General features: G+C 68.2%; 48 protein-coding genes, 2 tRNA genes and 1 pseudogene (1 of these 51 cut by a window edge). 25 read left to right on the top strand and 26 right to left on the bottom strand.

Annotation, left to right across the window (positions count from 1 at the left end; genetic code table 11):
* The 4 genes in view from LZK98_RS18685 to LZK98_RS20630 are tightly spaced (each overlapping or abutting the next) and all read left to right on the top strand, a layout consistent with a single transcriptional unit that may run on beyond the window.
* A protein-coding gene (locus tag LZK98_RS18685; RefSeq protein ID WP_233784014.1) for a glycosyltransferase family 4 protein crosses the window boundary here: on the top strand, window positions 1-289 show its final stretch. Its footprint begins 812 nt before the window's first position; only the last 289 of its 1101 coding nucleotides appear in the window; its start codon lies off the left edge, out of view; the stop codon is at window positions 287-289.
* Window positions 286-1392 (top strand): CgeB family protein, encoded by a 1107-nt coding sequence (locus tag LZK98_RS18680; RefSeq protein ID WP_233784013.1) that lies wholly within the window; start codon window positions 286-288, stop codon window positions 1390-1392. The genes LZK98_RS18685 and LZK98_RS18680 overlap by 4 nt, the downstream gene beginning before the upstream one ends.
* Window positions 1389-2477 carry a CgeB family protein gene (locus tag LZK98_RS18675; RefSeq protein WP_233784012.1) on the top strand — a complete coding sequence of 363 codons (1089 nt, stop codon included), beginning with the start codon at window positions 1389-1391 and terminating at the stop codon, window positions 2475-2477. Before LZK98_RS18680 ends, LZK98_RS18675 begins: the two co-directional genes overlap by 4 nt.
* Entirely contained in the window at window positions 2474-4552 is a 2079-nt protein-coding gene (locus LZK98_RS20630) for a bifunctional glycosyltransferase/UDP-glucuronate decarboxylase (RefSeq protein WP_319937517.1), read from the top strand. The genes LZK98_RS18675 and LZK98_RS20630 overlap by 4 nt, the downstream gene beginning before the upstream one ends.
* Before the next feature lie 176 nt (window positions 4553-4728).
* Here the strand turns inward: LZK98_RS20630 and LZK98_RS18660 are convergent.
* A tRNA-Pro gene (locus LZK98_RS18660) sits at window positions 4729-4805 on the bottom strand.
* Between the two features lie 156 nt (window positions 4806-4961).
* On the opposite strand from LZK98_RS18660, the gene yajC reads away from it, so the two are divergent.
* The 4 genes from yajC to LZK98_RS18640 are packed head-to-tail and all read left to right on the top strand — an operon-like array spanning window position 4962 to window position 8256.
* Window positions 4962-5303, top strand: a complete 342-nt coding sequence (gene yajC / locus LZK98_RS18655) for a preprotein translocase subunit YajC (RefSeq protein ID WP_233784011.1) — start codon at window positions 4962-4964, stop codon at window positions 5301-5303.
* Window positions 5303-6904 carry a protein translocase subunit SecD gene (gene secD / locus LZK98_RS18650; RefSeq protein WP_233784010.1) on the top strand — a complete coding sequence of 534 codons (1602 nt, stop codon included), beginning with the start codon at window positions 5303-5305 and terminating at the stop codon, window positions 6902-6904. The genes yajC and secD overlap by 1 nt, the downstream gene beginning before the upstream one ends.
* A gap of 12 nt (window positions 6905-6916) precedes the next feature.
* Window positions 6917-7873: a protein translocase subunit SecF gene (gene secF, locus LZK98_RS18645; protein ID WP_233784009.1), complete on the top strand. Its 957-nt coding sequence runs from the start codon at window positions 6917-6919 to the stop codon at window positions 7871-7873.
* Window positions 7870-8256: an Mth938-like domain-containing protein gene (locus LZK98_RS18640; RefSeq protein ID WP_233784008.1), complete on the top strand. Its 387-nt coding sequence runs from the start codon at window positions 7870-7872 to the stop codon at window positions 8254-8256. Before secF ends, LZK98_RS18640 begins: the two co-directional genes overlap by 4 nt.
* A gap of 97 nt (window positions 8257-8353) precedes the next feature.
* Here the strand turns inward: LZK98_RS18640 and LZK98_RS18635 are convergent, their stop codons facing one another.
* Together LZK98_RS18635 and LZK98_RS18630 are read right to left on the bottom strand one after the other, a co-directional pair.
* Window positions 8354-9526: a glycosyltransferase gene (locus LZK98_RS18635; protein ID WP_233784007.1), complete on the bottom strand. Its 1173-nt coding sequence runs from the start codon at window positions 9524-9526 to the stop codon at window positions 8354-8356.
* A 121-nt stretch (window positions 9527-9647) separates the two neighbouring features.
* Entirely contained in the window at window positions 9648-9977 is a 330-nt protein-coding gene (locus tag LZK98_RS18630) for a glycine zipper 2TM domain-containing protein (protein ID WP_233784006.1), read from the bottom strand.
* 1032 nt (window positions 9978-11009) lie between these two features.
* Here LZK98_RS18630 and LZK98_RS20580 point away from each other — a divergent pair.
* Window positions 11010-11141, top strand: a complete 132-nt coding sequence (locus tag LZK98_RS20580) for a hypothetical protein (RefSeq protein ID WP_264757858.1) — start codon at window positions 11010-11012, stop codon at window positions 11139-11141.
* Window positions 11142-11255: 114 nt separating this feature from the next.
* A complete protein-coding gene (locus LZK98_RS18625; RefSeq protein ID WP_233784005.1) occupies window positions 11256-11417 on the top strand; it encodes a hypothetical protein in 162 nt (53 codons plus the stop codon).
* A gap of 155 nt (window positions 11418-11572) precedes the next feature.
* Here LZK98_RS18625 and LZK98_RS18620 read toward each other — a convergent pair whose 3' ends face one another.
* The 8 genes from LZK98_RS18620 to LZK98_RS18585 form a co-directional block, all read right to left on the bottom strand.
* Complete coding sequence (locus LZK98_RS18620) at window positions 11573-11998, bottom strand: OsmC family protein (protein WP_233784004.1); 426 nt, start codon at window positions 11996-11998, stop codon at window positions 11573-11575.
* A gap of 83 nt (window positions 11999-12081) precedes the next feature.
* The gene (locus tag LZK98_RS18615) at window positions 12082-12441 is read right to left on the bottom strand and encodes a hypothetical protein (protein WP_233784003.1); all 360 of its coding nucleotides are present in this window, start codon (window positions 12439-12441) and stop codon (window positions 12082-12084) included.
* A 21-nt stretch (window positions 12442-12462) separates the two neighbouring features.
* Window positions 12463-12882: a glycine zipper 2TM domain-containing protein gene (locus LZK98_RS18610; protein ID WP_233784002.1), complete on the bottom strand. Its 420-nt coding sequence runs from the start codon at window positions 12880-12882 to the stop codon at window positions 12463-12465.
* A 104-nt stretch (window positions 12883-12986) separates the two neighbouring features.
* Complete coding sequence (locus LZK98_RS18605; protein ID WP_233784001.1) at window positions 12987-14603, bottom strand: DNA methyltransferase; 1617 nt, start codon at window positions 14601-14603, stop codon at window positions 12987-12989.
* 219 nt (window positions 14604-14822) lie between these two features.
* A complete protein-coding gene (locus LZK98_RS18600; protein WP_233784000.1) occupies window positions 14823-15755 on the bottom strand; it encodes an aldo/keto reductase in 933 nt (310 codons plus the stop codon).
* Window positions 15755-16537 (bottom strand): hypothetical protein, encoded by a 783-nt coding sequence (locus LZK98_RS18595; RefSeq protein WP_233783999.1) that lies wholly within the window; start codon window positions 16535-16537, stop codon window positions 15755-15757. Before LZK98_RS18595 ends, LZK98_RS18600 begins: the two co-directional genes overlap by 1 nt.
* Entirely contained in the window at window positions 16534-16878 is a 345-nt protein-coding gene (locus tag LZK98_RS18590) for a DUF6491 family protein (RefSeq protein WP_233783998.1), read from the bottom strand. Before LZK98_RS18590 ends, LZK98_RS18595 begins: the two co-directional genes overlap by 4 nt.
* A 154-nt stretch (window positions 16879-17032) precedes the next feature.
* Complete coding sequence (locus LZK98_RS18585; RefSeq protein WP_233783997.1) at window positions 17033-20668, bottom strand: TonB-dependent receptor; 3636 nt, start codon at window positions 20666-20668, stop codon at window positions 17033-17035.
* 263 nt (window positions 20669-20931) lie between these two features.
* Between LZK98_RS18585 and LZK98_RS18580 the strand changes: the two genes are divergently transcribed.
* A complete protein-coding gene (locus LZK98_RS18580; protein WP_233783996.1) occupies window positions 20932-23649 on the top strand; it encodes an exo-rhamnogalacturonan lyase family protein in 2718 nt (905 codons plus the stop codon).
* Here LZK98_RS18580 and LZK98_RS18575 read toward each other — a convergent pair.
* The 3 genes from LZK98_RS18575 to LZK98_RS18565 all read right to left on the bottom strand — a co-directional run bounded on the left by LZK98_RS18575 (window position 23646) and on the right by LZK98_RS18565 (window position 28425).
* Entirely contained in the window at window positions 23646-24866 is a 1221-nt protein-coding gene (locus tag LZK98_RS18575; RefSeq protein ID WP_233783995.1) for a rhamnogalacturonan acetylesterase, read from the bottom strand. The genes LZK98_RS18580 and LZK98_RS18575 overlap by 4 nt on opposite strands.
* Window positions 24866-26761: a rhamnogalacturonan lyase gene (locus LZK98_RS18570; RefSeq protein WP_233783994.1), complete on the bottom strand. Its 1896-nt coding sequence runs from the start codon at window positions 26759-26761 to the stop codon at window positions 24866-24868. The genes LZK98_RS18575 and LZK98_RS18570 overlap by 1 nt, the downstream gene beginning before the upstream one ends.
* Before the next feature lie 71 nt (window positions 26762-26832).
* Window positions 26833-28425, bottom strand: a complete 1593-nt coding sequence (locus tag LZK98_RS18565) for an alpha-N-arabinofuranosidase (RefSeq protein WP_233783993.1) — start codon at window positions 28423-28425, stop codon at window positions 26833-26835.
* A 157-nt stretch (window positions 28426-28582) separates the two neighbouring features.
* Between LZK98_RS18565 and LZK98_RS18560 the strand changes: the two genes are divergently transcribed.
* A complete protein-coding gene (locus tag LZK98_RS18560; RefSeq protein ID WP_233783992.1) occupies window positions 28583-31660 on the top strand; it encodes a sugar-binding domain-containing protein in 3078 nt (1025 codons plus the stop codon).
* A gap of 39 nt (window positions 31661-31699) precedes the next feature.
* Here LZK98_RS18560 and LZK98_RS18555 read toward each other — a convergent pair whose 3' ends face one another.
* The 3 genes from LZK98_RS18555 to LZK98_RS18545 all read right to left on the bottom strand — a co-directional run bounded on the left by LZK98_RS18555 (window position 31700) and on the right by LZK98_RS18545 (window position 39196).
* Entirely contained in the window at window positions 31700-32932 is a 1233-nt protein-coding gene (locus tag LZK98_RS18555; protein WP_233783991.1) for a glycosyl hydrolase 53 family protein, read from the bottom strand.
* Window positions 32933-33001: 69 nt separating this feature from the next.
* Window positions 33002-35962, bottom strand: a complete 2961-nt coding sequence (locus tag LZK98_RS18550) for a TonB-dependent receptor (RefSeq protein WP_233783990.1) — start codon at window positions 35960-35962, stop codon at window positions 33002-33004.
* A 213-nt stretch (window positions 35963-36175) separates the two neighbouring features.
* Entirely contained in the window at window positions 36176-39196 is a 3021-nt protein-coding gene (locus LZK98_RS18545) for a glycoside hydrolase family 35 protein (protein ID WP_319937568.1), read from the bottom strand.
* Window positions 39197-39450: 254 nt separating this feature from the next.
* On the opposite strand from LZK98_RS18545, the gene LZK98_RS18540 reads away from it, so the two are divergent.
* From LZK98_RS18540 to LZK98_RS18530, 3 genes are all read left to right on the top strand, one after another.
* Window positions 39451-40116, top strand: coding sequence for a DUF1013 domain-containing protein (locus tag LZK98_RS18540; protein WP_233786637.1), 666 nt, complete (start codon window positions 39451-39453; stop codon window positions 40114-40116).
* Between the two features lie 128 nt (window positions 40117-40244).
* A complete protein-coding gene (locus LZK98_RS18535) occupies window positions 40245-41117 on the top strand; it encodes a dienelactone hydrolase family protein (protein WP_233783988.1) in 873 nt (290 codons plus the stop codon).
* Between the two features lie 17 nt (window positions 41118-41134).
* Window positions 41135-41758 (top strand): glutathione S-transferase family protein, encoded by a 624-nt coding sequence (locus LZK98_RS18530; RefSeq protein ID WP_233783987.1) that lies wholly within the window; start codon window positions 41135-41137, stop codon window positions 41756-41758.
* A 109-nt stretch (window positions 41759-41867) separates the two neighbouring features.
* Here LZK98_RS18530 and LZK98_RS18525 read toward each other — a convergent pair whose 3' ends face one another.
* The 3 genes from LZK98_RS18525 to LZK98_RS18515 form a co-directional block, all read right to left on the bottom strand.
* On the bottom strand, window positions 41868-42098 hold the full coding sequence (locus tag LZK98_RS18525) for a DUF1289 domain-containing protein (protein ID WP_233783986.1): 231 nt from the start codon (window positions 42096-42098) through the stop codon (window positions 41868-41870).
* 15 nt (window positions 42099-42113) lie between these two features.
* Window positions 42114-43454 carry a DEAD/DEAH box helicase gene (locus LZK98_RS18520; protein ID WP_233783985.1) on the bottom strand — a complete coding sequence of 447 codons (1341 nt, stop codon included), beginning with the start codon at window positions 43452-43454 and terminating at the stop codon, window positions 42114-42116.
* A 79-nt stretch (window positions 43455-43533) separates the two neighbouring features.
* Window positions 43534-44019, bottom strand: a complete 486-nt coding sequence (locus LZK98_RS18515) for a hypothetical protein (protein WP_233783984.1) — start codon at window positions 44017-44019, stop codon at window positions 43534-43536.
* A gap of 84 nt (window positions 44020-44103) precedes the next feature.
* Between LZK98_RS18515 and LZK98_RS18510 the strand changes: the two genes are divergently transcribed.
* Both LZK98_RS18510 and LZK98_RS18505 read left to right on the top strand, forming a co-directional pair.
* On the top strand, window positions 44104-45555 hold the full coding sequence (locus LZK98_RS18510; RefSeq protein WP_233783983.1) for an FAD-binding oxidoreductase: 1452 nt from the start codon (window positions 44104-44106) through the stop codon (window positions 45553-45555).
* Window positions 45556-45585: 30 nt separating this feature from the next.
* A complete protein-coding gene (locus tag LZK98_RS18505; protein WP_233783982.1) occupies window positions 45586-46155 on the top strand; it encodes a cytochrome b in 570 nt (189 codons plus the stop codon).
* 162 nt (window positions 46156-46317) lie between these two features.
* On the opposite strand, the gene LZK98_RS18500 is transcribed toward LZK98_RS18505, so the two are convergent.
* The gene (locus LZK98_RS18500; protein ID WP_319937516.1) at window positions 46318-47247 is read right to left on the bottom strand and encodes an N-formylglutamate amidohydrolase; all 930 of its coding nucleotides are present in this window, start codon (window positions 47245-47247) and stop codon (window positions 46318-46320) included.
* A 23-nt stretch (window positions 47248-47270) separates the two neighbouring features.
* Between LZK98_RS18500 and cpdR the strand changes: the two genes are divergently transcribed.
* The 4 genes and pseudogenes from cpdR (at window position 47271) to LZK98_RS18480 (ending at window position 48910) form a co-directional block, all read left to right on the top strand.
* Complete coding sequence (gene cpdR / locus LZK98_RS18495; RefSeq protein WP_233783981.1) at window positions 47271-47648, top strand: cell cycle two-component system response regulator CpdR; 378 nt, start codon at window positions 47271-47273, stop codon at window positions 47646-47648.
* Between the two features lie 55 nt (window positions 47649-47703).
* Window positions 47704-47778: transfer RNA gene (locus LZK98_RS18490), tRNA-Val, on the top strand.
* Between the two features lie 76 nt (window positions 47779-47854).
* Window positions 47855-48163 (top strand): annotated as a pseudogene (locus LZK98_RS18485) (antibiotic biosynthesis monooxygenase family protein); the annotation flags it as partial.
* The gene (locus LZK98_RS18480) at window positions 48140-48910 is read left to right on the top strand and encodes an SDR family oxidoreductase (protein WP_233786635.1); all 771 of its coding nucleotides are present in this window, start codon (window positions 48140-48142) and stop codon (window positions 48908-48910) included. The pseudogene LZK98_RS18485 and the gene LZK98_RS18480, both read left to right, overlap by 24 nt.
* A gap of 27 nt (window positions 48911-48937) precedes the next feature.
* On the opposite strand, the gene LZK98_RS18475 is transcribed toward LZK98_RS18480, so the two are convergent.
* A complete protein-coding gene (locus tag LZK98_RS18475) occupies window positions 48938-49174 on the bottom strand; it encodes a hypothetical protein (protein WP_233783980.1) in 237 nt (78 codons plus the stop codon).
* 161 nt (window positions 49175-49335) lie between these two features.
* Here LZK98_RS18475 and LZK98_RS18470 point away from each other — a divergent pair, with 161 nt between their 5' ends.
* The 4 genes from LZK98_RS18470 (at window position 49336) to LZK98_RS18455 (ending at window position 53872) form a co-directional block, all read left to right on the top strand.
* Window positions 49336-50052, top strand: a complete 717-nt coding sequence (locus tag LZK98_RS18470; protein WP_233783979.1) for a response regulator transcription factor — start codon at window positions 49336-49338, stop codon at window positions 50050-50052.
* The gene (locus tag LZK98_RS18465; RefSeq protein WP_406693498.1) at window positions 50049-51365 is read left to right on the top strand and encodes an ATP-binding protein; all 1317 of its coding nucleotides are present in this window, start codon (window positions 50049-50051) and stop codon (window positions 51363-51365) included. Before LZK98_RS18470 ends, LZK98_RS18465 begins: the two co-directional genes overlap by 4 nt.
* Before the next feature lie 300 nt (window positions 51366-51665).
* Window positions 51666-52364 carry a carbonic anhydrase gene (locus LZK98_RS18460; protein WP_233783978.1) on the top strand — a complete coding sequence of 233 codons (699 nt, stop codon included), beginning with the start codon at window positions 51666-51668 and terminating at the stop codon, window positions 52362-52364.
* A complete protein-coding gene (locus LZK98_RS18455; RefSeq protein WP_233783977.1) occupies window positions 52361-53872 on the top strand; it encodes a SulP family inorganic anion transporter in 1512 nt (503 codons plus the stop codon). Before LZK98_RS18460 ends, LZK98_RS18455 begins: the two co-directional genes overlap by 4 nt.
* A gap of 137 nt (window positions 53873-54009) precedes the next feature.
* Here LZK98_RS18455 and LZK98_RS18450 read toward each other — a convergent pair whose 3' ends face one another.
* From LZK98_RS18450 to LZK98_RS18435, 4 genes are all read right to left on the bottom strand, one after another.
* On the bottom strand, window positions 54010-55122 hold the full coding sequence (locus LZK98_RS18450) for a winged helix-turn-helix domain-containing protein (RefSeq protein WP_233783976.1): 1113 nt from the start codon (window positions 55120-55122) through the stop codon (window positions 54010-54012).
* Window positions 55123-55226: 104 nt separating this feature from the next.
* Window positions 55227-55487: a hypothetical protein gene (locus LZK98_RS18445; RefSeq protein WP_233783975.1), complete on the bottom strand. Its 261-nt coding sequence runs from the start codon at window positions 55485-55487 to the stop codon at window positions 55227-55229.
* Window positions 55488-55775: 288 nt separating this feature from the next.
* Window positions 55776-56441: a phosphoribosyltransferase gene (locus LZK98_RS18440; RefSeq protein ID WP_233783974.1), complete on the bottom strand. Its 666-nt coding sequence runs from the start codon at window positions 56439-56441 to the stop codon at window positions 55776-55778.
* The gene (locus LZK98_RS18435) at window positions 56438-56668 is read right to left on the bottom strand and encodes a hypothetical protein (RefSeq protein WP_233783973.1); all 231 of its coding nucleotides are present in this window, start codon (window positions 56666-56668) and stop codon (window positions 56438-56440) included. The genes LZK98_RS18440 and LZK98_RS18435 overlap by 4 nt, the downstream gene beginning before the upstream one ends.
* Window positions 56669-56948: the final 280 nt, after the last annotated feature.

Raw genomic sequence — 56948 nt, 5'->3', positions numbered from 1 at the left:
TGCCGTGCTGGAGGCGGCCGCCGCGGGATCGGCGCTGGTGCTGTCCGACATGCCCGTGTTCCGCGAGCTGTGGGACGGGGCCGCGCTGTTCGTCGCCGGAGAGGACGAGGCCGGCTGGACCCGCGCGATCGAAAGCGTGATCGGCGACGCCGACCGCCGTCATCGCCTCGGCGCCGCCGCCCGCGAGCGCGCCGCACGCTACACCGCCGATGCGATGGCGGAAGCGATGCTGCGGCTCTACGCGCGCCTGCTCGCGCACCATCCGGCCGGAAGGAGGGTGGCGGCATGAGGATCGTCTATTTCACCCATTCGCTTGCGTCCTGCTGGAACCACGGCAACGCCCATTTCCTGCGCGGCGTGCTGACCGAGCTGATCGCGCGCGGCCACGACGTGCGGGTGTTCGAGCCCGAGGGCGCGTGGAGCCTCGCCAACCTTCTCGCCGACCATGGCGAGCAGGGGCTGGAGCCCTATCGTCGCGCCTATCCCAAGCTGAGCTCGACCGTGCTGGCCAAGGATGCCGACCTCGCCGAACAGGTCGACGGCGCCGATCTCGTCATCGTCCACGAATGGAACGAGCCGGCGCTGGTCGCTGAAGTGGGCCGGCTGCGTGCGGCCGGCGGGCGCTTCACCCTGCTGTTCCACGACACCCACCATCGCGCCGTCAGCGCACCCAAGGAGATGCGCGCCTACGACCTCTCCGCCTATGACGGCGTGCTCGCCTTCGGCGAGGCGCTGGCGGAGGTCTATCGCCGCTGGGGCTGGGGCGAGCGGGTGTGGGTCTGGCACGAGGCCGCGGACCTCCGCCGCTTCCATCCGCCGGCGGAGGAGGGACGCCGCCAGGGACTGGTGTGGATCGGCAACTGGGGCGACGGCGAGCGCAGCGAGGAGATCGCCGCCTTCCTGCTGCGCCCCGCCGAGGAGGCCGGCCTGCCGCTCGACATCTACGGCGTGCGCTATCCCGCCGCGGCGCTGGCGGCGCTCGCACGCCACGGCGCGCGCTATCGTGGCTGGGCGCCCAACGCCCGCGCGCCGGAGATCTTCGCGCGCCACCTCGTCACCGTCCATGTCCCGCGCCGCTATTATGCGACCATCCTGCCCGGCATCCCGACGATCCGCGTGTTCGAGGCGCTTGCCTGCGGCATCCCGCTGCTCTCGGCGCCGTGGGAGGATGCCGAGGGGCTGTTCCGCCCCGGCACCGACTATCTCGTCGCCCGCGATGGCGCGGAGATGACCCGCCATCTCGCCGCTCTCCGCGACGATCCGGACCTGCGCTCATCGCTGATTGCGCACGGCCTGGAGACGATCCGCGCCCGCCACAGCTGCGCGCACCGGGTCGACGAGCTGCTCGCCATCGCCGCCCGCCTCGCCGCTCCAGCAAGGAATGCCGCATGAAGATCGCCTTCTACGGATCGAGCCTGTTGTCCTCCTACTGGAACGGCGCCGCCACCTATTACCGCGGCATCCTGAGGGCGCTCGCGGGACGCGGCTACGACATCAGCTTCTACGAGCCCGACGCCTTCGACCGCCAGCGGCACCGCGACATCGACCCGCCGATGTGGGCGCGCGTCGTCGTCTACCCGGCCACCGCCGAGGGGCTGGAGTCGGTGCTCGCCGAGGCGGGCGCGGCGGACGTCGTCGTCAAGGCGAGCGGCGTCGGCGTGTTCGACCGCGAGCTGCTGGAGGGCATCCTGGCCCGCACCCGCCCGGACGCGATCCGCCTGTTCTGGGACGTCGACGCCGCCGCCACGCTCGACGAGATGCGCGCCGACGCCTCGCATCCGGTGCGCCGGGCGCTGCCGGAGCTGGACATGGTGCTGACCTACGGCGGCGGCCCGCCGGTGGTGGAGGCCTACCGGGGATTCGGCGCCGCGCACTGCGTACCCGTCTACAACGCGCTCGATCCCGTGACCCATTATCCGGTGCCGCGCGACGGGCGCTTCGCCTCGGACCTTGCCTTCCTCGCCAACCGGCTGCCTGACCGCGAGGCGCGGGTGGAGGAGTTCTTCCTCAGGCCGGCCGCCTTGCTGCCCGGTCGCACGTTCCTGCTCGGCGGCAACGGCTGGGACGACAAGCCCATGCCCGGCAACGTCCGCCGCCTGGGGCATGTCGGCACCGCCGACCACAACGCGCTCAACAGCACCCCGCTGGCGGTGCTCAACGTCGCGCGCGATTCGATGGCGCACATCGGCTTCTCCCCGGCGACGCGCGTGTTCGAGGCAGCCGGCGCCGCCGCCTGCCTCATCACCGACGCCTGGGAAGGCATCGAGCTGTTCCTCAAGCCCGACGCCGAGGTGCTGGTCGCCCGCGACGGACAGGATGTCGCCGACCTGCTCGCCGCGCTCACCCCCGAGCGCGCCCGCGCGATCGGCAGGGCGGCGCTCGCCCGCGTCCTGTCCGAGCACAGCTATGCGCTGCGCGGGGCGGAGGTCGACGCGATCCTCCGCAGCCACGCCGCGCGTGCGAGGGAGGCGGCATGAAGCTCGTCGTCCTCGGCCTCAGCCTCGGCTCCTCCTGGGGCAACGGCCACGCCACCACCTTCCGCGCGCTGCTCAAGGCGTTCGCCGCGTGCGGCCACGACATATTGTTCCTGGAGCGCGAGGTGCCCTGGTACGCGGGCGAGCGTCGTGATCTGACCGATCCGGGCTATTGCTGGCTGCAATATTATCCCGACCTCCAGGCGCTGGAGACCTGGGCGGCGACCATCGCCGAGGCGGATGCGGTGATCGTCGGCTCCTATGTGCCCGACGGGGTCGAGGTCGCCCGCTTCGTGCGCAAGCACGCGCGCGGCGTCACCGCTTTCTACGACATCGACACGCCGGTCACGCTCGCCAAGCTCGCGCGCGGCGACTTCGAATATCTCTCGCCGGAGGTGATTCCCGGCTACGACGTCTATCTCTCCTTCACCGGCGGGCCGACGCTCGGCCGGATCGAGCGCGAATTCGGTTCGCCGGCGGCGCGCGCGCTCTACTGCTCGGTCGATGCGGAGGCCTATCGCCCGCTCGACGTGCCGAAGCGGTGGGACCTCAGCTATCTCGGCACCTACAGCGACGATCGCCAGCCGGCGCTCGAGCGGCTGCTGATCGAAACCGCGCGCCGCTGCCCCGACAGGCGCTTCGCCGTCGCCGGGCCACAATATCCGGCCGGTATCGCCTGGCCGGCCAATGTCGAGCGCATCGAGCACCTGCCGCCCGCGCGCCATGGCGAATTCTACGGCGCCTCGCGCCTGACGCTGAACGTCACCCGCGCCGACATGATCGCGGCGGGCTGGTCGCCGTCGGTGCGGCTGTTCGAGGCTGCCGCCTGCGGAACCCCGATCCTGTCGGACCGCTGGAACGGGCTCGACAGCCTGTTCGCGCCGGACCGCGAGATCCTGTTCGCCGACACGACCGAGGATGCGGTCGCCGCGCTCGGCCGCGATGCCGCCGCGCTCGGCGCCGCCGCCCGTGCGCGGGTGCTCGCGGAGCACACTGCTGTCCACCGGGCCCAGGAGCTCGAACACCATCTCACCCAGGCAACAGCGAGGAAAGCGATCATGAAAGTCGAGACTGCACCGCTCACCCTCGTCGCCGGCGGCGCCGGCTTCATCGGCTCGCATCTCTGTGCCGAGCTGCTCGCGCGCGGCGACCATGTCGTGTGCCTGGACAATCTCCAGACCGCGCGCCCGTCCAACCTCGGCGATCTCGAAGGCCATCCCCGCTTCGAGTTCGTCGAGGCCGACGTCACCCATCCACTGCCGCCCTCGATCACCGCGCGCGCGCGGCGGTTCACGCGCATCTACAACCTCGCCTGCGCCGCCTCGCCGCCGCAGTATCAGGTCGATCCCGAGCACACGATGCTGACCTGCGTCGTCGGCACCGACCAGCTCCTGCGCCTGGCCGAGCTGTCCGGCGCGCGGTTCCTGCTCACCTCGACCAGCGAGGTCTACGGCGATCCCGAGGAGCATCCCCAGCGCGAGGATTATCGCGGCCTCGTCAACTGCACGGGCCCGCGCGCCTGCTACGACGAGGGCAAGCGCGCCGCCGAGGCGATGACCTTCGACTTCGGCCGCATGGACCGGGCGGAGGTGCGCGTCGCGCGGCTGTTCAACACCTATGGCCCGCACATGCACCTCGACGACGGCCGGGTGGTGTCGAACCTCATCTGCCAGGCGCTGTCGGGGCGGGAGATCACCATCTACGGCGATGGCAGCCAGACGCGCAGCTTCTGCTACGTCGCCGATACCGTCGAGGCATTGATCCGGCTGATGGAATGCGATGATTTCGACGGGATGGAGCCGATCAACATCGGCAATCCCGACGAGATGACCGTCAACGAGCTGCTCGAGCAGGTCACCGCGATCACGCGGGTCAATCCGCGTGTCGAATATCATCCGCTTCCGATCGACGACCCGCGCCGCCGGCGGCCGGACATCACCCGCGCGCGCAGCCTGCTCGGCTGGGAGCCGCGCGTCGATCTGCGGACGGGCCTCGTCAGCACCTGTGCCTGGTTCGCCGAGGAGCTGGCGCAGGGCACGCCGCCCGAGGAGCTGGAGCTGACCTGCGCGGCGGAGTGAAAAACAAACTCCTCCCCGGAACGCGGAGGGGGACCGCCAGCCGCAGGCCGGTGGTGGAGGGGGCTCTCATCCCGGAACGCCCTTTGCGGCGGGCCCCCTCCACCAAGCCGCTGCGCGACTTGGTCCCCCTCCCCGTCCCGGGGAGGAGCTTGAAGAAACCGTCACCATCGTGAAACTGGTCGGGGCGACAGGATTCGAACCTGCGACCCCCACACCCCCAGTGTGATGCGCTACCAGGCTGCGCTACGCCCCGACCATGGGTCTCGGGGCGGGCCCCGAGGCCGCGCCACTTAGGCCGCGTCTCGCCGCGATGCAAGCGTCGCCGTTGCGCGCGCGGCGATCCGGTGTTAGCTGGCGCCGGATAAGTCCGGGCGATCCGCCCGGCGGGGCCCCTATCCACGCGAGAGCCATGTTCATTCCCCCAGCTTATGCCCAGGCCGCAGGCGGCGCTTCCGCTGACGGCGGACTCGCCACCATCATCTCGATGGCGCCGCTCGTCCTCATCTTCATCGCCTTCTACTTCCTGATGATCCGTCCGCAGCAGCGCCGGATGAAGGAGCTGCAGAACGCGATTCAGGCGGTCAAGAAGGGCGATCAGGTCGTCACCGCGGGCGGCGTCGTCGGCAAGGTGACCAAGGTCGAGGACCGCTTCGTCGAGGTCGAGATCGCCCCCACCGTCAAGGTGCGCGTCGTCAAGGCGACTATCGCCGAGATCACGCCGCTGGGCGGCGCCAAGCCCGCGAACGACTGATGCTCGACTTTCCCCGCTGGAAGATCACCGGGATCGTCGGCGTCCTGCTGATCGCGGTATTGCTCGCGATCCCGAGCCTGCTGCCGGAGCGTATCGTCAGCCAGTCGCCGGTAAACCTGCCGCGCATCAACCTGGGGCTCGACCTCGCGGGCGGCAGCTATCTGCTGCTCGAGGCTGACACCAACGACGTCGCCGCCGCGAAGATCGAAACCATGCGCGACCAGATCGCGACCGAGATGCGGCGGGGCAATCCGACCATCGCGATCGGCGACATCTCCGGCCGCGATGGCAAGCTGAGCTTCATGGTACGGGACCCGAGCCAGGTCGACGCCGCGCGCGAGCGGCTGCTCGGCATCGTCGGCAGCGGCGTCGGCATGACCGGCCAGCGCGAATGGGACGTCGAGGTGGTCGATTCGACCCGCTTCGTACTGACGCCGACCAAGGCGGGGCTCGCCCAGGAAGTCGACCGCGCAATGAGCGTCGCCACCGAAGTGGTCCGCCGCCGCATCGATGAACTGGGCACGCGCGAGCCGACCATCATCCGCCAGGGAACCGATCGCATCGTCGTGCAGGTGCCTGGCCTCCAGGACCCGCAGGCGCTGAAGGACCTGCTCGGCAAGACCGCCAAGCTCGAGTTCAAGCTGGTCGACGTCAACGCCGATCCGCAGCAGGTGGCGCAGGGCATCGCGCCGATCGGCGACGTGATCCTGCCCTTCGCCGACGATCCCAGCGGCCAGCGCAAGATCGCGCTCAAGCGCTCGACGGTGATCTCGGGCGACCAGCTCGCCGACGCGCGGCAGGAGTTCGATCAGCAGAACGGCCAGCCGGTGGTCGCGATCACCTTCAACGGCGAGGGCGGCCGCCGCTTCGCCCGGGTGACGCAGGAGAATGTGAACAAGCCGTTCGCGATCATCGTCGACAACCAGGTGATCTCCGCCCCCAACATCGACGAGGCGATCATGGGCGGCCGCGCGCAGATCCGCGGCGGCTTCAGCGTCCAGTCGGCGAACGAGCTCGCGATCGCGCTGCGATCGGGCAAGCTGCCGGTGGACCTCAAGGTGGTCGACGAGAGCACCGTCGGACCGGACCTCGGCCAGGATTCGATCCGCGCCGGCATCCTCGCCTCCGCGGTGGCGGCGGCGGCGGTGGTCGCCTTCATGCTGGTGACCTATGGCCGGTTCGGCGTCTATGCGAACCTCGCCGTCATCATCAACGTGTTCGTGATCCTGGCGGCGATGGCGATCATCAGCGCGACGCTGACGCTGCCCGGCATCGCCGGCTTCGTGCTGACGATCGGCACCGCGGTCGACGCCAACGTGCTGATCAACGAGCGCATCCGCGAAGAGCGACGGCGTGGGCGCAGCGTCGTCCAGGCCGTCGAGCTCGGTTACAAGGAAGCGAGCCGCACCATCTTCGAGGCGAACATGACCCACGCCATCTCGGGCCTGGTGATGCTGCTGATGGGCTCCGGGCCGGTCAAGGGCTTCGCCGTCGTGCTGCTGATCGGCATCGCCACCTCGGTGTTCACCGCCGTCACCTTCACCCGCATGCTGGTCGCGCTGTGGATTCGCAAGAATCGCCCGACCGACATCAATATCTGAGGCCGAGACGTCATGCGCCTCCTGAAGATCGTTCCCGACAACACCAACATCGGCTTCGTCCGGCTGCGCTACTGGGCGTTCGGGCTCACGCTGCTGCTGTCGATCGCGTCGGTGGCGCTGGTCGGGGTCAAACACCTCAACTTCGGCGTCGACTTCGTCGGCGGCCTGATGATCGAGGAGCGGTTCCCATCGCCGCCGGAGATCGACAAGGTGCGCTCGACGATCGACCGGCTCGGCGTCGGCACCTCGACGCTGCAGCAGTTCAGCGACCCAAGGCTGGTGACGATCCGCCTGCCGGTGCAGGACGGGGCCGACGAAGGCGCGACCAACCGCGTCGTGCGCACGGTGGAGCAGGCGCTGGCGAAGGAATTCCCCGGCGCGACCTTCAGCCGCTATTCGACCGTGTCGGGCAAGGTCTCGAGCGAGCTGGTGCGCAACGGCATCCTCGCGGTGGTGCTGGCGATGATCGGCATCTCGCTGTTCGCGATCTTTCGCTTCGAATGGCAGTTCGGCGTGTCGACCTTCGTCGCCATCCTGCACGACCTGTTGATGACGCTCGGCTTCTTCGCGCTGACCCAGCTCGAGTTCGACCTCACCATCGTCGCCGCGGTGCTGACGATCATAGGCTATTCGATCAACGACAAGATCGTCATCGACGACCGCATTCGTGAGAACATGCGCAAGTACCGCAGCATGAGCATGAGCGACCTCGTCGACCTCTCGGTCAACGAGACACTGCCGCGGACGGTGATGACCTCGGTCACCATCCTGCTCGCGCTGGGGGCGATGCTGTTCCTCGGCGGGCATGTGCTGCGCGGCTTCACCGCGGCGATGATCCTGGGCGTGATCGTCGGCACCTATTCGTCGATCTACGTCTCCTCGTCGCTGCTGATCACGCTGGGCCTGCGCGCGCAGCCGCCGGCGCCGGGCAGCGGCGGCAAGGCGGAGCGGATCGCCGAACAGCCATGAGGATGGACCGGAATGCTGTTGCGTCGGGGCCGGTGATCGCCGGCTTCTCGCACGGCGGCTTCCGTATCGACGACAATGTCTACCGTGCCCTGCTGATCACGCCCGAGCGCGCCGACGGCTGGGAACCGCCGGCGCTGGAGGCGCTGGGCGAAGCGGACGTGGCTTCGGTGCTCGCACTCGATCCCGTGCCCGAGTTCCTCCTGCTCGGGACCGGCGCCACGCTGGTGCGGCCGTCGCCGGCTTTCACCGCAGCCTTGGAGGCGCGGGGGATCGGCGTCGAGGCGATGGACAGCCGCGCCGCCGCGCGTGCATGGGGCGTGCTCCGTGCCGAGGGACGCTGGATCGTCGGCGCGCTCTATTCTCTAGATCAGGAATCGAAATAGCGCCTGTGCTCCTGCGGAAGCAGGAGCGCTGGATCATGGGCGTGTCGCTTGCCGCCTGGGCTCCTGCTTTCGCAGGGGCACGAGGGGTCAACCCGCCCTATCGCCGAGCCTCCACCAGCTGCGCGAGATGATCGCGCAACTGCATCGCATTCGTCTCCCAGCTGAACCGCTCGGCCGCCGCGGCGACGGCGCCCGGATCGGGCGGGTCGAGCAGCACCTCCGCGATCGCGCTGGCGAAGTCCTCCGGCGTGCGCTCGGCGATGCGGCCGGCGGCGGGACGGTCGACCGTCTCACGTGCCCCGCCCGCCGGGGTGATCACGATCGGCGTACCGCTGGCCAGTGCCTCGACCCAGACGTTGGCGAGCCCTTCGGACGCCGAGGCGAGCGCCATCACGTCGGCAGCGGCGAACAGCGCCGGCAACTCGCCGTGCGGCACTGCGCCGAGCAGCTGCACCCGCTCGCCCAGACCCGCCTCGGCGATCCGCTCCTCGAGCGCCGGCCGCTCGGGGCCTTCGCCCGCGATCAGCAGAGTGGTGCCGGGCAGCCGCGCTACTGCATCGATCACCACGTCGTGACCTTTGCGCGGGATCAATGCCCCGACCGAAAGGATCAGCGGTCCGGTGACGCCGAGCCGTGCCTTCTCGGCGCAGCGGTCGCGCGGATGGAAGCGGCTGCGGTCGATGCCGGTGCGGTGGACGGCGACCCTGTCCGCGCGGATGCCGAGCGAGGCCATGTCGTCGCGCATCGCATCCGATACCGCGAGCAGCCCGTCGGCGTCGCGGCCCGCCTGTACCACCTGCGCGGCAGTGGCGGGGGCATGGCCCCAATGATGGATGTCGGCCCCGCGCGCCTTGATCGACACCGGCACGCCGAATCGCCGTCCTAGCGCGACCGCCGCGGGCCCGTCGGGAAAGAAGAATTCCGTATCGATGATGTCGAAAGGGAAGGCGGTGCGCATGTCGCTCAACAGCGGCGTGAGCGCCCGGATCAGCGCACCGGCATGGAAGCGCCCGCCGGTGCCCGGCAGCACCGTGAAGCGCGGTCGCCGCACGTCGAGCCCCCGCCATTGTTCGCGTCGCGGCAGACTGGCGAGGGCACGATAATGTCCAAGCCGGTCGAGCGGGAAAGGCGGCAGCCCGATCGGCGCGACCACGCGCAGCTCGACGTCTGGGAGCGCTGCCAGGCCCCGCGTCTGGCGCTCCACGAAGATGCCGAAATTGGGCCGGCTCGCGTCGGGGAAAAGCGTCGACAGGGTCAGTACGCGCAGCATCGCGACGCGGTCTTACGCGTCGCCGGTTAATTGGTCACTGCACTGGTACGATGATTAGAGCGATTTCGGCTGGATCGAGGAGCGGCATGGCCGCCCCTCGACCATATTCAGGCGAACTTCCTCAGCGGCAGCGGCGACGGCTGCCGGCGCGGTCGATCTCGCGGCCGGCGAGCGCACCGGCGCCAGCGCCGAGCACCGTGCCGAGCGTGCGGTCGCCGCGATTGTCGATCGAGCGGCCGACCAGCGCGCCCGCGACGCCGCCCACGATCAGGCCGGTGGTGCCGTTCGGCTTGCGGCAATAATAACGGCCGTCGCGGCCGCGCCATTCGCGATACTTGTAGCGCTTCTGCGCATCGGCCTTGCCATAGGAGGTGCCGGCAGAGATCGGCACCACCGCCGCCGTCGGAATGACCAACGTCGCCGCGCCGATAGCGAGCAACAGGTTACGCATGACTGGACTCCCTCATCCTTGATTGGATCGTTTCCGTAACGCCACCACCTTGTACGAGGTTGCATGAACCTCCGACAACAAGGCGAATAGAGCAATAGCCGTTGGCGAATCGCTCTCCATCCGGCTATCGGGGCGGCGTGCGTGGGGCATTCGATTCGCCGGCACAACGATCCCCGATATCCACATTATCCACAGGCGCGCGCGCGGTGATCCTGCTTGGCGCGACTCGCCGTCCATGACAGCATCATCCCTGCAAGACGACGAGAGATTGTCGAGAAATCGACAAAGGATCAAAGGCTTGCTCGCCACGATCGAGGTGCTGGTGCCGCAAGGAAACCGCACGGGCGATCGGTGCGATGGGCTCGCCGCCCGATCGACTTCGAGCCGCTTGCGGCGCGGAGCTGGACGGACGGAGAGACCATGGCAGGACGATTGCCCCCGGCGATCGTCGGGCGATGATCGACGAAAGCGAAGCGGCGCTCCTCGGAGCGGCTGGCGGAGCGATCGGCGATCGAACGACGGCGGGGCGACCCGGCGTCGGGTCGATGGGAAGCGAGCCGATATCCTTCGGGATGGCGGTGACGAACCGGAGACGAACGGCGACGGAGCGATCCGGCGCCGAGGTCGACGGAGTGATGCGGCATCTTTCGAGATGCGGTGATCGCCGGAGACCGAACGGCATCGGAGATCCCCTTCGACGCCGCTGGCCGCCGAGGCCGGTGGACACGCGCTTCCCGCGAAGCGCCGCTGCCGGCCCCGGTGACCGAAACAGGTGAAGCCTGCAGCCCTTGCCGGCGCGGGTGGATCCAGCCGCCGAAACCAGGTCGCGACACCCCGTGACCGAAGTCCGGCGACCGGGGGCTGGCAGCGATGCCGGCCCCCTTTTTGTTGGCTGGCCGCTCGCCGCCTGGGATCTGCTGCAAACGTCTCATCGTATTTCCTCCGCTTGTCGCGAAGCCGACGCGGCGGAGTCGCAAAGCTGCGCTCGACTGGACCGGCGCCCGAATCACCGGCGCACCCATGGAGGACGTGATGCAGGACGAGCAGCAGCCGATCGTCGAGCAGGAGACGGATGAGGCCGATACCGCCGAGGAGCAGGACGAGGACGTAGAGGACGCGTTCGACGAGGAGGAGGATGAGGGCGAAACCGAGGACGAGGCCTGATCCCCATCGCGTCCGCGCCGATGACGTCGGCGCGGGCGCGTGGTCGTCACCGGCGCTCCGGGGAACGGGAGCAAGCGGACAGGGGTTCTCTCCAGCAAGCACAGGAGAGCTTCGATGAACGACCGCATGGGAACCCGCACCCAGCCGCGCCCCAATATCTCGACCGAGAATCCGGAGGTCGGGAGTGATACCGATCCAAAGGATACCCTCGACCGTGACCGTCCGGCGCCGAAGGAACATGTCGAGCGCAAGAGCTCGCTGACCAAGGCTGATTGACGCCGCGCCTCACCTCACGATGACGCGCGCCAAGCGCCTCGCCCGCAGTTCGCGCAGGCTGCTCCGGCAGCCGCTGGTGAGCGATTTCGTCGCCAACCTGCTCGCCGCCGGAGTGATCGCGGCGGGGAGCAGGCTGTTGCGCAGCGGCCGCCGTTTCAGGCGAGGTGATGGTTGAGCGTGATCTCCGCCTTGAGCAGCTTTGAGACGGGGCAGTTGGCCTCGGCCTCGGCGGCGAGGCGGGCGAACTCCTCCGGATCGATACCGGGCACATGCGCGGTGAGCTCGAGGTCCGAGCGGGTGATGGTGAAACCGCCGCCGTCCTGCTCCAGCTTGACCGACGCTTTGGTTTCCAGGCTACCCTCGCTGTAGCCGGCCCGCGCCAGCGCGAAGCTCAGCGCCATGGTGAAGCAGCCGGCGTGGGCGGCGGCGATCAGCTCCTCGGGATTGGTGCCCTTCTCGTCGCCGAACCGGGTGTTGAAGCTGTAGGGCGTCCCGTCGAGCACGCCCGATGCGGACGTGAGCTGTCCTTTGCCGTCCTTGCCGAAGCCCTCGTAGCGGGCGGTGGCGGTGCGCGTCGTCATCGTGCGTCTCCTCTTGCTGCTGAGATCCGCTAGATAGGGAGCGCTGACGACAGCGCCATGACCAGGATGCCGGTCGCAGCCGATCAACCCGGCGCCGGACGAGGCGGGCTATCGGCGAGCTGCCTGTCCGGCCGGGCGAGCGCGGGCCGGAGCGCGTCGCGTTCCTCCGGCGGCACGGGAGCGTCCCCGTCCGGCCGGAACGCGTCGGGGGCACGATCGCGCGGTCCGGGACGGGGACGATCAAGGTCAAGATCGGGCGCCGGGTGCCCGTCGCGCACGGCGAGGTCGAGCTCGGTCCCGTCCGGCTCCGGCGTGCCGAAGATGCCGCCGGTGGCGTTCCTGCGCCACCACGCGAAGGCGAGCGCGCCGGCTCCGATCAGCCCCGCGCCGATCGCCGCGGTGGTGAGCCGGGATGAACGGGTGCGGTCGCTGCGGCGGGCCATGCGCGCGCTCCCTTCGTCAGCTCAGCGGCAACGGACGTTGTCGCGGTCGATCTCGCGTCCCGCCAGCGCACCTCCGGCGGCGCCGAGCAGCACGCCCAGCGTCTCCGAGCGGCCCGAGGTGAGCGCGGCGCCGAGCGCCCCGCCGGCGATGCCGCCGACGATCAGACCGGTAGTGCCGTCCGAACGTCGGCAATAATAACGGCCATCCTCGCCGACGTAGATACGGTCGTTGCGGCCGAGGCGGCGCTCGCGGTAGCGGCGGTCGTCGCGATAGTAGCGGTTGGCATAATAGCCGCCGTAGCTGGGATCGGGCCGGTTCCAGTCATAGTAGCGATAGCTTCGATCGCTGGCATAGCCAGGGCCCCCGCCATAGCCGTCGTAATCGCTGCAGCCGGCGACGAGCGTCGCCGCCGCGATCATTCCGAACGCGTACGCACGCATGGCATCTCTCCCATGTTGTTACGGGTTTGTATCGAACGCGCGAGGAGAGGTTCGGTTGCATGACGCAGGTCCGGGCGGATCAGGGATGCGGCAGGCCAAGCGGGTCAGAGCAGGCTGCCCTGCGCGCCCGGCTGATGGCTGGTGCGCATCTCGACCCGTGCGGCCTTTCTCATGGGGCTGATCAGCGGCGGCAGCCGGGGCTGGATACCGTCGAAAAGTTCGGGCAGCGTTACGAACTGGAGCGCCGGGAAACGACCGAACTCGGTCTCGATCATCGGCTGCGACGCCGCCTCGTCGCGCATCCCGCGGGTCGGTCGTGACTTCAGCACGAACAGCCCGAACCGATGCCTGTCGCGTTCCATGACGCGACCGAAGTCGCGGACCATCGTGGGGCCGATGTTGTCGCCTGCCTTGACGCTGATCACCCCGGTTCCGATCCGGCCCCCTTCGGCGAGATAGTTGAACCAGCCGTCGACACCCTTGTCGCCGCCCTTCTTGTCGCGCGGATACCCGCCGACATGCCAGCACACCCATTGCTGGAACTGGTGCGGATCGTCGGTGGCCAGTTTTTCGGCGCTGGCGAGATCGCGCGGGACGCCGACCGTCTCGAAGGAGATACCAGGATAGGCGCTGCGCATCCGGTCCTCGATCATGCCGATGGCGATATGAGTGACGTCGATCCCGATCCATCGCCGGCCGAGCTTCTGCGCGGCATCGACCGCGGTCCCGCAACCGCAGAAGGGATCGAGCACGACATCACCGGGATTGGACGAGGCCGAGATGATACGTTCCAGAAGCGCGCGGGGCTTCTGCGTGGGATAGCCGAGCTTCTCCGCCGACCATCCCCGGATCATGCTGATGTCGGACCAGTTCGTCGTGACCGACGTCCCCTTGGATTCGTCGAGATAGCGCTTGTACATCGGGACGTTGCCCGGCTTCGTCTGAATGACACGGCCGGCGGCGATCAACTCTTCCATCCGCTCGCGCGAATATCGCCAGAACCGCTTGACCCCCATCACTTCATATTCGGGATTGCCTTTGGCTGCGCCGCCGGGGCCGAGCATATTGTCCAGCTTCCAGCGGCGGCCGTCCGGGTCGGCATAGCGATAGAATTTGGCGATATAGGTTTCGTCCAGTGCCGTGAACTGGGGATTCCAGATCCTTCTGTCGGATTTCTGATAAAAGAGGATCGTATCGTTCACGCGTCCGAAGTGCCGGGCGCCCTGACCGACGTCGTTCTTGGAATCACTGCGCTTCCAGATGATCTCGTTGACGAAATTCTCGCCGCCGAACACGGCGTCGAGCACCAGCTTCAGATAGTGGCTCGCGGTCGGATCGCAGTGGAGGTAAAGGCTTCCGGTCGGCTTGAGCACGCGGTGGAGCTCGACCAGCCGCACCGCCATCATCGCCAGATAGGCCATCAGCGGATTCTCGCCGATCGCCGCGTGCATCGCTTCCATCATCACCTGCAGCGCCCGGTTGGTCCCGGCGGCGATGTCCAGCAAAGCTTCCTTGGAACCGTCCCCCCATGTCCAGGTATCGTCGAACGCCTGGATGCTGGCATCGGCGCCGGCGCCGTTCGCGGCCTTGAACAGCACGTTGTAGCCGGCGTTCGAATTGAACGGCGGGTCGAGATAGATCAGATCGACGCTCTCGTCCGGTATGTGCTCGCGCAGCACATCGAGATTGTCACCGTAGAAGAGATGATTGGCGATCTCCACGTCCCGCCTCCCGCGCCCGTAGCCGCGGCGGAACATTGCGTGATCCAAACCAGTCCAAAAGGCATCCTTCATCCGTTTCGGAGCCTCCCCGCTTGAGGGAAGGCTATCGCGCGCCGCAAGGGGCGGAAGGGCGGACCTGCTTCACATCGGAGCGTTCACCGGTACGTGGGAAGACGCTCCTCCGAAACGGAGTCAGTTCCGCCGTCGCTTCGCCGGCTCTCAACAAAGCCAGGCGTGGCGTGCGAGCGACGCCAACTCGTCCTTGTCGAGATGATCCGCCGCGGCCGCGCGCAGATTGGCGTCGACGTGCGCAGGACTCCGCATCCCGACAGCTGCCGTCGAGACGGCGGGGTGGGACAGGCAGAAACGGAGCGCCAGATCGGAGATCGACCGATCGGGTGACCCGACGTCCCCCACCAGACGGCTGACGCGCTGGTCCGTTTCCCTGCGGTGCTCATCGAAGAAATAATCCTGTCGCCAGTCGCCCGGCGGGAACTCGCTCAACCGCGATGGCGATGAGATAAGCGCGCCATAATAGAGCGCAGAGCGTGCGATCACGCCGACATCCTGGCGCAGACACAGCGGAAGGAGATCGGACGCTGCACCCTGGTCGAACACATTGTACATCACCTGCACCGTGTCGACCGCACCGCTGGCGACCGCTTCCAGCGCGGCGTCGACATCGTGGTCGAACAGCGAGATACCGAAGCCGGCGATCTTGCCTTCGTCCCTGAGGCGCTGAAGGGTTTCGAGCCAGTCGCCTTCGCGCAGCCATTCCGGGCACCAGGCGTGGAGCTGTTGAACCCCGAGGCGCTCGACGCCGAGGGTCCGGAGCAGCGCTTCCGTCTCGGCCCGGATGTGATGGCCGGGATAGGCCTGCTGGACCGGGACATGGGGTGAGGGGAGGTCGAACCGGATCAGTGAGGTGGCGCGTGCCAGCACATGGACGTCGGTTCGGTTACGCAGGAGCCCGCCCAGCAGCGTAGCGGTGTCCTTGCAGCCAGCCTCGATCTCGACGGCATTGACGCCGCGGTCCAGCGCGAGCGTAATCGCCGCGCGGGCTTGTTCCGGGGCGACCCGTGCCAGCCCGGCCGTGCCGATCGTCAGCTCCGACAGGTTGAGGCCAGTGCGCCCGAGGCGGCGGAACCGCATCACGGCTGGTCCGATGCTGCCGTTATTACGATTTGCAGTCCGGGACTTCGGCGATTGCCCCAGGACGAGCAATGATAGGTGCCCGGCTGCGTGGGCGTCTCGACGCGATGGATACTGGCGGCGCCGGGCGTCACTTGCCGGACCTGTGCGGAATCGCGAATGAAGGGGAAGGTGCCGGACATCATCGCGGCGAGCTGCGCCGGACGATGTGCCCACAGCCTCTCTACTGCCGCGCCGGTGCGCATCACGCGCGTGTCGAGCCGGCACAGCAGCGGATGCTCGCGGCGCATATAGGCGCGATGGAGCGGCACATCGACATTGGCCGTCGGGGTCACGCACATGCCCGCGGGGCGGCCGATCGGCCAGAGCAGGCGGAACGCGGTCCGTTCATTGACCCGATCGACATGCCAGACGAGGTCGCCGGGCGCGAAATAGGTGCGGATCGCGATGGCGGGGCGGCCGCCGGCCAGTTCGCCCGCGAACGCCGCCAGCGCGACGATGTCGTTGGCCAGTGCCATGCGCTCGGCCGCGAAGGCGCCGGGGCCGAGCAGCTTGTCCGAAACCAGCGCCAGCGCTTCGTGCGAGGCCAGGCGGTTGAAATCGAGCTTGAAGCCGCGGCAGCCGAGCAGCGCCATGACGAAGGCGCGGTAGGGCAGGGTTTCAAGCGGCGGGCGGGGAATCTCGACCGTGCCGAGCGGGGTTTCGGCAAGCAGGCGGCGCGTGGCCGCGGGCGCTGCGTCGAGCGGGGATTGCGGGATCGGCCTGTCGTGGTCTTCGTTCATTTGGCCGGGGATCGCCCACGCACCGCCGCGGCTTCTTCGGGCGAGAGCTTGCGGACGTTCCGGACGAGGCAGCGCCGCATCCCGCTGCCCCCGGCATCGGGCACGAGCAGCTCGGCGGGCCGGCCGGGGCATATGCGGTCGCCCCCGCGCGCGCGGATGCCGATCTTCTGCGCCCAGTCGACATCGGGGCAGCCGGCGGCGAGCGTCAGCTCCCAGCTCTCGCGCTGGCCGATGTTGAGGATCGCGCGATCGGGCCCGGCATCGGAGAAACCGGTGACCTGTGAACCCCAGAAACATGTGCGGCTGGCTTGCGGCGCGGCGGGGGCCGGTGGTTCGGCCATGCAGGCCGCCGCTACTAGCAGTGCGGGAACCAGCAGATATGTCCGGCGCATCGCGACCTCTCCCGATCGAGCGGCACAGCCCGGCGCTCGGCTCCGGGCTGCGCAGCTTAACATGATTTGCGAGGCGTTCCCGCACAGGGAACGCCTCGTCCCCTCACTTCTTGCCGCCGAACTGGATGCGCGCGCCGGCCATGATGCGGCGGCCACCATAGTTCATGCGGAAGACCTTGGGCGTGCCATCGGCGAAGTCATAATAGCCGCCGCTGGAGATGGTCTGCGCTTCGCGGGTCACGTTGCGGCCCTCCAGATAAACCTGGAAGTTCCGGTCGATGTTGTACGAGACCTTGGCGTCAATGAAGGTCGTGGCGTCGGAGAAGCGGGGGATGCCCGGATTGTAGGGCAGGCGGATATTGGTCCACTGATCGCCGGGATAGTTGGCGTTGACCGCGCTGCCGCTGCTGCTGCACGGCGTGATGCAGCGGAACACCTCGCTGCGCTTCTGATAGGCGACGCGCAGGTTCAACTTGCCGTCGTCGTACCAGAGCGACGCGTTGAAATAATCCTTGGACTCGTCGCGCTGCGGCATGATGTCGCCGGACAGCGGATCCGCCATACCCGTCGTCGCGTTCGAGGCGAGCCGCGAATAGTTCACGTCCGCGCCGGTGTATTTCAGGAACCAGGGCAGGAAGGTGAAGGCGGTCTTCGCCTGGAACTCCCAGATGCTGCGCTTGTAGCCCGGGCCGTTTTCCCAGGTCGGGACGTCGAAGGTGAGATCGGCCAGCGGCTTGCCGGTCACCGGATCGACCGCATCGCTGCCCGCGAACGGCTTGTACTGTTCGGTCACCGCGATCGGGTTGCCGATCTGCACGTCGAGCTTGCCGTAGGTGACCGACAGCAGCGTATCCTTGTTCGGATACCATTCGAGGCTGGCGTTGTAGTTCCACGCCGTGAACGGTTTAAGCCCCGGATTGCCGACGCGCCCGGAGCATCCGTAGATATCGTCGTCACCGCCGTCGAGGGCGAGGCGTTCGTCGATGACGCAGGTGCCGGCGGGCATCAGGCGGCTGATGTTGGGACGGGCGACGGTCTTGCCGCCATAGAGCCGCAGGACGACCGACTCGTTGAATCCCCACAGATTGAGGTTGACCGAGGGCAGCCAGTCCGTCGTCGACGCATTCAGCGTGATGTTCTGACGGAAGGTCTGAGTGACGATTGTCGTCGGGTCGCTCGGATTGGGAACGGTGATCGACTGCAGCGTCTGCAGGCCTGAACCCTTGACGTTGGTGAATACGCCGCGGATGCCGACGTTGCCATTGAACAACAGGCCGGCGGGCAGTTGCTGCTCGAATTCGGCCATGGCGTAGATGTTCTTGACCGTCTCCTCGGTATGGCTCTTCGGCTGATCGTACATCTGGCCGTCGCTGCCCATGCAGGTCTTGAGGCAGTCGAAGTTCATGAACTGGGACGCGCCGAGCGCGGAGAACAGTTCATCGGTGCGGATGCCGTCCCAGGCCGGGGGCAGGTTGCCGCGGTTCGGCAGGTCGCCGAAATAGGCTGACCCCGCCTTGTCGATGGTGCGGGCGAACAGTGCGCGCAACTCGTCGGGCGTCAGCGTATCGACGCCGTAGCGAACGCGGCCGAGGCTCGTGCTCGGGACGAAGCCATAGTTGCATGAGACCGTCGAGGTGGCGCTCGGCTGGCACGCGCGCAGCGTGCCGCGGACGAGCGCCGTCGGCACGACGATCGGCGGTTGATAGTTGGGATTACGGGTGCCGTCCGCCAGCAAATAGTCGCCGACCGCGTCCTTGACGGTAAAGCCGTCGTTGCCATTGCCGCGCCAGGCATCGATCACGCTCTTGCGATACTGGCCGCCGATTTTGATCCGGGTGATGAACGGGATCAGCCCGTCGGTCTTGTAGGTGGCGTCGAGCTTCGCGAGCCGCTCCGAGGTTTCGGCGAGCGCGGGCGAATAGGAGACGCTGAAGCCCGGCGTCGTGAGCGGCAGCTGATTGGAGGTATAGGCCGGCGTCGCGGGACCGTTGACGCTCGCTGTGACCGCTGCCTGCGCGATGCAGGTCGCCGGATTGGTGCCGCCGGAGATGCACGGCGCCGGGCGGAGCTGGACGAAATTGTTGACGTCGGTATCGTCGTAGCCGTCGGGAAGCTGGATGTCCCATAGGCCGTTGTCCTGTAGGACCAGCGTCGCGTCGCCATAGAGCGAGTTGCGTGAGGTGCGCATGTCGCCACGGCTCGATTCGGCGATGGTGAGGCCGGCGAAACCTTCGATATCCAGGCGATCGCCGTTATAGGCGAAGCCCGTCTGCGCGAATTTGGTGCGCGTCTTGATCCGGTTCTCGATCTGGTCGATGCCGACCGAGTTGTTGGTCAGCGTCATCTTCGTGACATTGTGATTTTCGTCCACGACGATGCTGTCGGGAATGACGTTCAGCACATTTCCGATCGTGGGGTTGTTGCCCTGGTTGACGAGGCCGGGATAGAGATAATAGCCGGCCGGCGCGGTCGGTGAAACCGAACGGACGCGTGGCGTGCCCGTCGTAGTGTCGACGAAAGTGCCGGCCACGTTAGCGTTGAACAGCGAGACCGGCGTGCGGCTGCGGTTCTGATCGTGGACGTTGCGGCCGGTATAGGTGCCCTTCACGAACACCGTCAGATTGTCGAGCAATTGGTAATCGAACCGCCCGTCGATCGTGTAGCGTTCGTCGGTCTGCTCGTTCATGAAATGGCGGATCAGCGACGGCGTCGCGTCATTCCACTGATTGAGGCAGGTCTGCTGCTCGAGGATGCGCTGCGCGCGCTGGTTGGCGTTTCCGGTCGAGTACGGAAGTGCCGTGAAACAATCCGCCTTGGTCTTTGCGGCGATCGATTTGGTAAGCAGCGAACGCGGTGTTTCGGTACTGTTCGCGAACACCTTGTCGGCGTCGTCAGTGCCGAGCGTGTTGATGTTATACTCGAACGTCTTTTCCGGCGAATTGTCGAAATCGAAATCGCGGGCGTAGTTGTTGTTACTACTGGTGGTGTTCTCGTAGCCATGGCCGTTGTTCTGGATCTTCGAATAGCTGCCGCTGACGATCACGCCGAGGCGGTCGTTGAGGAATTTGCGCGAAGCGACGCCGTTGAAATCGGGCAGCCATTTCTTGCCGAGCGAGTTCATGTTCCCGCCGGCGCGTAGAGAGAAATAGGGCTTGGCGAAATCGAGGCCGGTGCGCGTCTTGATCTGAATGCCGCCGCCCAGCGAGCCTTCGGTCATGTCGGCGGTAGAACCCTTGACGACGTCGATGCTCTTGACGAGGTCGGCCGGCAGCTCGCGCAGGTCGGCGCTGCGGGCGCTGTCGTTGCTGATGGCCAGGCCCGTGGTGCTCGTCATGCCGACGCCGTCGAGCTCGACCCGGGTGAGGTCGGGGCCGTTGCCGCGGATCGCGACGTCGGCGCCCTCGCCGAATTCGTTGCGGCCGAGCGCGACGCCCGGGATGCGCGAGACCGCCTCGGCGACGTTGCGGTCGGGGAAGGAACCGATGTCGTCGGCGACGATCGAATCGGTCGCGGTCTTGGCGCGCTTCTTGCGGTCGTTCGCGGACTGCTGGCTGGCGCGCGAGCCGACGACGAGAATGTCGGCGGGCGAGGCTTCCGAGACATCCGGGGCGACCGCATCGCCACTCTGTCCCGGCACCGTCTGCGCCACTGCTTCGCCGCCGCAGGTCAGCAGCAGACCCAATACCGCCCAGGACGCACTCGCGCCGATACGGCTACGGGTCTTCAGTTGATTCGCCATTCTTCCCCCTCTCCTGTTCGGGCCCGTTGCGAGCGGGACGTTGTTCGTCCCTCGCCCGCCGGGCAGGTCTTTTTCTGGAGATCGCCCCCAACCTCTGATGTCTCACCATATGGTGACACCGATCAATTTATAGAATTATCATATTTTAGACCGGTTGCAACCCTAGCGATTGCACGGGGCGCAACAAGGTTCATGCATATTGTGGAATAGAATTTCAAATAGTACGAATGATCGATAGCTAGACAGCAGTGGGAGGGGACTCCGTGACATCAGCCTCGATCGACCGGCGTGACTTCATCGGGGCAGCGCTGGCCGCGGGAGTCGCGCCTTCGGCCCTGCTGCACGGCGCGTCGGTGACGGCGGCTCCGCGAACCGGGCCCATCGAGGCGGCGGTCGCGTGGCTGGACGGCGGGCCGCCTGCGGATGGGTGCGAGGGGCAGACCTGGGGTGTCGCCTGGCCGCAGGGGCGGGTGCGCGAGAAGACCCGGTTCGCTCTTGCCGGTGCCGATGGTGCCGCGGTGCCTGTGCAGAGCTGGACCACCGCTGTCTGGCCCGACGGTTCCTTGAAATGGACCGCGCACGCGATGCCGGGGGACGCGCAGCTGCAACCTGGCTATCGGCTCACCGCCGGCCGTCCGGCGTCGTCCGCCGAGCCGATCAGCGTCCGCGAGCTTGCCGATTCGATCGAGATCGTCAGCGGCAGCCTACGCTGGGAGATCGGACGGAGCGGGATCGCGCTGATCCGATCGGCGCGGAACGGTGAACGCGTGCTGCTCGAGGCTGTCGAGCTCGTCGGCGAGGCCCGTGTGGGCCAGCCGGAGGGCGAACGGGTTCCGCTGGAAGGAGTGATCGACCGCGCCGTCATCGAGCAGCGCGGCCCCGTCCGCGCGGTGATCCGGATCGAGGGCACGCACCGCGGCAGCGGCCGGACCATCCTTCCGTTCACGATACGCCTCTACGCCTATGCGGGGTCGCGGGCGCTGCGCGTGGTGCACAGCTTCGTCTACGACATCGAGCCGTCGAAGCTTTTCCTCTCGGGCCTCGGGATCGGCGTCGGCGTACCGATGCGCGGCGCGCTGCACGACCGGCACGTCCGGCTGGCAACCGGCGAGGACACGATCTTCGCGGAGGGGGTGCGCCCGCTCACGGGCCTGCGCCGCGATCCTGGCAAGGCGTTCCGCGACGCACAGGTGGCGGGGCGGGCGGTGCCGCCGATCGCGGAGATGCGCGCGCCGGTGGGTGACCTGCTCGAACGGATTCCGGCCTGGGGCGACTTCACGCTCGCGCAGCTTTCGGCGAACGGCTTCACGCTCACCAAGCGGACCGGCGAAGGCCATGGGTGGATTGATGCCGGTGAGGGGCGGCGCGCCCCCGGCTTCGCCTATGTCGGTTCGCCGCAGGGCGGGGCTGCGATCGCAGCGCGCTATTTCTGGCAGCGCCATCCCACGCAGCTCGACATCCGCGACGCGGCGTCGGACCGCGCGCGCCTCACCGCCTGGCTCTGGTCGCCCGAGGCGCGGCCGATGGATCTGCGCCCCTACCACGGTACCATGGGCATGGAGGGATACGACGCGCAGAACCAGGGCCTCGACATCACCTATGAGGATTATGAGCCCGGTTGGGACCAGGCGCGGGGGATCGCGCGGACGAGCGAGCTGACGCTCTGGGCATTCGACGCGACGCCCGAGACGCCACACCTTCAGGCGCTCGCACGGAGCGCCGCCATGCCACCGCAGCTGATGGTCGACCCGGCGCATGTCCATGCCGCAGGTGTGTTCGGCGACTGGGGATTGCCCGACCGCTCGACTCCCCGGCGCGCGGCGATCGAGGACCAGCTTGCCAACCTCATCGACTTCTACGCCGGCGAGGTCGACCGGCGGAGCTGGTACGGCTTCTGGAATCACGGCGACGTGATGCACAGCTACGACGCCGACCGGCATCAGTGGCGGTACGATATCGGCGGCTTCGCCTGGGCGAACAGCGAGCTCTCGCCGGACCTGTGGCTATGGTACGCCGCGTTGCGCAGCCGCGATCCCAAGGCGTTCCGCCTCGCCGAGGCGATGACGCGGCACACGGGGGAAGTCGACGTCTATCACCTCGGGCGCTTCGCCGGCCTCGGCACCCGGCACGGCGTGCAGCACTGGAGCGACAGTTCGAAGCAGCCGCGCATCAGCAACGCGGCCTATCGTCGCATCTTCTACTATCTCACCGCCGACGAGCGAGCGGGCGACCTGATGCGTGTGCTGGTGACGTCGCACGAGGCGCTGCGCACGGTCGAGATCGGGCGGAAGGTGCCGGGCGCCGAACGGGCGCCGCTGCCGGCCGGCACGATCGAGATGACCTTCGGCACCACCTGGGCGGTGCTCGCCGGCGCATGGCTCACCGAATGGGAGCGTACCGGCGACCGGCGCTGGCGCGACCGCATCGTCGCGGGGATGGACAGCATCGGCCGGATGCCGCGCGGCTGGCTCACCGGCAGCGCGCCCTATGATCTCAAGACCGGCCGGTTCCTCGATCCCGGAGCGAAGATCCGGCTGTCGCACCTGAATGCCGTGTTCGGGGCGGTCGAGGTCAATTCGGAGCTGCTGCGGCTGATCGACCTGCCGCACTATCGGGCGGCATGGCTCGACTATTGCCGCTGGTACAACGCGCCGCGCGAGGAGTTCGTCGCCAGATGGGGCGAGCCATTCGGCCCCCGCAACCTGCGCGAGAGCCATTCGCGCCTCACCGCCTATGCCGCGAAGGCGAGCGGCGACGCCGCGCTCGCGCGCAGGGCCGCCGAGGAGTTCTACTCCGGCGACGCGGGGCTGGGGATGAGCCAGGGCGATCCGCGTCGCATGCTGCCGGGCGGCATCATCGAATGGCCGGGCGTCTCGACCAATGCGGCGGCGCAATGGGGCCTGGCGGCCATCCAGAACCTGGCGCTGGTGCCCGAGGCGCTCGACGCGGCCGAGCCTCGTCCGCGGCGCCGGCGCGACTAGCTTCCCGCCGGGCGCACCGAGCTGCTGGCGATGCTCGGCGCGATGGCGATCGTGTCGAGCGCCGGCGGGTGGGCCGGATCGAAGCGCCGCGCCTCCGGCCGCAGGTGCTCGGCAAGGTCCGGCACCGTCTCGGCGATACCCGCCACGACCGCGCGGGCGAGCAGCCATGCGCCCTTGTTGTCGTGGTGCGTCTTGTCCTTGCCGCCGTCGTTGAACAGCAGCGGCGCCTGGTCCGGTCCGAGCGCCTCGTAGAGCGCGATCGTCGCCGGCTGGAGGTCGATCAGCGGCACCTGCTCCTCGTGCGCGACCCGGCGCATCGCCTCGGCATAATCGGCGAGCGTAGGGCGGATGCGGCCCTGCTCGAAGTTGCGGCGCTCGGGCGAGGTCACCAGTACCGGATGCGCCCCGCGCCGCCGCGCCTCGGCGATATAGGTGCGCAGCCAAGCGGGATAGGTGATCCGCGGATCGACATAGGTCTGCGGCCACTCCGCCTTCTGGTCGTTGTGGCCGAACTGGATCAGCAGCCAGTCGCCGGGTTTCACCTGCGAGAGGAGCTTGTCGAACCTGAGCTCGGTGACGAAGGACTTCAGCGTCTCGCCCGATTCCGCGTGGTTCGCGACGGCGATATCGGGGCCGAACAGCGCCGGCAGCATCTGCCCCCAGCTTGCCGCGGGTTCGGCACGCTGGTCGGTGACGGTGGAATCGCCGGCGAGGAACACCGTGGGCACAGTCACCGGCTCGATGTCGATGGCGGCGACGCGCGGGTCGCCGAGGAACTCGAGCGTGAGCTTGTCGTCCCAGCTGTAGCTGCTCGCCTCGCGCGGCTTGAGCCGGACCGCCGAACCACCCGGCGCGTTGGCGGGCGGCGGGGCGAGGGCCGCGGTGCGGACGTTCACCACGAAGCTCGCGGTGACATACTGACCGGGCCGCGTGGCGATATCGCGCAGCATCAGCCGGCGCGCCTCGGCTTTCACCGTCGTACGCGACGCGGCGCGGCGGTCGCCGAAGCGTACCGTCACGCGGTAGTTGCCCTCCGGCACCGCCGCCGAGAAGAAGAACTCGCGTCCGCGGCGTTCCGGTTCATAGCCGAAGCCGCCGGGCTGATAGGGCTTGTCCGCCGCAACGGCGACGCGGCCGGCTTCGGGCCTCGCATCCGGGCGGAGGTCGAAATGCAGCGCCGGGGCGGCCGCAGCCATCAGGATTGCACTCAGCAGCATCAACGCGCCCCGAAGAAATAGGAGAGGTGGGGCGGCTGGTTGTACGCCGTATTCTGCCAGGCGACACCAAGGCGATAGACCGGATCGTGCATCAGCGTGACGACGCGCTCGGTCGTCGGGATGGGCGTCGTGTAGATACGCAACTCGCGGCTGTCGGCGCTGGGCAGCACCAGCTCCTCGCGCCAGTCGCCGAGGATGTCAGCGGAGAGTGCCGGGTTCCGCTTGGTGCCGTTGTTCGAAATCGTGCCGGCGGGCTCCAGCAGCAGCGTCTCGGTGCCGTTCGTCCAGTCCCATTTGGTGATCCGGTTGCCGTCGAGCAGCTCGCGCAGCCGGTCGCCGTCCCACCAGATGCCGAAGTTCGCCGCGCGTGGATGGCCGCCGGGGATCACCTGCCCCTTGGCATCGTAGAGATCGGGCGCGTTGGAGGCCCAGGCCTCGGCGCCGGGATGGCGCGGATCGATGTCGATGGCGATGCCGCGGCCGGTGTCCCGATCGGCCGGCGTCGACCAGAGGATGGCGCCGGTGCGCGCATCGAGCATGGCGGCGCCGCGATTGCCGCTCATCCGCATGTTCTCGTGCACGCCGAACTTCTCGAGGCCAGGGTGATCGGGATCGAGGTCGGAGACATGCATCGCGTCGCCATGGCCGAGTCCCGACGACCACAGCCCCTTGCCGTCGTCGTCGATCGCCATCGATCCGTAGATCACCTCGTCGCGCCCGTCGCCGTCGACATCGGCGACCGAAAGCTGGTGGTTGCCCTGGCCGGCGAACTTCTCGTTGCCCGGCGCCGCGCTGTCGAACAGCCAGCGGCGCACGAGCTTGCCGCCGCGATAGTCCCAGGCGGCGATCGTCGATCGGGCGTAATAGCCGCGCCCGAACACGAGGCTCGGCCGGTGCCCGTCGAGATAGGCGACGCCCGCGAGATAGCGTTCGGAGCGGTTGCCGTAGCCGTCGCCCCAGGTCTCCGCCATCTGCTCGTAGGTCGGCGTATCGGTACGCGGATCGCGCGGCGGGGCATAGGGCTGGGTGGCGAGCGCGCGGCCGGTGCGGCCGTCGAACACGGTGAGATATTCGGGGCCTGCGAGGATGCGACCCTTGAGACTGGCGACCTTGCGGCCGTCGGGCAGCACGGTCGAGCCGGTGCGGTCGGGGACGTCGACCTGATGCTCGCCGCTGCGCCAGTCCTTCGACGCGTCGCCGATCGCCTTGCCGGTACCGTCGATGGTGCCGTCGGCGGTCTTCATCGCCACCTCGGCGCGGCCGTCGCCGTCGACGTCGTAGACCATGAACTGCGTATAATGCGCGCCCGAGCGGATGTTGCGGCCGAGGTCGATCCGCCACAGCCGCTTGCCGTCGAGGGTGTAGGCGTCGATCAGCGTCTCGCCGGTATAGCCGGAGAAGGCATTGTCCTTGGCGATCGTCGGATACCATTTGACGATCAGCTCGTACCGGCCGTCGCCGTCGAGGTCGCCGACCGAGGCGTCGTTGGCGGTGTAGCCATAGGTCTCGCCGTCGGGGGTGATGCGGTCGGCAGGCTTGTCGAGCGGGATGGCGAGATAGCCGCCGGCCCAAGGCGCGACGGCCGCGCCTGGCTTTTCACCGGCGACTGCCACCGTATAGCGCGACGTGGCCGAGCCGGCTTTGTCGAGCACGCTCGTCGCCTCGGTGCCCGAGACCTCGGCGATCGGCTTGCCGTCGCGATAAAGGGTGAAACGCGCGCCCTTGGCGTCGCTGCCGAGCAGCCGCCATGAGACGTGATTGCCCTCGGCCGCCGGCACCGCGACCAGTCCGCGATCGAGCGCCTCGACCTGTCGTCCGGCGAGCGTCGGGGCCTGTTGCGCGAGCGCAGGGCCCGCCACACCTGCTGCCAGCACCGCCAGCATCATTCCACGCATAGATGTCCTCCAGGCGCGGGAGCTGCGAAGCGGGCCGCGCTCCCTCTCGGGATCGCGGCCCGCCGCCCCCTTTAACGAAGCGTCAGCACGACGACCGAAGCTGGCGGCAGCGTCGCGGTCAGCGTGCCGTTCGCGATGTTCGAGGCGGTGAAGGGGGCCGGCTTGACCGTCTCGGGCGCGTCGAAGCTGTTGTGCGCCTGGATCGCGCCGGTGAGCACGCGCCCCTCGACCGCCCCCGCCGTCACGCCGGTCAGGGCCGCGCTGACGGTCGCCGGACGGTTGGGGTCGACGTTGACCAGCGCGACATGGACCAGGCCGTCGGCCCCGCGCGCGGCGGTTGCGCTGACCGAGGGCGCCACCCACTGCTCCTTGTTGTACCAGGGCGACTTGAGCTCGACCGGCAGGAAGGTCGCGTCCTGGAAGGGGCGGTACATCTCGAAGACGTGATAGGTGGGCGTCAGCACCATCTTCGGCCCGTCGGTCAGGATCATCGCCTGAAGGACGTTCACCATCTGCGCGATGTTGGCCATGCGCACGCGGTCGGCATGGCGGGTGAAGATATTGATGTTGAGCGCCGCGACGATCGCATCGCGCATCGTGTTCTGCTGGAAGAGGAAGCCGGGATTGGTGCCCGGCTCGACGTCGTACCAGGTGCCCCATTCGTCGACCGCCAGGTTCACGCGCTTCTGCGGATCATATTTGTCCATGATCGCCGAGTGCTTGGCGACCAGCTCCTCCATCTGGAGCGTCTTCGAGATGGTGCGAGCGTATGCCTCCTCGTCGAACTGGGTGGCGGAGCCCTTCTGCTTCCAGTTGCCGGGCACGGTGTAATAATGGACGCCGATGCCGTCGAAGCTCTTGCCGGCCTCGCGCATCATCACTTCGGTCCAGTTATAGTCGACCGAGTTGGCGCCGCTCGCGATCTTGAGCGTCTTGGTCCCCTGCGGCACCTTGATGAAGGTGCCGTAGCGGCGGGTGAGATCGGCGGCATATTCCGGGCGCATGTTGCCACCGCAGCCCCACAGCTCGTTGCCGATGCCGAACATCGGCAGCTTCCACGGCTCCTTGCGGCCGTTCCGCGCGCGTTCCTCGGCGAGGCTTCCGGCCGGCGCGGTCATATACTCGACCCACTCGGCCATCTCCTGCGGGCTGCCGTTGCCGACGTTGCCCGACACATAGGCTTCGGCGCCGATCAGCTCGGCGAAATCCATGAACTCGTGCGTGCCGAAGCTGTTGGGTTCGGTGACGCCGCCCCAGTGGGTGTTGACCTTGACCGGGCGCTTGGCGCGGGGACCAATCCCTTCGCGCCAGTGATATTCGTCGGCGAAGCAGCCGCCGGGCCAGCGCACGACGGGCACATGCAGCGCCTTCAGCGCCGCAACTACATCGTTGCGATAGCCGCGGGTGTTCGGGATTTTCGAGTCCGGGCCCACCCAGATCCCGCCGTAGATGCCGGTCCCCAGATGCTCGGCGAACTGGCTGAAGATGCGGCGGTCGATTTTCGGTCCCGGTGCGTCGGCCCGGATCGTCGCGGTGACGGCAGGCGCCTCTTGGGCGGAAGCCGTGGACCAAGAAATGGTTGCGGTCGTGGCGAGCGCGGCGGCGATCAGCAGGGTGCGCGCAGCCTTCCTCGAACGAATCTGGAAACAGGAACGACGGTCCATCTTCCCCCTCTCTCTTGCATCTGCCCTGTCGATCGTACTACCTCGACAGGTCTCATTTTTTGTTATTACGTCTCACTATGTATGACTTAGTTGCATAGCGTCGCAAGCGTTAATTGGTCCGGCGCGGCGCACAAGCGCGACCTTTGGGGAGGGTGTCATGGGCAGGATGAGTGCGTTCGGAGTCGCAGCCGCGTTGGCGCTGGTCGTCGTCTCCGCGCCGGCAACCGCCCATGACGCCTCCACCGTCATACGGTCGGATCGGCGGACCTATAACCTCAATCCCGATTGGCGGAGCGTGACGGGCGATCAACCGGGCGCGCAGCAGGCGGACTTCGACGACAGCGGCTGGAGCGCGGTCACGCTGCCCAATGCCTTCAACGAGAAGGAAGCCTTCGCCCGCGACATCAAGGACCTGTCGACCGGCATCATCTGGTACCGCAAGCGCTTCACGCTTCCCGAGGGAGGGCCGGCCGGCAAGGCTTTCCTCGAGTTCGAGGGCGTCCGTCAGGCGGCCGAGGTCTGGGTCAACGGCCGCTCGGTCGCGTTGTCGGAGAATGGTGCGATGGCGTTCGGCGCGGACGTCACTGCGGCGCTGGTGCCCGGCGAGAACGTCATCGCCGTCCGCGTCGACAACGACTGGAAATACAAGGAGCGCGCGACCGGCAGCGGCTTCCAATGGAACAACGACAATTTCAACGTGAACTACGGCGGCATCACCAAGAACGTCCGCCTCCATCTCACCGGATCGCTCTACCAGACGCTGCCGCTCCACGCCGGCCTCGGCACCACCGGCCAATATGTCTGGGCGGACGACTTCGACCTGCCGAAGCATGCGGCGACGATCCATGCAGAGAGCGAGGTCCGTAACGACGGGCCCGAGCCCCGAAGCATCGCCTATCGCGTCGAGGTCCGCGACCTAGGCGGCAAGATGGTCGGCCGCTTCGACGGCGGCACCGCGACGATCGCCCCGGGGGAGACCCGCACGCTGGCCACCGCCGGCCGCCTGTCGGGCCTCAATTTCTGGAGCTGGGGCTATGGCTATCTCTACACGGTGACGACGAGCCTGGTCGAAGGCGGCCGGATCATCGATGCGGTCGATACCCGCACGGGTTTCCGCCAGACGCGCTTTGCGGACGGCATGGTCACGCTCAACGGCCGCGTGATCCAGATGCACGGCTACGCCCAGCGCACCTCCAACGAATGGCCGGCGGTCGGCGTGTCGGTGCCACCGTGGCTCAGCGACTTTTCCAACGGGCTGATGGTCGAGAGCGGCGGCAACCTGGTGCGCTGGATGCATATCACGCCGTCGAAGCAGGACATCGAATCCGCCGACCGCGTCGGGCTGATCCAGGCGATGCCGGCCGGGGATGCAGAGAGCGATACCAGCGGCCGCCGCTGGGAGCAGCGCAAGGAGTTGATGACCGACGCGATCATCTACAACCGCAACAACCCGTCGATCCTGTTCTACGAAGGCGGCAACGAGAACATCAGCGAAGCCCATATGGCGGAGCTGAAGGCGATCCGCGACCGCTACGATCCGCACGGCGGCCGCGCGATCGGCTCGCGCGAGATGCTGGACAGCCGTATCGCCGAATATGGCGGCGAGATGCTCTACATCAACAAGAGCGCGGCCAAGCCGGTCTGGGCGATGGAATACAGCCGCGACGAGGGCGCGCGGCTCTATCAGGACGAGCTCACGCCGCCGTTCCACAAGAATTCGCCCGACTACAACCGCAACCAGGACAGCCACGCCGCGGAGGACGTGCAGCGCTGGTGGGACTATTATCGCGTGCGTCCCGGCACCGGCCGGCGGGTGAGCGCAGGCGGGGTCAACATCATCTTCTCCGACAGCAACACCCATTACCGCGGCGACAACAACTATCGTCGCTCGGGCGAGGTCGACGCGGTGCGGCTCCCCAAGGAAGGTTTCTCGGCGCACCAGGTGATGTGGAACGGCTGGGTCGATCCCGAGACGCCGGCGACCCATATCGTCGGGCACTGGAACTACGCCCCTGGCACGGTGAAGGACGAGACCGTCGTCTCCAATGGCGAGAGCGTGGAGCTGTTCCTGAACGGCCGCTCGCTCGGCAAGGGGCGGCGCAGCAGCGGCTTTCTGTTCACCTGGCCGAACGTCCATTGGCAGCCGGGCATCCTGCGCGCGGTCGCGACGGACGCCGACGGCCGCCGCTCCGAGCACCAGGTCGAGACCACCGGCGCACCGGCGGCGCTGCGCCTCAAGCCGCATCTTTCACCGCGCGGCTTCGTGATGGACGGCGCCGATATCGCGCTGGTCGACGTCGAGGTAGTGGATGCGAAGGGCCGGCGCGTGCCGATCGCCAACGACAAGGTCCATTTCACGCTGGAAGGGCCCGCTGAATGGCGCGGCGGCATCGCCCAGGGCGATTCGTCGGGCAGGCCGCGCCCGGTCGCGGCCGAGGCGTCCGCACCGGTCACGGCCCAGGCGCCGCAGAAGGACGGCGTCACCCATTATTCGGGCACCGCGCGCGGCGAGGACAACTATATCCTCTCGCGCGACCTTCCGGTCGAGGCGGGCGTCAATCGCATCCTGCTGCGGGCCGGCACCCGTCCGGGAACGGTGCGGCTGACGGCGACGGCGGCAGGGCTCAAGAGTGCGACGCTGACGATCCCGACCAGGCTGCCGGCGCCGATGACCGGGGGGCTGTCGACCGACCTCGCAGAGAATTATCAGCCGAGCCAACTCACCCGCGGCCCGACGCCGGACGGCCCGTCCTATCGCGTCACCCGCACCACCTTCACACCTGCGGAAGTCGTCGCCGGCTCGAACCAGCAGGATGCGGCAAAAACGGTCGACGACAACGAGCTGTCGCGCTGGGCGAGCGATGGCCGGCCGGACGCGGCCTGGATCGAATATCGCTTCGACACGCCGGTGACCTTGAGCGAGGTCGAACTCAAGCTGGTCGGCTGGCGCTCGCGCGGATATCCGCTGGAGATCAGCCTGGACGGACGCCGGGTCTGGTCCGGCGAGACCGAGCGTACGCTGGGCTACGCGGTCCAGGCCTTTCCCGCGGCCACCGGGCGCGTGCTGCGCATCACGCAGACGGGACCGACCGCCGATCGCGACGGATTCGGCAAGATCGTGGAGCTCAATTCAGCCCGCGCCGCGGGGGATACCGGCGCCGACGCGGTGGCCCCAGGCTGGCGGCTCGGCATCGTCGAGGCCGAATTCCACGGCCCGGTGTCGCCTCGGAATTAGGAGCATAAGGAAAAGCCCGAACCCTTCATGCCGCTGCTCCTATCGCAGGCCATAGTCTTTCGCCATGCGGCGATATTCGTCGAGCCATGCATTCGCCCGATAATCGCCGCCGCGGCCGAGGCGCGGAGGAGGAGGGGGAGGGGCCGGCGGTGCGGCAGCGCGGGCGAGCCCTCCGGGCGCTTCGGCGCCGTTCAGTCCCTGCGAGAGGAGATCGGGCTTGGGCCCGCCGCCGGCATTGCGGCCGTCGAGATCGAACACCGCCTCCTGGTGCCGGGTCGGCTCCCAGATGAACGTCCCCCAGCCGCGCTTGCCCGGCAGCGCGTGGACCAGGTCGTTGATATAGCGCTTGCGGCTCGAATATTCGGCGACGAGCAGGCCCTTCTCGGGATAGCGCCGGATGAAATTGCGGAAGGTCCGCTCCCAGTCGCCCTGCGCCAGCTGCTGGTAGCAGGAGAGGCCGATCACGTCGAAGTCGACGTTGCGGGCGACGAGCGCATCGGTCCACTCGCGCACGATCGGCCAGTGGCGGCCGAGATGATTGTGGAGCTGGATCAGCACGGCGGGCTCGGCGGCCCTGGCGCCGGCGATCCCGGCGCGCAGCAGCAGGGCCAGTGCATCGAACCCGCCGACTTGCCCTGCGTTGCGGTGATTGGCGTCCGTCACCGGATTGCCGGTCGGCGTCGTCAGCCGCACCCGGCCCTGCGGCCAGAGCATCCCGAAGCTGATCTCGTTGCCGATCACCGCCATGTCGACCGGGGCGCCGCCGGCACGCATCGCGCGAAGGCTGTCGCGGACATGCGCCTCCACCGCGCCGGCCAGTCCGCCGAGGTCGAGCCCGCGCCACGCGGCGGGGACGCCCTGGTGCTCGGGATCGGCCCAGGTGTCGGAGAAGTGGAAGCTGAGCGCCAGGCCCATGTCGGCCGCCTTCACCCGCCGACCGAGTTCGACGGTGCGCGCGAGCCCGCCCCATGCCCTGTCCGGCGCCCGCGCCGAATAGCCCCGCGCAGGATCGACGAACATGCGCAGCCGGATCCAGTTGAAGCCCGCATCCTTGAGGATCGCGATCGGATCGCGCTGGACCCCGCCGACGAAGTAGCGCGCACCCGCCGCCTCGTCCTCCGCAATCCAGGTGATGTCGGCGCCGAGCATATAGGGTCCGGGCCTGGCACCGGTCCGCCGCGCGGCATGAAGCGGTGAAGACAGGGCCGAGAGTGCGAGCAGACCCAGGGCCTCGCGCCGGCCGATCACATGCGTTGCCTTGCCTCGGCTCATCCTTTCCTCACGACACAAAAATGGCCGCCGATACCAGCGGATCGGCGGCCGAGTTGAGGAGAGGGTGCATCAGAAGCGGACGTTCACGCCGGCACTGACGGTGCGTCCGATCCGGGTCTCGAACAGCGTGTCCTGGCGGGTGCTGTCGATGTAGAGCCGGTTCTGCTCGTCGGTCAGGTTCTGCGCCTCGACGATCAGCTTGATGTTGTCGGTGACGTTGTAGGAGGCGGAAGCGTCGACGTAGAGCGTCGGCGCGTTGCCCTGGATGTCGCTGCCCTGCGAGGCCGGAATGCCGCGGATGAACCGGTCGCGCCAGTTCACCGTGCCGCGGATGCTGAACTTCTTGTCCTCGTAATAGAGCGTGCCCGATGCGGTGTTCTTGGACAGGCCGATCAGATCGTCTCGCGTGCTGACGGTGCACGCTCCGCCGCTGCTGGCGAGGCAGTAATCGATCTTCGAGGATGCGTAGGTATAATTGGCCAACGCGCCGAAGTTGCGGAGGAAGCCCGGAAGGAAGGTGAACGGCACCTGCGCGTTGACCTCGATGCCCTTCAGCGGGCCGCCCGGCGTGTTGAACGGTTGGGAGATGTTGAACAGCTCGGTTGGAGCGGTGTTGCTCCCTTCGAGCAGCGCGTTGGGCAGGCCGAGCTCGCTGAACGCGATCTGGCTGTTGATGTTCTGGATGAAGCTCTTGATGTCCTTGTAGAAGAAGGCGACCGACAGCAGCGAGCCGGGCCGGAAATACCATTCCAGCGCCGCGTCGAAGGTGTTGGCGCGGATCGGATCCAGATAGGGATTGTTGATGCTGCCGGTCCGGGTGACCGCATTGACGCCGCTGGTCGGCGCCAGCAGCCCGAGCTCGGGCCGCGCCATCACCTTGGCGCCGGACAGGCGGATCAGCACGTTCCTGGTCGGCTCGATGACGATATTGGCCGAGGGCAGCCAGTCGTCATAGCTGTTTGTCGCGCTCGCGTACCGCCCGATCAGATTGGTGGGGGAGGTGGTGCCGGCGGGCGGCGTGACCTGGATATAGCCTGACGAGCGCATGTCGGTCTTGACGTAGCGCACGCCGATATCGCCGCGCAGGCCGATGCCCAGTCGGTCGCCGAGATCGAAGGTGCCCATGATGTAGGCGCTCTTGATCTCCTCGTTCACGCGGGTGTCGACGCCGCCGCATTCGGACCCGCAGAAGCGGACGCTATCGAAGTCGAACGCCTCCGCCCAACGGTCTGCGTCGATCGCCGCCCAGCTCGCCGGCGCGCCATGGCCCCACAGATTGTCGAGCCCGGTGATCTGCGTGGTGATGTCGGCGAGGCTGGTGCCGGCCGGCAGCGGACGCACCGTCAGGTCTGCGCTGTAGGGACGCAGCGAGACGAGGTGGAATCTGCTTTCGCGATACTGTCCCCCGACCCTGAGGGTGAAGGCATCGCTCACCGTCCACTTGAGGTTGACGTCGCCGGTGAAATTGTCGGTCGTGTTCTTCTGCGGCCGACCCTGGAAGCTGAAGCCGCCGAGCACCGTGCCGTCGGCGAGGCTCGGCGCGTAGGTGAAGGCACCGGGGTTCGCGACGTCGAAGCCGAAGCCGATCGTCGGCACCGTGCCGCCGCCGCGGTAGTCGATCGAGAAATTGTCGCTGTCGATCACGTCCATGAAGGTCTGGAGGCGCTTCTTGCCGTCCCACACCGACTGGTTGAGGCCGAAGACGCCGCTGATCTCGAGCGAATCGTTGAGGCGGCGCTTGAAGTTGAGGTTGGCCTGCTTGAACGTCGACACGAAATGGTCGACCAGCCCCTCGGAGCGGACGTCGACGCCGTCGAACAGGCCGTAGACGAGCGAACCGTTCTCGTCGAACTCGACGTCGCGCACCGACACCATCGGCTGGCCGTTGTTCGAGATCGAGCGCGCGAAGGACAGGCCGGCGATATAATTGTCGCGGCGGGTGACGTCGAAGCGCGAATAGAGCAGGTCGAGCGAGATGTCGGTGGCGTCGTCGGGCTTGAACTGCAGCGTCAGCGTGCCGCCGATGCGCTCCTGGTCCTGCTCGGAATTCACATAGCGCGGAATGCGCGGGAAGAAGGCGCCGCTGCCCGGTATGTTCGGGGCATCCGCCCGGCGCAGATCCTGGATGGCTTGATAGGCCGCGACCGAGCCCGTGCGGGGATTGCCGGTGCTGCAGTTCAGCGCGTCCGTGCCCTTCGCGGCGCTGGTGGCCGGGTTCTGCGGGGTGTAGCCGACCGGCGAGCAGAAGCCGCCGTTGACGTTGGCGGGCAGCAGGTCGACCGCCGAATAGCCGACCTCGCGGAGGTTGCGCTTCTGATAGGCGGCCGAGGCGAGGATGCCGAAGCCGCTGTCGCCGAACTGCTTCGACACTAGCATCGACGCGCGCGGATCGACCTTCTTCGACAGCTCGTTCCACACGCCGCGCGCGGTCGCCGAGAAGACGAACGGCTTGCCGGTGTCGAGCGGCTTGGGCGCGGTGAGGTCGACGGTGGCGCCGAGCGAGCCTTCCTCCACGTCCGCCGAAGGGGTCTTGCGCACGGTCAGCGCCGAGAAGATCTCGGTCGGGAACACGTTGAAGTCGAAGCTGCGGCCGCTGTTGCCCGCGCCGAAGATATCGGAGCCGCCGGTCTGCGACGTGCCCTCCATGCCGTTGATCCGCACGCGAGTGAATTGGGCGCCGAGGCCGCGGACCGAGATGTTGCGACCCTCGCCGCCGTCGCCGCGGGCGAGCGCGACGCCCGGAATGCGCTGCATCGATTCGGCGAGGTTCGAATCGGGGAACTTGCCGATGTCCTCCGCCAGGATGCTGTCGACCGCGGCGGTCTCCTGCCGCTTCTCGGCGAGCGCGGTGCTGAGCGAGGCGCGGAAGCCGGTGACGACGATGTCCTCCTCCTGCGCGGGGGCGGTCGTCTGGTCCGCCGGAGCCGAGGTCTGCGCGATGGCGGGCGAGGTCATCAGCATCAGCGCGAGCGCCGTCGCGGATGCACCCAGTCTCAGGTGCGAGGGCGATGTGAATGACATCTGCAGCATTTCTCTCCTCCCTGTGATTCGCCTCTTCGGGCCGAATATTCTCAAATTATGAGAATAGTATTCATACTATAAGTCATAAAAGTCGAGTTGGCTAGATGGTGCGAGCGGGCGGGGCACGCGGCCGCCGGCTATTTGTGAAGGAGAATGCGCAGGCTCGGCCCAATGCTGTCGCGACCGACGGCAGCAGTGATGCCGAGGCGATCGCCGCGTCGGCTATCGGAGCTCGGATGGGCTCGCGGGCGCCTCGACAACGCGGACAGGGATTCCGCCCTTGACGTTGCGCAGCGTCACCAGCCGGACTTCCTCCAGCGCATTGCCGGGCTTGCCGTCCGACGTGACCGCCAGCGCGATATGGTTGCGGCCGCGATGGTTGAGGATGCCCTCTGGGATCGGAAAAATCCGCTGCGGACCGACATGGGCGATGAACTGCCCCATGTTCCACCCGTTCACGAACAGCAGCGCGCGATAGTCGACCGGCGAGCGGGGCTTGGCGGGATCGCCGAACTGGACGGCGATCGTGGCATCCTGGCCCTTGGGCACGGCGAGGGTGAATTCGGTCCGATACCAGCTGGTGCCCGGCTGTGCCTTGGCGGCCGGCAACCTTGTCGCCGTCCAGCCGCTGTCGTCGAAGCCCGGCAAGTGCCAACCGACGCGCTCCCCGTAGAGGCCGCCGCTGTTGGCGACGCCGCGGATCGGGTCGGCCAGCTCTTCGCCGCCGCGGCGGCCCTGGATCTTCCACGCGATCGGCACGGCGAAGCTGGGGCCGGCCCGCGGCTCGACCGAGACCGAGATCAGCCCGCGCGCCTCCTTGTGGAAATCGTCGGAGTCGAGATCCCAGTTGTGGCCGTTGTTGCGGACCATCACCGAAAGCACATGCTCGCCGGGCGCCCGCGCCGCATCGGGAAGCACGAACTCCGCGACCCCGGTGGTGATCGGCCGCGGCAGCCCGCCGGGCGTCTCGCCCTGACCGATGAACCTGCCGTCGAGGAAGACCTGCACCAGCCCCGATCCGCCCGCGCCGTAATAGAGCCGGATGCGCTCCGCGTTCGGTCCCCCGGCGAAGCGGCCGCGATACCAGACGTCGCCCTCGTGGAAGCCATAGGCGTCCATCAGCATGTTGGGCTGGCCGTCGGGCCTAGCGGTGATGCTGGCATAGGCGCGGTTGTCGATCGCAAGCCAGCCGCTGTCGTCGAAATCGGGCGCTGCCTCGGGCGAGCCGGCCTTTACCTTCCAGCTGGCGAGCGCCGGCAGGACGAAGTCCGCCGGTCCGGCGAGCGGCCGTGTCGCCCTGCGGCTGCCGGCGGCACCGTCCGCCAGCTCCACGCGCGCGCCGTTCCAGGTGACGGTGCGCAGTCGTGCCGGCGCCCATAGCTCGAGTGGCGTTGCGGCCGCGGTGTCGCCGGTGAGCGCCAGCGTCGAGCCCTGCGCTCCGGCCGCGCGGACCAGCGCCGGGCCGCGTACCAGCACCGGCCCGGCCGCGGTGTCGTGACGCCAGAACTGCGCGCCACCAGCCTCGTCGGTCAGCAGCAGGGTGAGCGGCGGCCGCCCTCCGCCCTCGATGCGCACGCGGGCGAGGCCGGCATGGGCATAGTCGAGCATCAGGTCACCTTTCGACGCGTCGAAACGGTGGCGGACGTCGCCCTCGATCACCGTCACCGTCGGCGCGGCGCTATAGCGCAGCACAGTCTCGCCGCGCTCGCCGGCGCGGCCGTAGAGCAGCATCAGGTCGCCGCCGTCCTGCTGGATCGCCGCCTGCAGCTCGGAGGTGGAATAGACCAGCCGCTGGCCGCCCAGCGTCACCCCCGCCACCAGCCATTTCGCGTCGAAGCCGTCGAGCCGCATCGGCTCCGCCTGCGGAAAGCTGTAGCGGCCGTCGGGCAGGTCGGCAGTGATGGTGAAGCGGTCGTCGGTCGCGGCATTGGACGGCCGGTGCGTCACCATCAGGAAGCGCGCGTCGCTCTCCAGGCTACGGTTGTGATAGACTTGGATATCGGGCGAGGAGGCGGTCGCCGGCCCGGCCGGCACCATTCCCGCGAGGTCGGGGACCGAGGCGATCAGCCCGGCGAGCTGCTTCAGCTCCTCGGCCTTGGGGCGAAGCTCGCGCGCCTCCGAGATGGCGGCGCCGTAGTCATAGCTGGTGAAGACGACGGGCGCGGCCAGCCAGCCCCAGCTCGTCCCGCCGAACCCCATGTAGAAGCTCTGGATGTCGATGCCGTTGGCGAGATTGGTGCCGTAGAACACGCGCTGGAACCGCTTGCCGCGTTGGATGGCGTTGCACTCGTATCCGCCGTTCGATCCCCAATAGTCGAACCAGCCGCCGCCGAATTCCGCGAGGAAGCCCGGCGTGTCGGGGGAGGCGGAGGCGCCGCCCTTGGCCCCGCCCGGGCCGTAGAAGCCCCAGTCGGGCGCCGCCGATCCCCGGGTCGGCCGGCCGGCGACGGTGCAGGTGCCGCCGGGATAGCCGTCGAAGGCGTAGAGGTCGTTCGGCCCCTTCACCACGTTCGGCACGGTCGAGCTTTCCGGCACCCAATAGCCGTTGCGGCCCTGATCATTGTGGAAGATCGGCACGGTGATGCCGTCGACACGCGCCTTGGCATAGAGATGGTCCATGTAGCGCCGCTGCGCCGGGGTGGTCAGCGCCAGCTCGTTCTCGATCTGGTGCAGGATCACGGTGCCGCGGTGGCCCTTGCCGTCGCCGTTGATCTGGTGCCGCGCGATGATCGCGTTCACCTGCGTCAGCCATTCGTCGGCGGCGGCGAGATAGGCGGGATCGTCGGTGCGCGCGCGCCCGCGCTGGTTGACCAGCCAGCCGGGGAAGCCGCCGCGCGTCAGCTCTGCATTCACATAGGGGCCGGCGCGGGTGATGACGTAGAGCCCTTCCTCCTCCGCCATCGTCAGCACCCGCTCGACGTCGCGGATGCCGGTGAAGTCGTACACGCCCTGCTTCGGGCTGTGGTAGCCCCAGTCGAAATAGAGCGCGACGGTGTTGAACCCGCTCGCCTTCATCTTCTGGAGCACGTCGCGCCACAGGTCGGGGCTCGGCAGGCGGAAGGGGTGGAACTCGCTCGACCAGATCACCAGCCGCTTGCCGTCGATCATCAGCGAACGCGCGTCATAGGAGACACGGCCGAAGTTCTTGACCGGCGCGGAGAGGTTCTCGGTCTGCCGGGCGGTCTGCGCCGAGGCCTCGTGCGGCAGCAGTGCTGCGGCAAGCAGCAGGGCGAGCGGCGTCAACTTTATCTTGAAGGCATCAACCGCCACGACCGCCCCTCCATTTTCATCATATGATGTTGATATGCAAAATATGGGTATCTCGGGCGAACATTTCCGTCAAACGATGTCGTCTGTCGGCCAGGAACTCGGCCCGTGCGGGAGGCCTGCGCTTGCCATCGCGGCCCATGCGGATTAAGTCGCATGTCACGACACGGCCGCTCCGCGAGGGGCGGCCCTTATTGTTTCCGGAGGATTTTTTCGTGGCCCAGCCGCTGATGCCGCATGCGACCGCTTCCTGGCTGGTCGACAACACCTCGCTCTCGTTCGAGCAGATCGCCGACTTCTGCGGCCTCCATATCCTGGAGGTGCAGGCGATCGCCGACGACACCGCTGCGACCAAGCTCACCGGCCGCGATCCGGTGCGCGCGCACGAGCTCACGATGGAGGAGATCGAGAAGGGGCAAGCCGATCCCGACTATCGCCTCAAGATGCAGAAGGGGCCGGAGCAGGTCCGCCGCACCAAGGGCCCGCGCTACACGCCGGTATCGAAGCGCCAGGACAAGCCCGACGGCATCGCCTGGATCATCCGCAACCACCCGGAGATCTCGGACGGCGCGATCGGCAAGCTGATCGGCACCACCCGCAACACCATCGCTGCGATCCGTGACCGCACGCATTGGAACATCGCCAACATCGTGCCCAAGGACCCGGTGACGCTGGGCCTGTGCTCGCAGCGCGAGCTCGACGCGCTGGTCGCTAAGGCGGCGAAGGCGGCAGGCCTCGAGGCGCCGACCGACGAGCGGCTGGCCGGCGATCGCGAGGCGCTGATCGAGCAGCTCCGCGCCGAGCGCGACCAGGCGACCCGCGATGCCGAGATCGCCGCGGGCGATGGCGAAGAGGCGCCCGTCGAGCATACTGCCGAGACTCTGTTCAAGCAGTAAAGCTTTCTCCTGAGCCCCTCCCGTGAAGGGGAGGGGCTAAGCGCAGCACGTGACCTGACCCGTCCGGAACGATAAGCTCCCGCAACGACGGCCGCCGATTCACTGGCCGAGCGGAAAGGAGCCTGCGGATGTGTGACGAGCTGACCGCCGAAGACAACGACCGCCTGCTGGCGAGCGATGCGCTCACCCGTCGCCGTTTCGGGGTGATGGCGGGCGCCGCTGGTCTAGCCGCGCTGCTGTCGTCCCCCGCCGACGCCAAGGAGGTCGCCGGCCGCGACGTCACCATCGACACTCCGGACGGCAAGGCCGACGCCTATTTCGTCGCGCCGACCGGAGGCAAGCATCCCGGCGTGCTGGTGTGGCCCGACATCATGGGTCTGCGCCCCGCTTTCCGGCAGATGGCGGACCGGCTCGCGCAGTCGGGCTATGCCGTGCTGACGGTCAACCAATTCTACCGTTCGACCAAGGCGCCGATCTTCAGCCCCGGCGAATCCTTCGACCAGCCGGCGGTGCGCGAGCGGATGGGGCCCTGGCGCGCCAAGCTGACTCCGGATGCCGTCGTCAGTGACGGCAAGGCCTTCACCGCCTTCCTCGATGCGCAGCCGCAGGTCGACACCAAGCGCGGCCTGGGCAGCACCGGCTATTGCATGGGCGGTCCGATGGTGCTCCGCACCGCCGCCGCGGTTTCGAACCGGGTGCAGGCGGGCGCGTCCTTCCACGGCGCGGCGCTCGTCACCGATGCGCCCGACAGCCCCCATCTGCTCGCCCCTCGACTCAAGGGCAGCTATCTGTTTGCGATCGCGGAAAACGACGACCAGCGCTCGCCGACCGACAAGGACAAGCTGCGCGAGGCCTTCGCCGCCGCCAAGGTCCCGGCCGAGATCGAGGTCTATGCCGGCGCGATGCACGGCTGGTGCCCGCCCGACAGCCGGGTCTACAACCAGGCGCAGGCGGAAAAGGCCTGGGCGCGGCTGCTGGCGCTGTTCGAAAAGGCCTTGTGACGATCGAGGAGAGGACGATGAGCGATCTGATCTTCTACACCAACCCGCAGTCGCGCGGGCGGATCATCCGCTGGATGCTGGAGGAAGTCGGCGCCGATTACGAGACCAAGGTGCTCGATTTCGAGCGCGGGTTGAGGGGCGACGAGTATCGCGCGGTCAACCCGATGGCCAAGGTCCCCTCGATCGTCCACAAGGGGCGGACGGTGACCGAATGCGCCGCGATCTGCGCCCATCTCGCCGATGTCTTTCCCGACGCGGGCATGGCGCCGCCGACCGACGATCGCGCCGATTATTACCGCTGGCTGTTCTTTGCCGCCGGCCCGGTCGAGCAGGCGGTGAGCAGCCGCGCCGCCGGCTGGGAGCCGAGCGAGCAGCAGCAGCGGATGTTCGGCTTCGGCTGCTACGAGCGCACGATCGACACGTTGGAGAGCGCGGTGAGCGGCCTCGGCGAGCGCTGGCTGACCGGCGATCGCTTCAGCGCGGCCGACCTCTATGTCGGCGCGCATCTCTCCTGGGGCACGGCGTTCGGGACGATCCCCAAGCGTGATGCGTTCATGGCCTTCGTCAATCGGGCGGCGGCGCGCCCGGCGGCGATCCGCGCCAACGAGCTCGACGATGCGCTGATGAACGAGCCGGCCTGACGCGCTTGGGTTCGCATGTGACACGCAAATCCCGTTCGCCCTGAGCTTGTCGAAGGGCTGTCCTTCTTCTTCAAACGCCGGAGAAAGAAAGGACAGCCCTTCGACAAGCTCAGGGCGAACGGGTGGGACGGGAGCCGTTCCGCAGCGCCTCGAGCCGCGCGGGCAGCCGGTCGAGGATCGCCTGCCGCCGCGCGTCGGTGATGCTGGACCATTCCTCCACCTCGTCTCCGCTGCGTCCGCAGCCGAGGCACCAGCCGGTGGCGGGATCGAGCACGCAGACGTTGATGCAGGGGCTCTGCACCCTTGCCGGCTCGGAATATTCGAAGAGATCGTCGTCCATTGATCGCGGGGCGAGCTACGCCCCGAGCTTGACCTCGAGGAACGCCGGCACCGGACCGTTCCAGCCCTCGTCCGGCCCGTCGTCGCGGCTCTGGCGGCGGTCGTCGCGGCGCGGCCGCTTCGCCTCGCGCGCCGGAGCGGTAGGCTCTGCCTCGCGCCGCGGTTTGCGCTCACGCGGCGCCTCAGCCTCGCCGGCTGCCTTCTCGCCGCGCCGGACCCGCTTGGGTTTCTCGCGGTCTTCGGTTTCGACCGTCTCGCGCGGGATGGTCTGGCCGGTGAGCTTCTCGATGTTCTCGATGTTCTCGGCGTCCTCGGACGTCACCAGCGTATAGGCGGTGCCGGTCGCGCCCGCGCGGCCGGTGCGGCCGATGCGGTGGACATAGTCGTCGGGATGCCAGGGCGCGTCGAAGTTGAAGACGTGGCTGACCCCCTTGATGTCGAGCCCGCGCGCGGCGACGTCGGAGGCGACGAGGATGTTGATCTCGCCGCGCTTGAACAGCTCGAGCTCGGCCAGGCGCTGCGGCTGCTCCATGTCGCCGTGGATCTCGCCGGAGCGGTAGCCGTGACGCTTCAGGCTCTTGTTGAGCTCGCGCACCGTGGTCTTGCGGTTGCAGAAGACGATCGCGGTCGAAACATTGTCGCGGTCGATGAGCGCGCGCAGCGTGTCGCGCTTCTTCATCGTCGTGGTCTGGACCAGCTTCTGCGTGATGTTGGTGTTGGTCGTCGCCGGCCGCGCGACCTCGATCGTCTTGGGGTTCGACAGGAACTTGTCGGCCAGCTTCTTGATCGGCGGCGGCATCGTCGCCGAGAACAGCAAGGTCTGCCGGGTCTTGGGCAGCTTGGTGCAGATTTCCTCGATGTCGGGGATGAACCCCATGTCGAGCATCCGGTCGGCCTCGTCGATCACCAGCAGGTCGCAGCCGGTCAGCAGGATGTTGCCGCGCCCGAACAGGTCCATCAGCCGCCCCGGCGTCGCGATCAGCACGTCGACGCCCTTCTCCAGCGCCTTCACCTGGTCGCCCATCGACACGCCGCCGATCAGCAACGCCATCGAGAGCTTGTGGTACTTGCCGTATTTCTCGAAATTCTCGGCCACCTGCGCGGCGAGCTCGCGCGTCGGCTCGAGGATCAGCGAGCGCGGCATCCGCGCGCGAGACCTACCCTGCGCCAGGATGTCGATCATCGGCAGCACGAAGCTGGCGGTCTTGCCGGTGCCGGTCTGGGCGATGCCGATCAGGTCGCGCATCATCAGCACGCTGGGGATGGCGCTCGCCTGGATCGGAGTCGGCTCGGTGTAGCCGGACTCCGTCACCGCGCGCAGCAATTCGTCTGAAAGGCCGAGATCGGCGAAGCTCATGAACGATGTCCGGAAAGGGGCGCGAGGGCCGCGCCTCGATCAGCTTCGCGCGCTCGCGGATTTATCGGCGATTGTCAAGCTATCGGCTTGGGACGAGCGCGCTGAATGACTCGATCCGGCACTCGCCGCCGGCCCGCGAGCGGATCGAATCGCGGCTGGCGCAGACCTTCCCGTCGGGATTCATGCGCACATAGAGGCCGGAGTAGAAATCGAGCGCCGGGCAATCGTCGCCGAAGCGCGCGCGCAGCCGCTTGCCGTTGAGCAGCAGCAGGTCGACCCGGTCGGTCCCCGCTATCGTCGCGCCCGCGAGCGTTTCCACCGGCACGCATTTGTCAGTCTTGCGCTCGACCCAGCGGATCGGCGGCAGCGGGGCGGCGGGCGGGGCGGCAGCGATCGATGCGCGCCCGACTGGCAGCCGCGGGATGCGGATGATCAGCCGCTGCTGGATCGTCACCTCGGTGATCGTCTCCCGCTCGGACTGCATCTGACGACGCTGCTCGCCACCGGCGGCTCCGGGGACGGCAAGCGTGGTGAGCAGGAGCAGCGGAAGGCGAACGTCTGGCATGATGTCGGCGAAAATATGGAATCCTGCGATTGAACCCTGCATGAATTGGCGGCCGAGGCACGCCATGCTAGCGGCGGCCACGCCATGACGCCAGTGCAAGCCCAGCTCGTCGAAGCGCTGCGATCCCGCTTCGGGGCGAGGATCGCGGTCACCGATCCCGTCGACATCGCGCCGTGGCTGACGGACTGGCGCGGCCGCTACCGTGGCGTCGCGCCGGCGCTGCTGGCGCCCGCCTCGACGGCGGAGGTCGTCGCGGTGGTCGAGGCGGCGCGCGAAGCACGGGTGCCGCTGGTGCCGCAGGGGGGGAACACGTCGATGGTCGGCGGCGCGACCCCGCCGGCCGACGGATCGGCGCTGATCCTGTCGCTGCGGCGGATGAACCGGGTGCGGAGCGTCGATCCGGACGCCAATCTCGCCGTCGCCGAGGCGGGGGTGATCCTGGCTGACCTCCATGCCGCCACCGAGGCCGTGGGGCGGCGCTTTCCGCTGACGCTGGGCAGCCGCGGGTCGGCGACGATCGGCGGGCTCGCCTCGACCAATGCCGGCGGCACGCAGGTGCTGCGCTGGGGGACGATGCGGAGCCTGATCGCCGGGCTGGAGGCGGTGCTGCCCGACGGCTCGGTCCATGATGGGCTGGCGGCACTCAAGAAGGACAATCGCGGCTACGACCTCGACCAGCTGCTGATCGGTTCCGAAGGCACGATCGGCGTGATCACCGCCGCGACGCTGCGGCTGGCGCCTGCGATCGCCGCGCGCGCCGTGGCCTGGGCCGCCGTCGCCACGCCGCATGCGGCGCTCCGCCTGCTCCGCCTGATGGAGGCGGAGAGCGATGCGATCGAGAGCTTCGAGATCATCCCGGGCGAGACGCTGGCGGTCGTGCTCGGCCATGTCCCCGACACCCGCTCACCGCTCGCCGGCAAGCACGCCTGGCATGTGCTGATCGAGGCGGTGGCGGGTAATCTCGACCGCGAACCGCCGGCGGTGCTGCTCGAACGCCTGCTCGCCAGGGCATTGAATGAAGGGCTGGTCGATGATGCAACGATCGCTGCGAGCGAGGCGCAGGCGGAGGCCTTCTGGCGCATCCGCCATTCGATCTCGGAGGCCGAGCGGGCGCACGGCCCCCAGCTCGCGCACGACATCTCGGTGCCAGTCGAGCGGATGCCCGATTTCCTGACGACCGACGCCCGCGCGATCGAGGCGGCATTTCCCGGCACCACGGCGAACGGCTTCGGCCATCTGGGCGACGGCAACGTCCATTTCCATGTCCACGCCCCCGCGGGTGCCGACGCGGCCACCTGGTATGCCGAGCAGGCGCCGGCGATTACCCGTCTCGTCCACGACCATGTCGTCGCCGCGGGCGGATCGATTTCGGCGGAGCATGGCATCGGCCAGATGAAGCTGGCCGAGCTCGAACGGCTGGGGCCGCCGGCACGCCTTTCGGCGCTCCGGGCGATCAAGGTCGCGTTCGATCCGGCCGGTCTGTTCAATCCCGGCAAGCTGGTGCGCCTTGCGCCGCCGACTTCGGGCGCATCATAACGGCGATCCGTTCCGCAAGAGGGGAGCATCATGGCACTGGGGCCATTTGTCCGTGACGACCGCTATTCCACCGTCGCGATCGCCTTTCACTGGACGATCGCGCTGCTCGTGCTGTTCAACCTGGCCGTCGGGCTGTTCCACGACGGCCTGCCGCGCGAGTGGCAGCTGATGCCCCTGCACAAGGCGGCCGGCATCACCGTGCTGGTGCTGAGCCTCGGCCGGCTCGCCTGGCGGCTGATGCACCTGCCGCCGACGCGTGCCACCAACATCGCGCCGTGGGAGCACCGCTTCGCGCTCGTCGTGCACTGGACGCTCTATTTCCTGATGATCGCGATGCCGCTGACCGGCTGGGCGATGTCGTCGATCGGTCACGACGGCAACCCGCCGCGGCCGCTCACCTGGTTCTTCCTGTTCGCCATTCCATATCTGCCGGTATCGCCGGGCATGGCGGATTTCGGCCATGAGGCGCATGAGATCCTGGGCTATCTGATGACCGCGCTGGTGCTGCTCCACGTCGCCGCGGCGCTGCGCCATCACCTCGTCCGGCGCGACGTGACCCTCGTGCGCATGCTACCCATATTGCGACCGCGCGAAGGCTGACACACAAAGATACAAATCAGTGCCTTGAAGGCGTGTAACCGTTTGCCTATATCCGTGTTGTACGGCTTCGTGTCCCCCCTTTCGCGAGGTCGTACGGCACGCCTGCGGGCGTGTCTCCTCCCTGAACCTTGGCCGCCTCGGGCTTGTCCCGAGGCGGTTTTTTTATTCCGCGGCGATGGCGGCGGGGGCGATCTCGTCGGCCAGCGCGTCGATGATCTCGCGCAGCAGTCTGGCGGTCGCGCCGAAGCCGGGGCCGGGTTCGCGCAGCTTGGCGTCGAGATAGCTCGACCGGTCGATTTCGACCTGGATCGCATGCACGCCGCGTGCCGGTGCGCCATGGCGATCGAGGATGTGGCCGCCGGGATAGGGAGCGTTGAGCGCGACTGCATAGCCTGCATCGCGCACCACCCCTTCGATGCGATGGACGAATCGCGACCCGGCCGTGCGCCCGAAGCGATCGCCGATCACCACCCGTGCAGCGGACGGGGCGGCGATTGGCGGCATCGAATGGATATCGAGCAGCACCGTCGTGCCGAATCGCGCCCTTGCGGACTGCAGCGCCGCCGCCAGCGCCGCATGGTAGGGCCGGTGATCGGCGACGATCCGCGCGACGACCTCCTCGCCCGACAGCCGCCTGAGCCACAGTTCGCCCGCGCCGCTCACCCGCCGCGGCACCAGGCCGAGTCCGCCCTTCACCTTGGCGGAGACGAACGGCATCGTCATCGTCGAGGCGCCGTCGTCGAGCCGAGGGTCGCGGTCCTGCTCGCCGCGGTTGAGATCGATCCAGGCCCGCGCGCGCCTGGCGATGAAGGCGGTCTCCACGCCCAGCGCAGCCTCCGTCAGCCGATCGATATAGCGATCCTCGAGAGGGATCAGCGAAGCGAGCGGCACGCGCAGCGCCTCCTGCAGCACCGGCGGATAGTCGCGCCCGCCGTGCGGCACCGACAGCACCACCGGGCTCACCGGCTCTACGGGACCGAGGCGCTCGAACGGCGGAATGTCGATCGGACTCACGTCGGCAACGGTATCTGTCCTGCTGCCAACCTGCAACGCCGTGTGGAACGGCTGGAAAATCTTAAGCCCTGGGCTCATAAAAGGAGCTTCGGGAGCGTGTGATGATCAGGATTCTTCTGGCCGAGGACGATACGGTGATGCGCGAGTATCTGACGCGCGCGCTGGAGAGGTCCGGCTATCAGGTGTCGGCCGTGGACCGCGGCACCGCGGCGCTTCCGCTGCTCGAGAGCGAGCGGTTCGACCTGTTGCTCACCGACATCGTCATGCCGGAGATGGACGGCATCGAGCTCGCGCAGAAGGCGGCTGACATCGCACCGGACACGCGCGTCATGTTCATCACCGGTTTCGCGGCAGTGACGCTGAAGGCAGGCAAGACGATGCCGCAGGCGCGCGTGCTGTCCAAACCCTTCCACCTGCGCGACCTGGTGCTGGAGGTCGACCGCATGTTCGAGGTGGGAAACGCGAGCGGATCGATTTAATCGAAGGAAAGCGGCTTGCGCGGGCGCATAGCGCCCGCTAAAGGCCGCGCCTCTCGGGCGTGTAGCTCAGTGGTAGAGCACTGTGTTGACATCGCAGGGGTCGCAAGTTCAATCCTTGCCACGCCCACCATCAAAAAGCCCGCCAAGTCTGACTTGGCGGGCTTTTTCGTTGTGGCGCGCCGGTATGGCGCGCCTATAGCTTGGACATGTTCGTCGCTGTCTATTGGTGGCGGGTCCATCCCGGCAAGGAAGAGCAGTTCCGGAGCGCCTGGCGGCGCGGCACGGAGCTGATCCGAGAGCGCTACGGCAGCTATGGCTCGCGCCTGCACCGGACATCGGACGGGCGTTTCGTCGGCTATGCCGAATGGCCGGACGAGGCGACCTGGCGCGCCGCCTTCGAGCAGAAAATGGTCTACGACGAGCCCGAGACCCGCGCCGCCTTCGTCGACGCCGTCGCCGAGACACCTGCCGGCAACGCCCCGGTGTTCACCATGACCGTCACCGACGACCTGCTGCCGACGGCGCCCTTTCGACTCGACGGGCGGCTGGCGCTCGTGACCGGCGCCGGCCGCGGGTTGGGCCTGGAGATCGCCCGGGGACTCGCGCAGGCCGGAGCGCGGGTGATCCTGCACGGGCGTGACCGAGCCGGGCTGGAAGCGGCGGCGGACGGGATAGCGGGCGCCGCAATCTTCGCGGCCGATCTCGACGATGAGGCGGGCCTGGCCGCAGGGGTGAAGGCGCTGGTGGAGCGCCACGGGCGTATCGACATATTGGTCAACAATGCCGGCAGCCGGGATCGCGGCCCGATCGAGAGCCTGGACCGTGCCGCTTTACGCAACCTGCTCGAGACCAATCTCGTCGCGCCGTTCGATCTTGTCCGGCTGCTGGCGCCGCAGATGACCGCCGGCGGCCGGATCATCAACGTCACCTCGATCGCCGGCCCGGTCGCCCGTGCGGGCGACGCCGGCTATACCGCGGCCAAGGGCGGGCTTGCCGCGCTCACCCGCGCGCTCGCGGCCGAGCTGGGTCCGCGCGGGATCACTGTCAACGCCGTGGCGCCGGGCTATTTCGCGACCGAGGCCAATCAGCCGATGGTGGATGATGCGGCGATCACCGAATATCTCGGGCGCCGGACGTCGCTCGGCCGCTGGGGCAGCCCGTGCGAGATCGCGGGCGTGGTCGTCTTCCTGGCTTCAGCCCAGGCGTCCTACATTACCGGCGAGGTGATCGCAGTGGACGGCGGCTATCTCGCGCACTTCTGAATGCCGGGACTTCCGCCGTCCGCGCGGTTATTGGCCGGTGCGACGCGCCTTCGCTTCGTCGGCCGAAGCGATCTGGGCCGTGGCCTTCGCCGGACAGCGCACGATCGGGTTGGACTGGACCGGCTTGCCTGCGGGCGTGTGGACCTGCTGGACGTGGCAGCCGGCCTTGATCGCGGCGCCGAGATGCGGGTGGCGCGGTGCATCGGCGGCGGGGAGGGCGACGAGCGCCGTCAGCGCTGCGCCGGCGGTGGCGAGAATGGTCATGGGAAAGCTCCTTGCGACGAAAGGGTTTGTCGACCGGAGCTAGGGAGGTCGATTTTCCTGCCCTTGGCGCTATTGTGAAGAAATGTTGCTGGCTTGCTGCATCGCGGCACCGCCGTTGACGGACGGGGCGGCCCACCATACCTCCCGGCGCTCGGATTGACATGACTGCACCGACCATCCTCCTCGTCGAAGACGATCCGCCGCTCCGCACCCTCACCGCGCGCGCGCTGCAGGAGAACGGCTATACCGTCCGCCCCGCCGCCTCCGCGCCGGAGATGTGGCGCGCGTTCGAGGCAGGGCCGGTCGACCTCGTGCTGCTCGACATCATGCTGCCGGGCACCAGCGGCATCGACCTGTGCCGCGCGATCCGCCGCGACAGCGACGTGCCGATCATCTTCGTCTCGGCCAAGGGCAGCGAGACCGACCGCGTCGTCGGGCTGGAGCTCGGCGCCGACGACTATCTCGCCAAGCCGTTCGGCACGCGCGAGCTGGTCGCGCGGGTGCGCGCAGTGCTACGGCGCCAGTCGGGCAACGGCACCGGCGACACGGCCAAGCGCGACCGGGGCGAGCTCCATTTCGACGGCTGGACGATCCACCTGCCGCGGCGCGAGCTCCATTCGCCGACCGGCGCGATCGTCGAGCTGACCGGCGCCGAGTTCGACCTGCTCGTCGCGCTGTGCGACAACGCCCAGCGCGTGATCGCGCGCGAGCGGCTGATCGAGCTGTCGCGCACCCGGCTCGGCGACAGCTCGGACCGCAGCGTCGACGTGCTGGTCAGCCGCCTGCGCCGCAAGCTCTCGGGCGCGGGCAAGGCGGCGCCGATCATCACCGTGCGCGGGATCGGCTACATGCTCAACGTCCCCGTGGAGCGCCGTTGAAGGTCATTCCCCGCCTGCCGCTCGGCATCATCGGGCGCATCTTCGCGATCCTGTTGCTGGCGCTGCTGGTCGAATATGGCGCGACCACCTTCCTCTACGAGCGCGCCAGCCGCTACTCGATCCGCGACGACGAGGCCAACCGGCTCGCCGAGCATCTCGTCATCGCGCGCAAGCTGCTCGAGGAGCAGCCGGCCGAGCATCGCAGCGGGCTGGCGGGCGAGCTCACCACCTCGCGCTATCTCGTCCGATGGAAGGATCATCTGCCGCCGACGCCCAGGGTCGCGCCCAGGCTCGACCGGATGCACAAGCAGATCATCGCGTGGGAGCCGGACCTGGCGCGGCGCGACCTGCGCATCCGGCTGACCTCGCCGGGGCGCAACGCCTATATCAGCGGCACGCTGCGGCTCGACGACGGGACCTGGCTCTATTTCCAGACGCTGGAGCCGCTCCACCAGATCGATTTCGCGGTCGGGCGGGTGCTGCTCGCGCTCACCCCTGCGATCGCGCTGATCGTGATCGGCGGGCTGCTGGTGCGGCAGGTGCTGCGGCCGCTGCGCCGCCTGGCCGAGGTCGCCGATCAGGTCGGTCACGGCGAGGAGGTCGAGCGCGTGCCGGAAGCGGGTCCCGGCGAGGTGCGGCGGGTCATCGTCGCCTTCAATGAGATGCAGGATCGCATCCACCGCCTGATCCAGGACCGCACCGAGGCGCTCGCCGCGGTCGGCCACGATTTCCGCACGCCGCTCTCGCGCCTGCGCCTGCGCGCCGACGCGGTCAGGGACGACGGGCTGCGCGAGGCGATCGAGCAGGACGTCGCCGAGATGGAGGACATGGTGTCCTCGCTGCTCGCCTATCTGGGCGGGGACGGGGACAGCGAGCCGGCGGTCTCGACCGATCTCGCCGTGATGTGCTCGACGATCGTCAGCGACGCCGCGGACCAGGGGCGGCCGGCGACCTACGCCGGCCCGGATCATTGCGAGCTCACCCTGCGCCCGCTCGGGATCAAGCGTGCGATCGTCAACCTGCTCGAGAACGCGCTCCACTATGGCGGCAATGCGCGCGTGTCGCTGGTCGATCGCGGGCATGAGGTGGCGGTCCGTGTCGACGACGACGGCCCCGGCATCCCGGAGGAGGCGCGCCAGCGGGTGCTCCAGCCGTTCGTGCGCCTCGACCGTGCGCGCTCGCGCGATACCTCCGGCTTCGGGCTCGGCCTGCCGATCGTAGTGCGCGCGGTGGACGCCGAGGGCGGCGCTTTCTCCCTCACCAATCGGCCCGAGGGCGGGCTGACCGCCGAGATCGTCCTGCCGCGGCGGTAGCATCGACCTTCAATCCGCCCCCCGCCAGGGGCGGGGGAGGTGTCAGCCGCAGGCTGACGGAGGGGGAGGACTGCGAGCCGCTATCGGGGTGCCTCCTCCCCCTCCGTCATCGCTGCGCGATGCCACCTCCCCCTGGCGGGGGAGGATTGAAAGGCCGCAATCTCCGCAGGCCGTTCACCGCGCCGCTGAAGCGCTTCGGCGGCGCACGTCGCCGGCGGCAATAATTTCTTACGAAACTGCTGCGCTGCGGCAAGAGACGGACCTTACCTCCTCGGCTCTGTTGATCGAGGAGTGTGCACCGTGAACGAACTGATCGGACGTGTCTTCGACTTCGAGAAGCGGGTGTTCCCGAGCCAGGGCGACCTCTATTCGAAGCTCGCGACGCAGGGGCAGAGCCCTAAGGCGCTGATGATCTCCTGCGCCGACAGCCGCGTGGCGCCCGAGCATCTCATGCAGGCGCAGCCTGGCGACATCTTCGTGTGCCGCAACGCCGGCAACATCGTGCCGCCCTTCGCCACCCAGAACGGCGGCGTGTCCTCGACCGTCGAATATGCGGTGGCGGCGCTCGGCGTGCGCGACATCATCGTCTGCGGCCATTCGGACTGCGGCGCGATGAAAGCGCTGATCAATCCCGAGATGCTGAAAGGCATGCCCAACGTCGCCGCCTGGCTGCGCCACAGCCATGCCGCCGAGAGCGTCGTTCGCCAGGGCTATCCCGAGCTCGAGAACGGCGAGGCGGTGCGTGCCGCCAGCCTGGAGAACGTCGTCGTCCAGCTCGCGCACCTCAGGACCCATCCGTCGGTCGCCGCCGGCATCGCTCGCGGCGAGATCGCGCTGCACGGCTGGTTCGCCGATATCCATGCCGGCGTGATGCTCGGCCTCGACGGCGAGACCGGCCGGTTCGTGCCGATGCGCGACGATCGCCCGCTGCCGGTCGCGCTGCCGGCGGCACGGCGTACCGCGAGCGACGTCACCTATGTCCTGGAGGCGGCGGAATGAGTATCGCCTCGCTCCTGTCGCGCGGCAATGTGACGCGCGACTTCACGGCGTCGATCGTCGTGTTCCTGGTGGCGATGCCGCTGTGCATGGGCATCGCCATCGCGTCCGGCGTGCCGCCCGAGAAGGGCCTGATCACCGGCATCATCGGTGGCATCATCGTCGGCGCGCTCGCCGGATCGCCGCTGCAGGTGAGCGGTCCCGCCGCAGGCCTTGCCGTCATCATCTTCGAGTTGGTCCGTGACCAAGGGCTGTCGGCGCTGGGGCCGATCCTGGTGCTCGCCGGCATCATCCAGTTCGTCGCCGGCGTGCTGCGCGTCGGCGGCTGGTTCCGCGCGGTCTCGCCCGCGGTGGTGCATGGCATGCTCGCCGGCATCGGCGTGCTGATCGTCGCCGGCCAGTTCCACGTGCTGTTCGACCAGAAGCCGCTGCCGAGCGGCCTCCAGAACCTCGCCGCCATGCCGGGCCGCCTGCTCGGCCTGTCGCCGACCAGCCTGGAGGGGACCGAGCTCGCCGCGATCATCGCGCTCGTCACCATCGCCGTGATGCTGGGGTGGGAGAAGCTCCGTCCGGCCAGCATGAAGCTCGTGCCCGGCGCGTTGATGGGCGTGGTCGCGGGCACGCTGCTCGCCTGGGGCTTCGGGCTCAGCGTCGCGCGGGTGACCGTGCCCGAATCGATCGCCGGCGCGATCACGCTGCCGGGGCCGGACATGTTCGCGCGCTGGCTCGATCCGAGCCTGCTCGCCGCGGCGGTCGCGATCGCGTTCATCGCCAGCGCCGAGACCCTGCTGTCGGCGGCAGCGGTCGACCGGATGCACGATGGTGTGCGGACCAACTACAACAAGGAACTGCGCGCGCAGGGTGTGGGCAACCTGCTCTGCGGCCTCGCCGGGGCGCTCCCGATGACGGGCGTGATCGTGCGAAGCTCCGCCAACGTCCAGGCGGGCGCGCAGACCAGGCTGTCGACGATGCTGCACGGCGTGTGGATCCTCGGCTTCGTCGCGCTGCTGCCGTGGCTGCTGCGCGAGATCCCGATGGCGGCGCTCGGCGCAGTGCTGGTGGTGACCGGCTGGCGGCTGGTCAATTTCGGCCATGCCAAGCACCTGCTCAAGCACTACGGCATGCTGCCGGCGGCGATCTGGGCGATCACGCTGGTCACGGTGGTGGCGGAGGACCTACTCACCGGCGTGCTGGTCGGCATCGGCCTGTCGCTGATCGAGCTGCTGCCGCACTGGCGTCGCCTCGGCCTCAAGCTCGACCACGAGCATGGCGAGGAGGAGAGCGCGATCCGGCTGGCGGGCACGGCCTCGTTCCTGGCGGTGCCCAAGCTCACCAGCACGCTCGACGCGGTGCCGCAGGGCCGGCCGGTGCGGTTCGACGTCAGCGACCTCGCGGCGGTCGACCACACCTCGGCGGAGATCATCCGCGAGTGGGTCAACCGCCGCCGCGCGGCCGGGGCGCCGGTGCACCTCACCGGCACGCCCGAGCTGACGGAGCGGCTGGCGGCTTAGGACGGATCGACATTTGGGGAAGTGGTCGACATCTCAACCCTCCTCACCGTCACCCCGGACGTGTTCCGGTGGACGCCGGAACACGTCCGGGTGACGGTTGGGCTATGGAAGACCTGCAACCCCAATGTCGATCGGCCCTAGACCGACCGACGTTCAGATGTCGGCCGTTCCTGCTGCAGCTCGGCGGCCATATCGCCCGGGCCTGCGATCGCGACGGCGGACGATCCCAGCCAGCGCGCCATCAGCTCGAGCTCGTCCATCAGTTGCCGCGCGGTCTCGTGGGGCGCGCCGGGCTCGCGATGCGCGTTCTGGACGATGAGAAGGCCGGCCTGACGGTCGGCCTTCAAGTCCACGCGCGCGACGATCCGGTCGCCGAGCAGGAAGGGCAGGACATAATAGCCGTGCACCCGTTTGTCGGCGGGCGTGTAGATTTCGATGCGGTAGCGGAGGCCGAACAGCCGTTCGGTGCGGGCGCGTTCCCAGATCAGCGGGTCGAACGGCGCCAGCAGCCGCCCGCCTGCGATCCGGCGCGGGACTTTCGCATCCTTGTGGAGATAGGCCTGCTGCGGCCAGCCGCGCACCCGCACCGGCAGAAGCGTCCCGTCCTCCACCAGCTCCGCGATCCTCGGGAGGGCGTCGTTCGGCTTCTGCCGGAAATAGTCGCGCAGGTCGGCAGCGGTCGCGATGCCGAGCGCGGCGGCCGCCCGGGCAAGCAACGCGCGATGGGCATCGGGTTCGTCGGGCGTGGGCTGCGCCAGCACCGAGGCGGGAAGGACGCGTTCGGGCAGGTCATAGACGCGCTCGAAGCTGCCGCGCCGCGTCGCAGTGGTGATCTGTCCTGACCAGAACAGCCATTCCAGCGCCTGCTTGGTGTCGCTCCAGCCCCACCAGCCGCCCTTGCCGCGCGTCTCCGCGATGTCCGATGCGGCCAATGGTCCCTCGGCGGCGATCCGGCCCAGCAGTGCCTCCGCCTCGCCGCGCTTTTCGTGGGCGAAGGACCTGAGCCCGCCCCAGATATTCTCGCCGCGCGCGGCGCGCGCCATCCGCCAGCGCAGCAGCGGATGCAGCTCGAGCGGCAGCAGCGAAGCCTCGTGCGCCCAATATTCGAACAATCGCCGTGGCTTGCCCCATGCCGCCTTGTCGAGCAGGTCGCGCGGATAGGCGCCGAGCCGCGAGAACAGCGGCAGATAGTGCGCGCGGGCGAGCACGTTGACGCTGTCGATCTGATGGAGCTGGAGCCGCGCGATCACCCGCGCCAGATGGGCCGCACCGATCGCGCCGGCGGGACGCGATCGGCCGAAGCCCTGGGCGGCGAGCGCGATCCGGCGTGCCTCGGCAGGAGAGAAAACCTCCTTCAGGACTGCCCCGCTGCGTCGGACATGTCCATGAAGTTGCGCGCCGCCTCGCGATCGGCCTCGTCCTTGAAGACGAGATCGAGATCGGGCGCCGACCCCAGCATGTAGAGCAGCGCCCAGAGCGCGAACCGACGGTCGCGGTCGGTCTCCAGCCCCAGATCGACCTTCATCCGTTCCAGCCCCGCCGCAAGGGCGCCTGGCGCGAGCGCGGCGAGGTCGGCCGTTCCGAAATAGCGCAGGAGCTGGTCGTCGAGCCGCATTGGACTGTTATGTGATCGGGGCGCTGGCGGATCAACTCGTTGAGTGCGGCCAGCGGCTACTGCGGCTGGTGGAGGACCTAGCCCGCTGCGATCAACTCGCGCGGGGCGAGAGGCGGTTTCGGCATAGACGATCAATATCCGGCGAAGCGCCCCATGCTAGCGCATCAGATCCTCGACCGCTTGCCGGGCTGGTGCGGTTCCTGATTCCGACAGGAAGCGAGACCGCCCACCGCGATCATGCCTCCGATCAGGCCGGTCGCCATCAGCCGGCGCCGATCGATCGGCAATTCAGGCATGTTCCGTCCGCGGAGCGGCCTCGTTCCGGCGCAGCAGAGCGATCACCTCCCCGTCCTCGAGCTGGTGAAAGTCCCGGTAGAACTGGCCGACCGCCATGAAATGAGCCGGCTCGGTCACGGCGATCACCTCGATGCCGTCGTCGCGCAGCTCTCGCGCAGTCTCCGGCGAGATCACCGGGACGGCGAGGATCAGCCGACCGGCGCCGCTGCGCCGCAGTGCCGCCAGCGCGGCGCGGACGCTGGTGCCGGTCGCGACCCCATCGTCGACGACGAGGATCGTGCGTCCGGCCACCTCCGATGGAGCCCGGTCGCCGCAATAGAGCGCGCGCCGGCGCTCGATCTCGGCGAGCTCGCGGTCACGTTCGCGCTCGATATAGGCTTCGTCGACCGGAAGTTGCGTCAGCACCTCCTCGTTGCGGACCATCTGGGGATGGGCGCCGTCGACCACCGCCGCGATCGCGAACTCGGGTTGGGACGGAAAGCCGATCTTGCGCACGAACAGCACGTCCATCTCCGCGTCGAGCGCGGATGCGACCTCGACCGCCACCGGAACCCCGCCGCGCGGCAGGGCGAGCACCAGCGGTCGTTCCGGCTTCATCGGGGCGAGCTTGGCGGCAAGCAGCCGCCCGGCTTCGGTGCGGTCGGCGAAATCGTTCATGGCGCGCTCCCGAGATTCCGGACGAACCAGTCGCGTGCGAGCAGGATCACCTGGTCGAGCGTACCCGATTCCTCGAACAGATGGCCGGCGCGTGAGACGATCGCGCGGATCGATTCGGGGACGATGGTGGAGGCGACCAGTCCCATGTCCGGCCGCGGCAATGCCAGATCGCCGCGAAGCCCATAGGGTTGGATTTCGACATCCTTCGTCATCGCGCGCGATGCCATCGCTTCCGCCTCCCGATGATCCGGGCGATTCAACGGATGGGGGGCATGGAGGCTCCGCCTCCTTCGGTAACGCGGGCCGGCTCCGGCCCATTCGGCGATGGGCCGTTGCCGGCAGGGAACGCGGCATGACCCCGATGGTTGGCCCGTCAGCGGTGGGAGCGGCGCGCGGGAGGGATGTCGTGAACGATGCCGACACGAAGACGCGGCTCAAACGCAAGCAGGACCAGGACCTCCAGGACAATCCCGGGCATCGGCCAGTCCAAGGGCGCCTTCGCGATGG

Origin of the sequence: Sphingomonas cannabina (assembly GCF_021391395.1) — a bacterium.
Lineage (GTDB): Bacteria > Pseudomonadota > Alphaproteobacteria > Sphingomonadales > Sphingomonadaceae > Sphingomonas > Sphingomonas cannabina.
The sequence above is the reverse complement of the archived record's forward strand: the minus strand, read 5'-3'. Positions and strand labels throughout refer to the sequence as shown.

Bases quoted from the DNA above. Each gene is read 5' to 3' on its own strand.
- LZK98_RS18610 (WP_233784002.1), bottom strand. From the start codon at position 12,882: ATGCGTGCGTACGCGTTCGGAATGATCGCGGCGGCGACGCTCGTCGCC.
- LZK98_RS18635 (WP_233784007.1), bottom strand. From the start codon at position 9,526: ATGCTGCGCGTACTGACCCTGTCGACGCTTTTCCCCGACGCGAGCCGG.
- LZK98_RS18470 (WP_233783979.1), top strand. From the start codon at position 49,336: ATGACTGCACCGACCATCCTCCTCGTCGAAGACGATCCGCCGCTCCGC.
- LZK98_RS18435 (WP_233783973.1), bottom strand. From the start codon at position 56,668: ATGGCATCGCGCGCGATGACGAAGGATGTCGAAATCCAACCCTATGGG.
- LZK98_RS18440 (WP_233783974.1), bottom strand. From the start codon at position 56,441: ATGAACGATTTCGCCGACCGCACCGAAGCCGGGCGGCTGCTTGCCGCC.
- LZK98_RS18535 (WP_233783988.1), top strand. From the start codon at position 40,245: ATGTGTGACGAGCTGACCGCCGAAGACAACGACCGCCTGCTGGCGAGC.
- secD (WP_233784010.1), top strand. From the start codon at position 5,303: ATGCTCGACTTTCCCCGCTGGAAGATCACCGGGATCGTCGGCGTCCTG.
- LZK98_RS18625 (WP_233784005.1), top strand. From the start codon at position 11,256: ATGAACGACCGCATGGGAACCCGCACCCAGCCGCGCCCCAATATCTCG.
- LZK98_RS18600 (WP_233784000.1), bottom strand. From the start codon at position 15,755: ATGCGGTTCCGCCGCCTCGGGCGCACTGGCCTCAACCTGTCGGAGCTG.
- LZK98_RS18455 (WP_233783977.1), top strand. From the start codon at position 52,361: ATGAGTATCGCCTCGCTCCTGTCGCGCGGCAATGTGACGCGCGACTTC.
- LZK98_RS18505 (WP_233783982.1), top strand. From the start codon at position 45,586: ATGGCACTGGGGCCATTTGTCCGTGACGACCGCTATTCCACCGTCGCG.
- LZK98_RS18480 (WP_233786635.1), top strand. From the start codon at position 48,140: ATGACCGTCACCGACGACCTGCTGCCGACGGCGCCCTTTCGACTCGAC.
- LZK98_RS18680 (WP_233784013.1), top strand. From the start codon at position 286: ATGAGGATCGTCTATTTCACCCATTCGCTTGCGTCCTGCTGGAACCAC.
- LZK98_RS18475 (WP_233783980.1), bottom strand. From the start codon at position 49,174: ATGACCATTCTCGCCACCGCCGGCGCAGCGCTGACGGCGCTCGTCGCC.
- LZK98_RS18560 (WP_233783992.1), top strand. From the start codon at position 28,583: ATGGGCAGGATGAGTGCGTTCGGAGTCGCAGCCGCGTTGGCGCTGGTC.
- LZK98_RS20630 (WP_319937517.1), top strand. From the start codon at position 2,474: ATGAAGCTCGTCGTCCTCGGCCTCAGCCTCGGCTCCTCCTGGGGCAAC.
- secF (WP_233784009.1), top strand. From the start codon at position 6,917: ATGCGCCTCCTGAAGATCGTTCCCGACAACACCAACATCGGCTTCGTC.
- LZK98_RS18590 (WP_233783998.1), bottom strand. From the start codon at position 16,878: ATGGCCGAACCACCGGCCCCCGCCGCGCCGCAAGCCAGCCGCACATGT.
- LZK98_RS18570 (WP_233783994.1), bottom strand. From the start codon at position 26,761: ATGCGTGGAATGATGCTGGCGGTGCTGGCAGCAGGTGTGGCGGGCCCT.
- cpdR (WP_233783981.1), top strand. From the start codon at position 47,271: ATGATCAGGATTCTTCTGGCCGAGGACGATACGGTGATGCGCGAGTAT.
- LZK98_RS18585 (WP_233783997.1), bottom strand. From the start codon at position 20,668: ATGGCGAATCAACTGAAGACCCGTAGCCGTATCGGCGCGAGTGCGTCC.
- LZK98_RS18630 (WP_233784006.1), bottom strand. From the start codon at position 9,977: ATGCGTAACCTGTTGCTCGCTATCGGCGCGGCGACGTTGGTCATTCCG.
- LZK98_RS18555 (WP_233783991.1), bottom strand. From the start codon at position 32,932: ATGAGCCGAGGCAAGGCAACGCATGTGATCGGCCGGCGCGAGGCCCTG.
- LZK98_RS18565 (WP_233783993.1), bottom strand. From the start codon at position 28,425: ATGGACCGTCGTTCCTGTTTCCAGATTCGTTCGAGGAAGGCTGCGCGC.
- LZK98_RS18550 (WP_233783990.1), bottom strand. From the start codon at position 35,962: ATGCTGCAGATGTCATTCACATCGCCCTCGCACCTGAGACTGGGTGCA.
- LZK98_RS18595 (WP_233783999.1), bottom strand. From the start codon at position 16,537: ATGAACGAAGACCACGACAGGCCGATCCCGCAATCCCCGCTCGACGCA.
- LZK98_RS18620 (WP_233784004.1), bottom strand. From the start codon at position 11,998: ATGACGACGCGCACCGCCACCGCCCGCTACGAGGGCTTCGGCAAGGAC.
- LZK98_RS18525 (WP_233783986.1), bottom strand. From the start codon at position 42,098: ATGGACGACGATCTCTTCGAATATTCCGAGCCGGCAAGGGTGCAGAGC.
- LZK98_RS18510 (WP_233783983.1), top strand. From the start codon at position 44,104: ATGACGCCAGTGCAAGCCCAGCTCGTCGAAGCGCTGCGATCCCGCTTC.
- LZK98_RS18445 (WP_233783975.1), bottom strand. From the start codon at position 55,487: ATGCGGCTCGACGACCAGCTCCTGCGCTATTTCGGAACGGCCGACCTC.
- LZK98_RS18615 (WP_233784003.1), bottom strand. From the start codon at position 12,441: ATGGCCCGCCGCAGCGACCGCACCCGTTCATCCCGGCTCACCACCGCG.
- LZK98_RS18575 (WP_233783995.1), bottom strand. From the start codon at position 24,866: ATGCTGCTGAGTGCAATCCTGATGGCTGCGGCCGCCCCGGCGCTGCAT.
- yajC (WP_233784011.1), top strand. From the start codon at position 4,962: ATGTTCATTCCCCCAGCTTATGCCCAGGCCGCAGGCGGCGCTTCCGCT.
- LZK98_RS18540 (WP_233786637.1), top strand. From the start codon at position 39,451: ATGCCGCATGCGACCGCTTCCTGGCTGGTCGACAACACCTCGCTCTCG.
- LZK98_RS18675 (WP_233784012.1), top strand. From the start codon at position 1,389: ATGAAGATCGCCTTCTACGGATCGAGCCTGTTGTCCTCCTACTGGAAC.
- LZK98_RS18640 (WP_233784008.1), top strand. From the start codon at position 7,870: ATGAGGATGGACCGGAATGCTGTTGCGTCGGGGCCGGTGATCGCCGGC.
- LZK98_RS18530 (WP_233783987.1), top strand. From the start codon at position 41,135: ATGAGCGATCTGATCTTCTACACCAACCCGCAGTCGCGCGGGCGGATC.
- LZK98_RS20580 (WP_264757858.1), top strand. From the start codon at position 11,010: ATGCAGGACGAGCAGCAGCCGATCGTCGAGCAGGAGACGGATGAGGCC.
- LZK98_RS18500 (WP_319937516.1), bottom strand. From the start codon at position 47,247: ATGAGCCCAGGGCTTAAGATTTTCCAGCCGTTCCACACGGCGTTGCAG.
- LZK98_RS18520 (WP_233783985.1), bottom strand. From the start codon at position 43,454: ATGAGCTTCGCCGATCTCGGCCTTTCAGACGAATTGCTGCGCGCGGTG.
- LZK98_RS18515 (WP_233783984.1), bottom strand. From the start codon at position 44,019: ATGCCAGACGTTCGCCTTCCGCTGCTCCTGCTCACCACGCTTGCCGTC.